The sequence below is a fragment of the Syntrophothermus sp. genome, from assembly GCF_013314835.1.
In the GTDB taxonomy this organism is placed as follows: domain Bacteria; phylum Bacillota; class Syntrophomonadia; order Syntrophomonadales; family Syntrophothermaceae; genus Syntrophothermus; species Syntrophothermus lipocalidus.
The window spans coordinates 1-57,671 of the sequence record NZ_JABUEX010000015.1 but is presented as its reverse complement, the minus strand read 5'-3'; the positions used below and the strand labels follow the sequence as shown (position 1 = coordinate 57,671).

51 protein-coding genes and 1 riboswitch (1 of these 52 running past the window's edge) are annotated in these 57,671 nt (G+C 51.3%); of the genes, 43 read left to right on the top strand and 8 right to left on the bottom strand.

Features of this window, described 5'->3' with window-relative positions:
- The 8 genes from HPY90_RS06675 to HPY90_RS06640 form a co-directional block, all read left to right on the top strand.
- Positions 1-324, top strand: partial view of an MBL fold metallo-hydrolase gene (locus HPY90_RS06675; RefSeq protein WP_287192678.1) — the end only. It extends 648 nt beyond the left edge of the window; the window shows 324 of its 972 coding nt (coding positions 649-972); the start codon falls outside the window, past its left edge; it ends in the stop codon at positions 322-324.
- Between the two features lie 674 nt (positions 325-998).
- Positions 999-2,195, top strand: a complete 1,197-nt coding sequence (locus tag HPY90_RS06670; protein ID WP_013174763.1) for a thiolase family protein — start codon at positions 999-1,001, stop codon at positions 2,193-2,195.
- 233 nt (positions 2,196-2,428) lie between these two features.
- Positions 2,429-3,718: a CaiB/BaiF CoA transferase family protein gene (locus HPY90_RS06665; RefSeq protein WP_013174764.1), complete on the top strand. Its 1,290-nt coding sequence runs from the start codon at positions 2,429-2,431 to the stop codon at positions 3,716-3,718.
- A 195-nt stretch (positions 3,719-3,913) separates the two neighbouring features.
- Complete coding sequence (locus tag HPY90_RS06660) at positions 3,914-4,771, top strand: 3-hydroxyacyl-CoA dehydrogenase family protein (protein ID WP_287192674.1); 858 nt, start codon at positions 3,914-3,916, stop codon at positions 4,769-4,771.
- 215 nt (positions 4,772-4,986) lie between these two features.
- A complete protein-coding gene (locus HPY90_RS06655; protein ID WP_287192671.1) occupies positions 4,987-5,766 on the top strand; it encodes an enoyl-CoA hydratase/isomerase family protein in 780 nt (259 codons plus the stop codon).
- Between the two features lie 39 nt (positions 5,767-5,805).
- A complete protein-coding gene (locus HPY90_RS06650; RefSeq protein ID WP_287192668.1) occupies positions 5,806-7,560 on the top strand; it encodes an acyl-CoA dehydrogenase FadE in 1,755 nt (584 codons plus the stop codon).
- A gap of 163 nt (positions 7,561-7,723) precedes the next feature.
- Positions 7,724-8,326, top strand: coding sequence for an acetate uptake transporter family protein (locus HPY90_RS06645; RefSeq protein ID WP_287192665.1), 603 nt, complete (start codon positions 7,724-7,726; stop codon positions 8,324-8,326).
- 607 nt (positions 8,327-8,933) lie between these two features.
- Positions 8,934-10,445, top strand: a complete 1,512-nt coding sequence (locus tag HPY90_RS06640) for a class I adenylate-forming enzyme family protein (RefSeq protein WP_287192698.1) — start codon at positions 8,934-8,936, stop codon at positions 10,443-10,445.
- Between the two features lie 426 nt (positions 10,446-10,871).
- On the opposite strand, the gene HPY90_RS06635 is transcribed toward HPY90_RS06640, so the two are convergent.
- Together HPY90_RS06635 and HPY90_RS06630 are read right to left on the bottom strand one after the other, a co-directional pair.
- On the bottom strand, positions 10,872-12,107 hold the full coding sequence (locus tag HPY90_RS06635; protein ID WP_287192663.1) for an L-lactate MFS transporter: 1,236 nt from the start codon (positions 12,105-12,107) through the stop codon (positions 10,872-10,874).
- A gap of 131 nt (positions 12,108-12,238) precedes the next feature.
- Positions 12,239-13,747 (bottom strand): sigma-54 interaction domain-containing protein, encoded by a 1,509-nt coding sequence (locus tag HPY90_RS06630; protein WP_287192661.1) that lies wholly within the window; start codon positions 13,745-13,747, stop codon positions 12,239-12,241.
- A 1,069-nt stretch (positions 13,748-14,816) separates the two neighbouring features.
- Between HPY90_RS06630 and HPY90_RS06625 the strand changes: the two genes are divergently transcribed.
- The 5 genes from HPY90_RS06625 (at position 14,817) to guaA (ending at position 21,521) form a co-directional block, all read left to right on the top strand.
- Positions 14,817-15,695, top strand: a complete 879-nt coding sequence (locus HPY90_RS06625; RefSeq protein WP_287192657.1) for a radical SAM protein — start codon at positions 14,817-14,819, stop codon at positions 15,693-15,695.
- A gap of 881 nt (positions 15,696-16,576) precedes the next feature.
- Positions 16,577-18,523: a methyl-accepting chemotaxis protein gene (locus tag HPY90_RS06620; RefSeq protein ID WP_287192654.1), complete on the top strand. Its 1,947-nt coding sequence runs from the start codon at positions 16,577-16,579 to the stop codon at positions 18,521-18,523.
- Positions 18,524-18,671: 148 nt separating this feature from the next.
- Positions 18,672-19,361: a hypothetical protein gene (locus HPY90_RS06615; protein WP_273699129.1), complete on the top strand. Its 690-nt coding sequence runs from the start codon at positions 18,672-18,674 to the stop codon at positions 19,359-19,361.
- A gap of 78 nt (positions 19,362-19,439) precedes the next feature.
- On the top strand, positions 19,440-19,988 hold the full coding sequence (gene hpt, locus HPY90_RS06610; protein ID WP_287192649.1) for a hypoxanthine phosphoribosyltransferase: 549 nt from the start codon (positions 19,440-19,442) through the stop codon (positions 19,986-19,988).
- On the top strand, positions 19,989-21,521 hold the full coding sequence (gene guaA / locus HPY90_RS06605; protein WP_287192645.1) for a glutamine-hydrolyzing GMP synthase: 1,533 nt from the start codon (positions 19,989-19,991) through the stop codon (positions 21,519-21,521).
- A 63-nt stretch (positions 21,522-21,584) separates the two neighbouring features.
- Here the strand turns inward: guaA and HPY90_RS06600 are convergent, their stop codons facing one another.
- The 4 genes from HPY90_RS06600 to HPY90_RS06585 all read right to left on the bottom strand — a co-directional run bounded on the left by HPY90_RS06600 (position 21,585) and on the right by HPY90_RS06585 (position 26,622).
- Complete coding sequence (locus HPY90_RS06600; RefSeq protein ID WP_287192642.1) at positions 21,585-23,690, bottom strand: ATP-dependent DNA helicase; 2,106 nt, start codon at positions 23,688-23,690, stop codon at positions 21,585-21,587.
- Positions 23,691-23,974: 284 nt separating this feature from the next.
- Positions 23,975-24,823 carry a copper amine oxidase N-terminal domain-containing protein gene (locus HPY90_RS06595; RefSeq protein WP_287192639.1) on the bottom strand — a complete coding sequence of 283 codons (849 nt, stop codon included), beginning with the start codon at positions 24,821-24,823 and terminating at the stop codon, positions 23,975-23,977.
- Positions 24,824-24,941: 118 nt separating this feature from the next.
- Positions 24,942-25,907, bottom strand: a complete 966-nt coding sequence (locus HPY90_RS06590; protein ID WP_287192636.1) for an anti-sigma factor domain-containing protein — start codon at positions 25,905-25,907, stop codon at positions 24,942-24,944.
- Positions 25,900-26,622 (bottom strand): sigma-70 family RNA polymerase sigma factor, encoded by a 723-nt coding sequence (locus tag HPY90_RS06585; RefSeq protein WP_287192634.1) that lies wholly within the window; start codon positions 26,620-26,622, stop codon positions 25,900-25,902. Before HPY90_RS06585 ends, HPY90_RS06590 begins: the two co-directional genes overlap by 8 nt.
- Before the next feature lie 128 nt (positions 26,623-26,750).
- Here HPY90_RS06585 and HPY90_RS06580 point away from each other — a divergent pair, with 128 nt between their 5' ends.
- From HPY90_RS06580 to ligA, 25 genes are all read left to right on the top strand, one after another.
- A complete protein-coding gene (locus tag HPY90_RS06580) occupies positions 26,751-26,924 on the top strand; it encodes a hypothetical protein (protein WP_287192631.1) in 174 nt (57 codons plus the stop codon).
- A 67-nt stretch (positions 26,925-26,991) separates the two neighbouring features.
- Positions 26,992-27,090, top strand: a riboswitch (guanidine-I (ykkC/yxkD leader).
- 122 nt (positions 27,091-27,212) lie between these two features.
- Positions 27,213-27,728: a 5-(carboxyamino)imidazole ribonucleotide mutase gene (gene purE, locus HPY90_RS06575; protein WP_287192629.1), complete on the top strand. Its 516-nt coding sequence runs from the start codon at positions 27,213-27,215 to the stop codon at positions 27,726-27,728.
- Between the two features lie 4 nt (positions 27,729-27,732).
- On the top strand, positions 27,733-29,028 hold the full coding sequence (gene purB / locus HPY90_RS06570) for an adenylosuccinate lyase (RefSeq protein ID WP_287192628.1): 1,296 nt from the start codon (positions 27,733-27,735) through the stop codon (positions 29,026-29,028).
- A 16-nt stretch (positions 29,029-29,044) separates the two neighbouring features.
- Positions 29,045-29,764 carry a phosphoribosylaminoimidazolesuccinocarboxamide synthase gene (gene purC / locus HPY90_RS06565; RefSeq protein ID WP_287192625.1) on the top strand — a complete coding sequence of 240 codons (720 nt, stop codon included), beginning with the start codon at positions 29,045-29,047 and terminating at the stop codon, positions 29,762-29,764.
- Positions 29,757-30,008, top strand: a complete 252-nt coding sequence (gene purS / locus HPY90_RS06560) for a phosphoribosylformylglycinamidine synthase subunit PurS (RefSeq protein ID WP_013174785.1) — start codon at positions 29,757-29,759, stop codon at positions 30,006-30,008. Before purC ends, purS begins: the two co-directional genes overlap by 8 nt.
- 1 nt (position 30,009) lies before the next feature.
- Complete coding sequence (gene purQ, locus HPY90_RS06555; protein ID WP_287192621.1) at positions 30,010-30,711, top strand: phosphoribosylformylglycinamidine synthase subunit PurQ; 702 nt, start codon at positions 30,010-30,012, stop codon at positions 30,709-30,711.
- Positions 30,708-32,915 (top strand): phosphoribosylformylglycinamidine synthase subunit PurL, encoded by a 2,208-nt coding sequence (purL, locus tag HPY90_RS06550; protein ID WP_502707193.1) that lies wholly within the window; start codon positions 30,708-30,710, stop codon positions 32,913-32,915. Before purQ ends, purL begins: the two co-directional genes overlap by 4 nt.
- Positions 32,900-34,294, top strand: a complete 1,395-nt coding sequence (gene purF / locus HPY90_RS06545) for an amidophosphoribosyltransferase (RefSeq protein ID WP_287192693.1) — start codon at positions 32,900-32,902, stop codon at positions 34,292-34,294. Before purL ends, purF begins: the two co-directional genes overlap by 16 nt.
- A gap of 16 nt (positions 34,295-34,310) precedes the next feature.
- Positions 34,311-35,345, top strand: coding sequence for a phosphoribosylformylglycinamidine cyclo-ligase (gene purM / locus HPY90_RS06540; RefSeq protein ID WP_287192691.1), 1,035 nt, complete (start codon positions 34,311-34,313; stop codon positions 35,343-35,345).
- Positions 35,342-36,025, top strand: coding sequence for a phosphoribosylglycinamide formyltransferase (gene purN, locus HPY90_RS06535; protein ID WP_287192618.1), 684 nt, complete (start codon positions 35,342-35,344; stop codon positions 36,023-36,025). The genes purM and purN overlap by 4 nt, the downstream gene beginning before the upstream one ends.
- Before the next feature lie 26 nt (positions 36,026-36,051).
- Entirely contained in the window at positions 36,052-37,575 is a 1,524-nt protein-coding gene (purH, locus tag HPY90_RS06530) for a bifunctional phosphoribosylaminoimidazolecarboxamide formyltransferase/IMP cyclohydrolase (protein WP_287192616.1), read from the top strand.
- 49 nt (positions 37,576-37,624) lie between these two features.
- The gene (purD, locus tag HPY90_RS06525) at positions 37,625-38,911 is read left to right on the top strand and encodes a phosphoribosylamine--glycine ligase (protein ID WP_287192614.1); all 1,287 of its coding nucleotides are present in this window, start codon (positions 37,625-37,627) and stop codon (positions 38,909-38,911) included.
- 14 nt (positions 38,912-38,925) lie between these two features.
- On the top strand, positions 38,926-39,462 hold the full coding sequence (locus tag HPY90_RS06520; protein ID WP_287192611.1) for a hypothetical protein: 537 nt from the start codon (positions 38,926-38,928) through the stop codon (positions 39,460-39,462).
- Positions 39,463-40,140 carry an HD domain-containing protein gene (locus tag HPY90_RS06515; protein ID WP_287192608.1) on the top strand — a complete coding sequence of 226 codons (678 nt, stop codon included), beginning with the start codon at positions 39,463-39,465 and terminating at the stop codon, positions 40,138-40,140.
- A 60-nt stretch (positions 40,141-40,200) separates the two neighbouring features.
- On the top strand, positions 40,201-40,500 hold the full coding sequence (locus tag HPY90_RS06510) for a YerC/YecD family TrpR-related protein (RefSeq protein ID WP_287192605.1): 300 nt from the start codon (positions 40,201-40,203) through the stop codon (positions 40,498-40,500).
- A complete protein-coding gene (hisZ, locus tag HPY90_RS06505) occupies positions 40,501-41,661 on the top strand; it encodes an ATP phosphoribosyltransferase regulatory subunit (protein WP_287192602.1) in 1,161 nt (386 codons plus the stop codon). It begins immediately after the preceding gene.
- An 18-nt stretch (positions 41,662-41,679) separates the two neighbouring features.
- Positions 41,680-42,339 carry an ATP phosphoribosyltransferase gene (gene hisG / locus HPY90_RS06500; RefSeq protein WP_287192599.1) on the top strand — a complete coding sequence of 220 codons (660 nt, stop codon included), beginning with the start codon at positions 41,680-41,682 and terminating at the stop codon, positions 42,337-42,339.
- Positions 42,336-43,631: a histidinol dehydrogenase gene (gene hisD / locus HPY90_RS06495; RefSeq protein WP_287192597.1), complete on the top strand. Its 1,296-nt coding sequence runs from the start codon at positions 42,336-42,338 to the stop codon at positions 43,629-43,631. Before hisG ends, hisD begins: the two co-directional genes overlap by 4 nt.
- The gene (gene hisB, locus HPY90_RS06490) at positions 43,628-44,224 is read left to right on the top strand and encodes an imidazoleglycerol-phosphate dehydratase HisB (protein WP_287192594.1); all 597 of its coding nucleotides are present in this window, start codon (positions 43,628-43,630) and stop codon (positions 44,222-44,224) included. The genes hisD and hisB overlap by 4 nt, the downstream gene beginning before the upstream one ends.
- A gap of 36 nt (positions 44,225-44,260) precedes the next feature.
- Positions 44,261-44,866, top strand: a complete 606-nt coding sequence (gene hisH, locus HPY90_RS06485) for an imidazole glycerol phosphate synthase subunit HisH (protein WP_287192592.1) — start codon at positions 44,261-44,263, stop codon at positions 44,864-44,866.
- Positions 44,863-45,591: a 1-(5-phosphoribosyl)-5-[(5-phosphoribosylamino)methylideneamino]imidazole-4-carboxamide isomerase gene (gene hisA, locus HPY90_RS06480; protein ID WP_287192689.1), complete on the top strand. Its 729-nt coding sequence runs from the start codon at positions 44,863-44,865 to the stop codon at positions 45,589-45,591. The genes hisH and hisA overlap by 4 nt, the downstream gene beginning before the upstream one ends.
- A gap of 68 nt (positions 45,592-45,659) precedes the next feature.
- Positions 45,660-46,418 carry an imidazole glycerol phosphate synthase subunit HisF gene (gene hisF / locus HPY90_RS06475; protein ID WP_287192590.1) on the top strand — a complete coding sequence of 253 codons (759 nt, stop codon included), beginning with the start codon at positions 45,660-45,662 and terminating at the stop codon, positions 46,416-46,418.
- Complete coding sequence (hisIE, locus tag HPY90_RS06470) at positions 46,415-47,077, top strand: bifunctional phosphoribosyl-AMP cyclohydrolase/phosphoribosyl-ATP diphosphatase HisIE (RefSeq protein ID WP_287192587.1); 663 nt, start codon at positions 46,415-46,417, stop codon at positions 47,075-47,077. Before hisF ends, hisIE begins: the two co-directional genes overlap by 4 nt.
- Before the next feature lie 139 nt (positions 47,078-47,216).
- Entirely contained in the window at positions 47,217-49,346 is a 2,130-nt protein-coding gene (locus HPY90_RS06465; protein WP_287192584.1) for an ATP-dependent helicase, read from the top strand.
- 74 nt (positions 49,347-49,420) lie between these two features.
- Positions 49,421-51,427: an NAD-dependent DNA ligase LigA gene (gene ligA, locus HPY90_RS06460; RefSeq protein WP_287192581.1), complete on the top strand. Its 2,007-nt coding sequence runs from the start codon at positions 49,421-49,423 to the stop codon at positions 51,425-51,427.
- A 44-nt stretch (positions 51,428-51,471) separates the two neighbouring features.
- Here the strand turns inward: ligA and HPY90_RS06455 are convergent, their stop codons facing one another.
- Together HPY90_RS06455 and HPY90_RS06450 are read right to left on the bottom strand one after the other, a co-directional pair.
- Positions 51,472-52,560: a delta-lactam-biosynthetic de-N-acetylase gene (locus HPY90_RS06455; RefSeq protein ID WP_287192578.1), complete on the bottom strand. Its 1,089-nt coding sequence runs from the start codon at positions 52,558-52,560 to the stop codon at positions 51,472-51,474.
- 137 nt (positions 52,561-52,697) lie between these two features.
- The gene (locus HPY90_RS06450) at positions 52,698-53,246 is read right to left on the bottom strand and encodes a hypothetical protein (RefSeq protein ID WP_287192575.1); all 549 of its coding nucleotides are present in this window, start codon (positions 53,244-53,246) and stop codon (positions 52,698-52,700) included.
- Between the two features lie 306 nt (positions 53,247-53,552).
- On the opposite strand from HPY90_RS06450, the gene HPY90_RS06445 reads away from it, so the two are divergent.
- The 5 genes from HPY90_RS06445 to HPY90_RS06425 form a co-directional block, all read left to right on the top strand.
- Entirely contained in the window at positions 53,553-54,413 is an 861-nt protein-coding gene (locus HPY90_RS06445) for an AAA family ATPase (protein ID WP_287192687.1), read from the top strand.
- A gap of 38 nt (positions 54,414-54,451) precedes the next feature.
- On the top strand, positions 54,452-55,648 hold the full coding sequence (locus tag HPY90_RS06440; protein ID WP_287192572.1) for a vWA domain-containing protein: 1,197 nt from the start codon (positions 54,452-54,454) through the stop codon (positions 55,646-55,648).
- Positions 55,649-55,692: 44 nt separating this feature from the next.
- Positions 55,693-56,343, top strand: coding sequence for a LysE family transporter (locus HPY90_RS06435; RefSeq protein WP_287192569.1), 651 nt, complete (start codon positions 55,693-55,695; stop codon positions 56,341-56,343).
- A 19-nt stretch (positions 56,344-56,362) separates the two neighbouring features.
- Positions 56,363-57,037 carry a phosphoribosylaminoimidazolesuccinocarboxamide synthase gene (locus HPY90_RS06430; protein WP_287192566.1) on the top strand — a complete coding sequence of 225 codons (675 nt, stop codon included), beginning with the start codon at positions 56,363-56,365 and terminating at the stop codon, positions 57,035-57,037.
- A gap of 126 nt (positions 57,038-57,163) precedes the next feature.
- The coding region (locus HPY90_RS06425) for an ArgK/MeaB family GTPase (RefSeq protein ID WP_502707192.1) at positions 57,164-57,671 on the top strand (508 nt) is incomplete at its 3' end.

The window sequence follows — 57,671 nt, the reverse complement described above, 5'->3', positions numbered from 1 at the left end:
AATGCTATGGATATAAATTTGGTTCTGCCCGGCCACAGAGGTATTATAAGAAACCATCACCGAAGAATTGAAGAACTTAAGCTTCATCATAAAAAGAGGCTGGAAGAGGTTCAGACCATTCTTCAAGATGGTCCCATGAGTGCCTACCAGGTTGCGAGCCTCATGCATTGGGACTTGACATACGATTCCTGGGAACAAATTCCCAGTTTTCAAAAATGGTTCGCCACCGGCGAGGCTATTGCTCACTTGGAGCATTTAGTACATATGAATGTATTGCGAAAAATTGAGCAAGACGGAGGAGTAATTTATGCACTACCTGACTAAATGTTTCGTCCTCCGCAGGAGGGGGAAAAGCCCCTCATTGTGAGCAATGTGTAACGGTTTTGTTGCTTGCTCTCCCAGTCTGGATCACACTGTTTTGGGGTTTCATATATCTTGTCTACCTAATATTAATTATAGCTGGCGATGTCGGATTATGTCGAACATAATTCGTAATCCAGAGAAGGAATGATCAACAGCAAGCAAGAGTAAGGAAGGTTGCGCTGCGGATACACCATGACACAGAGTGCAACCTTGCGGATAGACTTTCTGCAACCTTTATTGGCAATCAACTCTCAGACTTCTGAGTAATTGAATGGGAAAGAGAGTCCGAATTCCCCTTATATTAAGGGGGATTCGGGCTTTTTCTTTTGGGGTGAGGTAGGTCTGTGGCATGCATTTTGCTCCAGAGACAAAAATGAAAGCATACCAGACGAAGGTATGCCGAGTAAAAGGGGATCTCAGGAAAGGGGGGGTCAACTAGACAAATCAGTTGATACGTTATCAAGATGAGCTAAACGTCAAAATCGGCCTGTTTGTCAACGCGAAGATGGTTAACGAACAAGTCCCTGCATGCAGTGTCTTCCTCGCTCTTTTGGCGGTTGTGAAGTAATCGTTCAGTCTAGGGGTCTGTGTCCGACAATTATCTTCGCCCAGAGAAAAGAAGGAGGTATTTCGATATGCCGTATACCAAAGCTTTTATCCCCTACGGAGGATATTATTCAACGCCATTTGTCCGCTGGAATGGATCGCTGAAAGGGGAAAACCCTGTTGTACTAGGGGCTGCCACGGCAAGACGCTGGTTTGTGGAAAAGAAGATCGACCCGACCGTGCTTGATTTTCTGTACTATGGGCAGACAGTTACCAGTCCCCTAACGTTTTTTGGCCATGTTTATGCTGCTGCAGTGATTCTCGATCGGGTGAAAGATATACCCGCCATGGGCTTGAATCAAGTTTGTACAACGTCGGTAACAAGCCTGGCGTTGGCAGCTAACGATGTTGAGCTTGGAATGCACGAAGCAGTCTTCTGCCTTTCCAGTGATCGTACTTCAAGTCACGCTATAGTACTGACGCCCAACCCCAAGACTGGCGGAGTGGACATAGAAAACATCGTTCTCGACAACTTCGACCGTGACCCTTCACCGGGGGCAGGTTTGAAGATGTATCAGACGGCTGAGGCAGTGGCTAAAGAAGTTGGTATTACCAGAGAAGAATGTGACGAAGTAGCTTTGTTAAGGTATGAGCAGTATAACGACGCGCTAGCTAATGATCGGGCATTCCAAAAGAGATATATGTTCCCGGTGGAAATAAAGGCTGGCAAGAGCGTGAAGCTGATCGAGGAGGACGAAGGGATAACGTCTACTTCGAAAGAGGCACTTGCTAAGTTAAAACCCATGGAACCCGGCGGAGTGCTGACCTTCGGCAGCCAGACTCATCCTGCCGACGGCAATTGTGGGATTATAGTCACAACCCAAGAAAAGGCCAAAGAATTGAGTTCGGATCCGAATATAACCGTACAAATCCTCTCGTACGCGGTAGTAAGGGTTGCTCCGGGACGTATGGCAGGGGCACCGGCACCTGCATTAGCGGCAGCCCTAAAGAACGCGGGGTTAAGCGTAAGCGATCTCAGTCAAGTGAAAACCCATAATCCGTTCATCGTAAATGACATAAATACCGGCAGGCAATTAGGAATAGACCAGAAGATGATTAACAATTACGGATCCTCCATGGTTTACGGGCATCCCCAGGCACCGACTGCTGGAAGAGCCATTATCGAGCTGATCGAAGCATTGGCGGTGCAGGGCGGAGGTTATGGCGCGTTCACAGGATGCGCAGCAGGCGATATAGCCGCCTCAATGGTAATAAAAGTGAGCTAGGAGCCGGAGTCAAAACACGGGATTTCGCCACCAAGCTTCGCAGGTGAGGAGCGTAAATGAGATTGTCCTTGGCGCCGAGTTGTCCAACGAGGCGCGAGGCGCTAAGGCGAAACGCTCCACACACGTACAAGTGTAACGGAACTGCGGTCAGGATGTTGCCGGAATTAATGTAAACCAATGAACGTACAGCATGTGCTCCTATTACTGTCTTTTTCGAAGGAGGAGATGAAGGTATGCCAGCGAGATGGGAGAAACTGGAGAGAATTCCAGCACCACATTTCATCCCCACATTTGGACCCCTATCGGGGATGAGGTTGCTGCTTTCCGGTAGTATAGTAGCGGCACCGTTTGCTGCCCAGTTGTGCGCCGACTTTGGCGCGGAAGTAATTCACATTGAAATGCCCAGAATAGGAGACACCTATCGTACTCAGAAACCAGTGATAACAAGTGAAGACGGAACAAAGGCCATGGCTGCAGCATATTGTCAGAAACGCAATAAGTTGAGCTTTGCCCTCAACCACAATCTTAGCATCCCGGAATCCAAGGAAATATTCTATTCATTGATCAAGCAATGTGACGTATGGCTTGAGAATATGGTGTGGCTAGACAAACTGGGTGTTGACTGCAAAGAGCTATTGGAAATAAACCCCAAACTTATCATCGTGCATGTCAGTGGTTTTGGACGTCCTCAGTTTGGGGGCGACCCGCGCATATGCAACCGGCCCTCCTATGACCCGGTTGGTCAATGCGAGGGTGGACTGGCTAATATGATTGGTTTTCCAGACGGCCCGCCGATGTACGCACAACCCTTTGTCAATGACTATCTGACTGCTACCTATGCATTTGGAGCAATTTGTGCCGCCTATATCCACGTGCTTAAAGGCGGAAAAGGACAGGAGATTGACATAGCGCAGGTAGAGACCCAGGCACGTAACCTTGACGATCACTGGGCTGCTTATATCAACCTTGGAGTAGAGAAAAGCCGTGTCGGCAACCGGGTTCCCATATTCCAGCCTGCTTCGATGCACAAGTGCAAGGATGGTCGCTATGCGTTCATAGGGGCCTTCGGTGAAGCGGCCTATTACCGTGCCATAGATGGCTTGGGTTTGAAGCGCGAGGAATGGAAGTGGGAGGAGTGCGGTCAGTCAAAGGAGGCGCTCGAGTCTGAAAAAGGCCGAGCTCTGTATGAATATATAGACAAGTGGTTCAGCGAGCGCACCGCGCAAGAGGCTCAGGACCACATGGACAAGTATAAGACGCCAGTGGCTATCGTTAAGACTCCAAAGGATATCTATGCCGATCCCCACTGGCATGCCAGGGGGAACTTCATCAGGTACTACGTCCCTGCCATTGACAGAGAGGTCGAAGCGTTCGGTTTCGTTCCAAAGTTCATGGACACTCCAGGCCAGGTGTGGCGCGGGCAGGTGGACATCGGTTATGACACCGAGAGGATACTCAGCGAACTTCTCGGCTACACCGACGTCGAGATCGAATCACTCAAAGGGAGAGGCATAATCGACTAGAGTCGGCGCAAGGGAAACTGACCTGATGTCGTGCGAACCACCATAGGGGACAGTTGCACCGGGGGAACTTAGCGGAGGTTGAATCGTCTGGGAGTTGGCTTTTCAAGCGTGAGCTCATTTAGGCCTGAACCGCCAAGAGGTTCAGGTAGGGTAGCTAACTGTAAAGTCACAAACAAATGATAGGGGGTATTTATCATGACAATCAAGAAAATAGGCGTGTTGGGAGCCGGCGCAATGGGGACAGGTATAGCCCAGGTTGCGGCACAGGCCGGTTATGAAGTAGTCCTGGGTGATGTTGAGATGGCTTTCGTCGAGAGGTCGGTGGCCAATATAGGCAAGCTTCTGGACAAGAACGTAGAAAAAGGCAAAATGACCGCTGAACAAAAGGATGCTATCATGGGCCGCTTCACTCTTACCACGAACCTAGATGATTTTGCCACCGTTGACTACTTCATAGAAGCTATCGTCGAGGACCTCGAGATCAAGAAATCTACTTTAGCGAAGGTTGACAAGGTATTAAAACCCGATGTCGTCATGGCTAGCAACACTTCCTCAATGTCTATCACGGTTCTGGGATCTGCCACCAATAGGCCGGAAAAATTTGTGGGCATGCATTTCTTCAATCCAGTTCCGGTTATGAGGCTTTGCGAAATCATCCGCGGCTACAAGACCAGCGATGAAACCGTGAAAATAGCTTCTGAGCTTGCTCAGGCCTTTGGCAAGACCACTGTTGAAGTCAAGAAGGACACCCCAGGATTCATCGTAAATCGGGTAATGATGCCTCAGTTCCTGGAGGCTATTCGCCTGGTTGAGGAAGGGGTTGCTACTCCGCAGGACATCGACACCGCAGTGACCCTGGGTCTCAACTATCCGATGGGGCCTTTTACCTTGATGGACTTCACCGGAATCGATATCTCAAAGTTCGTTCTCGATTACTTCTACGAGGAAACCAAGAATCCGTTCTGGGCTCCTCCCTATACTCTGAAGGCTATAATCAGGGCTGGTAAGCTGGGCAGGAAGACCGGAGCGGGATGGTACGACTATAGCAAGTAAGGGTTCATCTTTGGCTATTAAGAAGGGTTCAGGGAAAGGATAGAGAGTTGCAAGGGGTGCACTGACGGGCTGGAGAGCCCAAGGGATAGAGAATAGACTGAATAGATTAGGAGGAGAGGCCCTTTTACATGGAAAGGGCCCTCCTGCTAGGAATTAGTGCAGCACTTGCAATTGGGGCGAAATCTAGGATCTGACGAACGAAAGGGGAGTTGCCCATGTCCTACGAAGCGATTCAGGTAACCAGAGAAGGCAAGGTGGCGGTCATCACCCTGAACCGCCCTCCCATGAATCCCTTGAACAGCGCGGTATTCAGGGATTTAGCTAAAGCAGCGGACGAATTCAGCACCGATGCCAGAGTGAAGGCAGTTATTATTACTGGGGCTGGAGGTAAAGCATTTGCGGCTGGGGCAGACGTCTCGGAAATGGCTACTCTTACCCCTGTGGAGGTATACAGTTTCTGCCAGGGCTCGAAGATAGCCTTTTCGAAGCTGGAGAACCTGAATAAACCTGTTATTGCCGCTGTAAGCGGGGTGGCGTTTGGTGGTGGTTGCGAGCTAGCGTTGGCTTGCGATTTTCGTATTGCGGCGGACAACGCGAAGTTTGCCTTTCCGGAAACTGGCCTAGGTATAATTCCCGGTGGTGGTGGGACACAGAGACTGCCTAGGCTGGTCGGGGCGACCAAAGCCAAAGAACTAATCTTTCTGGGCGAAATAATTGACGCTGTTACAGCAGAGAGAATCGGGCTAGTAAACAAACTGGTGCCGGCGGATGCCCTCATGGAAGAGGCCATGAAGATGGCCAATAAATTGGCGGAGAAGCCCTTAGTTGCCATACAGATGGCTAAGGCCGCTATTAACCTTGGGGGGAATGTTGACCTTACCTCTGGCTTGGAAGCGGAGATTCAGAATTTTGTCATTGCTTTTGCCAGTGCGGATGGCAAGGAGGGCCTATCAGCGTTCGTGGAGAAGCGAAAACCGAACTATACGGACAAGTAGATGATAGACAATACACGATGGAAATGTGAGGTGAAGGGAATGAGCGAGTTACCCAAAGGGGGAACCTTTCTCTTCGGTCAGACCGATCCTCAAAGCGTGTTTACTCCGGAGGACTTTACCGAAGAGCACAAGATGGTCTATCGGACGGCGTTAGGGTTTGTTAATGACAAAATCCTGCCCGTAATGGATGACCTTGAAGCCAAGAAGGAAGGCCTTAACAGGGAACTTCTACTAATGGCTGGAGAACTGGGACTTCTGGGGACCGATGTTCCGGAGGAATACGGCGGATTCGCCATGGACAAGATCAGCACCAGCATTGTGGCGGAGTGCATGGGACGTGCGGGTGGATTTACCATGACCCATGGGGGGCAGACGGGTATTGGTCAGTTGCCTATTGTCTATTTTGGCACCCATGAGCAGAAGATGAAGTACCTGCCAGGGATTGTCAGCGGCGAAAAAGTTACTGCGTACGCCCTGACTGAACCTGGGGCAGGTTCAGACGCTTTGGCTGGAAAGACATGGGCGGTCCTCAGCCCGGATGGAAAGTACTACATCTTGAATGGCACCAAACAATTCATCACCAACGCCGGATTTGCTGACCTGTACATTGTCTTTGCCAAGATAGACAGGGACAAGTTTACGGGCTTCATCGTAGAAGCCGACTCCGAAGGCCTTTCTACCGGTCCCGAGGAACACAAGATGGGGATCAAGGGCTCGTCGACCAGGACGGTGATACTTGAAGACGTAAAGGTTCCGGTTGAAAACGTTCTTTTCGAGATTGGCAAGGGACACGTAATCGCCTTCAATATTCTGAACATGGGACGCTATAAGCTGGCGGGCAATGCCGTAGGTAACTGTAAGTTCGCCATTGAGCTGTCTGCACAATATGCAAATGATCGCAGGCAGTTCAACCAACCAATCGCTGAGTTCGGTCTTATAAAGGAAAAACTAGCCGAAATGAATACCAGGACGTACATCGCCGAGAGCATGGTCTACCGTACGGGAGGATTGCTGGACCAGATGATGCACACGTTGGATTTGTCTGGTCCTGACAGCGGCCAGGTGGCAGCCAAAGGGATTGAGGAATATGCATTGGAGTGCTCAATGAACAAGGTTTTTGCCACTGAGGTTCAAGGTTATGTTATGGACGAAGGCGTACAAATTCATGGAGGGTACGGATTCACGTCGGAGTACACCATTGAAAGGCTGTACAGAGACTGCAGGGTATATCGGATATTCGAGGGCACTAATGAGATTAACCGGACTGTCATAACGAGTACCTTGGTCCGCCGCGGACTGAAGGGAGACATTCCGCTCAAGGAGGCCATTGAAGGATTACGGGCCGGGTTAGCATCCGGAATTGGACCACGGCAAAACGAAGGCGAATTGGTACAGGCTGCGAAAGACATGCTGCTGTTGAGCTTGGGTGTGGGCATTGATAAGTATGGTCAGGGTCTGCTCAAGCATCAAGAGATTGTCGGGAAAATCGCGGACATGGCCATGCTTACCTTTGGAATGGAGAGCGGTTGGCTCCGTGCCCAGAAGGCATTAGCCAATACTGGCGAGGCGGACGCAAGAATTAAGCTAAACATGGCGAGAGTCTTTATCAATTCCGCTATTGGCACCATATTTAACTTGGCCAGAGAGGTCTTGGCAGGACTTGCCAGCGGTGAGGAATTAGCCGGGCTCCTGGCGGACTTGCAGAAGTTGTGCCAGTACACGCCGAGCAACACCATAGCTATGAGACGGGAAATTGCGGCGGCTGTCTCGGCGGCGGCTAGGTATGTTGCGTAGGGTGGCCGTAGCAAAGGATTCTCTCATTCGGCTCAGTCTGAGAGGTAGAAAGAGAGACCCGAAGGGTAACCCGTCGAGAATAGCTTGGGGCAGTAGCCTAGGCATGTGTTGGCGTTTGTTTGGTTCACTGGGAGTCGAATAAATGTGAAGGGGGAGATGGAGAATGTCGGGAAATAATTCGGGCGCAGGATTCGCTAATCCGACCCCTGCGGGTCTGGTGGCACTATCAATGGCTTGCTTCGCGTTCTTTGCACTGTTAACGGGAAGGGTAGACCACTCGACCACACCGGTTATGGCTTTTTGGCTGCTCGGCGGGTTCATTGTACAGATAGTGACAGGCGTCATTGAGCTGAGAGAGGGTAATCTTCCGGGAGGTAACATATTCACTTGGTTCGCCGCATTCTTTATGTTCACTACCGGGTGTGTCTTCCTTTTTGAGTATCTCGGGCATTCTCTTAACTGGCATATGAGTGGTGCCGTAGAAGGGTGGGCCTGGGCAGCATTGACGTTATCGTTATTATTCTGGACACCGGCTTATCTCAAGGCGCCGCTGTATTTGTTCACAGCGATAGTGTTTATGGATGTTGCTTGTCCAATGCTTACTCTGATGAAGCTAGGCATCCTGGCTCCGACGGTTGCTCCTATTATTGGGTGGCTCATGCTAATCGCGGGTTTACTCGGTCTGTGGCTAGGGGCCTGCATAGTCGTCAACGGGGTCTTTGGACGAGAGGTATATCCCTGCCCGGGACCCATTTTAAAGGATTAAGGTGAAAGGTGTACTCAGGAACCGGATCCTAGAGGACTAACGGTAGGCGCTCGTGCATCGGTCTTTAGGAAAGCTTAGTGGCAGGAACGTTGTAGTAAGGAGTAAGTCGCCCCCCCGCGGGGTTGGCTGGCGAGTTAAATGAAAGGGGCGTATGCCTTAGGGAGACCAGGGCAGCGTTATGGGAGTGTGGCTGCGATTGTCCGAGTTTCGTGGCGCGAGAAGGTCCTATAAAGTACCGGGTCCTTGGCCTGGCCGGGGTATGGGCACCAAGCCCCTGAAGCGAAGTCGGCGCGGAATCAGATTGAGCGAATGAGAAATATGCGATTCTGACGCAATTATGTCCCTAACTATGAGGGCACCGGTCTTGGGACCGTTGCCCTTTTTGTTTTATCTCGCTAGGGCAAAAGGTTTGTCACGAATGCCGGAGACAGGGGAGAATTGTGGATATTTTTTCGGTGGTGAGGTAACCACGAGGGCTATCGGGGATTGGGCTTCGGTTGTCTTTCGTAGAGCGCTTGAGAGGGGGGAAGGTAGCGGCGATCATGAATCGGGTGTGTTAAAGGTTGGAGCGGGCAACTGGTCTTATCATTGAGGGTTGGAGGTGAAAATGGTAATGAACGTCTGCGGGCTAGTAAGTAGAAATGCCTCGCTTCGCCCGCACAGTAAGGCTATTATTTGCGGTGATGACGGGAGGATATATAACTGGTCCGAGTTTGAGAAGATGGTCACGAGATTCAGCAATGCCCTGGCAAGTATGGGGGTGGAAAAAGGGGATAGGGTGGCAATTTACCTGCCAAATTCGCCGGAGTTTTTATTCACGTATTTCGCAGTAGCAAGGATAGGAGCCATAGCCGTTCCGTTTAACATTCTGTTCAGAAGTGGAGAAATAACGTATGTCCTCAACAATTCGCGGGCCAAGGTGCTGGTTGGTGCTTCGGCCGAGACGAGAGAGTATCTTGCCGGCGCCGGGGGTGACGTGCCTCATCTAGAAAAGGTCATTACAGTAGGGGAACGGATAAATGGAAGCCTCGATTTCCATGCGTTGGTGTCGCGTGCTCCAGAAGCGTTCGATGTGGTTGACTGCAGCCCTGATGATATAGTATCTATACTTTACACCTCGGGCACCACCGGACAGCCGAAAGGAGCTATGCACAGTCACGGGAATTTGATGGCTATCGGGACGCTGAGCTCAAGAATCTTACGAATTGACGACCAAGACGTTCTGCTGACGCCGACTCCCTTCTGTCATATATGTTTTGTGTTGAGCGCGCTGGGGCCTCTGAGCGTAGGAGCCTGCTCAGTGACGATGCGGAGATTCAGTCCGGACAAGGCACTGGAGTTGATATCGCGCTACCGGGTCACTCACTTCACCGGTGTTCCTACCATGTTTATATACATGCTGCATCATTTCGAAGAGGATAAATACGACCTTACGTCTTGGAAGTATGCGTATGCTGCGGGAGCTTCTATGCCGGTCCAATATATTAAGGAAGTAGAAGAGAAGTTCGGAGTAGAGTTTGCAGAACTGTATGGTCTCACCGAGACTACCTCCACGGTAACGTATAATAGGATCGGACACGGTAAGAAGGGATCAGTTGGGCTCGCGGCTGAGGGGACCGAAGTGAAACTAGTGGATGAGGCCGGAAACCAGGTTCGGGTCGGTGAAGTTGGCGAGATACTGGTAAAGGGGCCTGGAGTTTTCAAGGGTTACTGGGAAATGCCGGAGGCAACCAGGGAGGTATTCGACGGGGAGTGGTATCGCACTGGTGACCTTGGGAAATACGATGAGGAAGGGTACTTGTACATTGTTGGAAGGAAGAAGGAGATGATAGTTTGCGGTGGCTACAATGTCTATCCTCGGGAAATTGAAGACGTTATTTGCCAACACCCAAAGGTTGCGGAAGCTGCCGTTGTGGGCGTTAGAGATTCGGCTAGAAACGAGATTCCCAAGGCCTTTGTCCGACTGAACGAGGGCGAAGAGATGACGGAGCAAGAACTAATAGAATTCTGCGCGCAGAGAATAGCTTCTTACAAGGTACCGCGTCAGGTGGAATTTGTACCCGAGTTGCCGAAGAGCCCCTCAGGGAAAATCCTAAAGAGATTGCTACCCGCAAGCTAAACCAGACAAGTGTATATGGTTTCTTGTGTCCGGCGGTGGTAAGGGTCAAATTTGTTCGGGTACTCGCGAGCTCAAGCTCAGGGGAACACCAGGGGAACTTCCCGCAAATTCAATTAATTTATACGTAAGACGTACCACTACAAACATGGTAGGGGTACGTCATTCTGTGATCTCACTACCAACCCGCGATTGGGCGTCCTTAATCCAGGAGGGGTAGAATTTTTCATGGACAGATGGCCCTTACGCCGTATCCAAAGATGGAGCCTTCTTCTTGACTTGAATGGCCTGTCGGTCGGTCCCGCCGATGAACGCAAAAAAGTACGGCGACAAGATGAAGGATATCGCCGTACTATTATATGGAGGAGGTAATTTTAGGATGGGCTACTTCGTAATGGTACAGGCTACTGTAATGATATCGCTATTGATCTATGCACTGAGTGCGTCGGCTTCGTGGTTAAGCGGGTTGTCGACCGGTTTCTTGAGGAACCGCAACATGACCAAAGCGATAGCCAGGAATGCAGCCGCCACCAGGTATGCTCCATTATACGAATTCGTATAATCGACGATTCGGCCGCCCGTGATTGGACCGATTACTCCGGCGATTCCATATGCGGTAAACACTAGGCCGTAGTTCATACCGCTATGCTTTAGGCCATAATAATCGTACGTCATAGCAGGGAAAATACCGAGCAACGAACCCCAACATATCCCGCAGGCTGTGATGCCACACACCAAGAGGCTGAAGTTAGTGTAGAACCTGAACAGTAGCATGTTTATCATCTGAACCATGAAGACAAGCATCAGGGTTTTCTCGCGCCCGAGATTGTCCGATAACCATCCGCCCAGGAAACGGCCCAAGCAATTGCAAACAGCGAGGAGAGAAACGAGGGCGAATCCCCATTCGATGTTGGCTTGCATCGTCCCAATCATCGCCGCTTGACTCGTTACCATAAGACCTGCTACAACACCGAAAGCGTACATGCACCATATGAGATAGAATTGATAAGTAGAAAGCATTTCAGAAGGGGTATACTGCCGCTGCGGAGTGGGAGGCACGCTTGGCGAGGAATCTGGAGCTTCTTCTGCTTTGTAATCCGCCGTCGGCCGGGAAAGGAATTGCGCGAATATGAGGATTGCGATCATGAAGGCAATTCCCTCGATAATAAACGTCTTTTGGATGCCGACGTTACTTAACAGATACTGGGTCAATGGGGCGACGTAAACTGAGGAGAAGCCTAGCGCAGCAACCACTAACCCTCCGATCATGCCCCTCTTCTGCGGAGGGAACCAGCTCACTGCTGCGGGTATCGTGCCTGCATATCCTACTCCTAACCCTATGCCAAATATCAAGCCAAAGGAAACGACCAGCATGGGCAGAGAGGTCGCGTAGCCGGAGAGCAGGAACCCGATTCCAGTACATATACCGCCTATTACCCCGCATACCCTAGGCCCATATCTGTCAAAAATACGGCCTCCGGGTACCATCATCAGTGCAGACAACAGGATTAGGGCAGTAAAAGGGAGTGATGCTTGGGTTTTCGTGTAACCGAGCTCTTTAACGAGGGCCGCCGCGATTATGCTCCACGAATAGAAACAACCTAGGGCGAGGTTGACTCCCATCGCGCCGACCGTCACTATCCAACCCTTGTTTCTTTTATTCATAGAATAACTCCTCCTCATGTTGTGATATGATAATTCATCAAGTATCAACTTAACGCTTGAGAACTTCCACTTGCTACCGAGAGGGTTATCCGCTAGTGGAAAACCAGATCAACCCAAGTAGCCACAGGACGTCATTTCTTGCCTTTGTTTATTTCTTTTGCCCTCATTTTCCGGTAAAGGACAGTCCGGTGGATGCCCAAACGCTTGGCTGCCATGCCAATGCGTCCGCCACACTCCTCTAAGACCTGTTTGATGTATTCCTGTTCCACTGCTTCGAGCACACTTTTCAATGTCCCGGAGTGTGTTGAGGGAAGCCTGGTTGGAGACTTCAATAAGGAACTAACACGACCTACTTCTTCGCTTTCATCAACATTAGCTTTGGGTGCAAACTGAACGCCTTCGATTCCAAGTAGATCGCTGACAGACGTTACTGCCATTCGCTCAACTACATTACGCAGCTCTCTGACATTGCCAGGCCAGTTGTATTTGAGAAATTCCTGAATAGCTTGCAGGCTCAGCTTTTTGTTGAAGCCGTACTTCCTGTTAAGCTCTTCCAGATACTTGTTGGCTAGAACAATTATGTCTTCCGGCCTCTCTCTGAGCGGTGGGATGTGTAAAGGAATTACGTTTAGACGGTAGTACAAATCGCTTCGGAAGACCTTTTGCTCTACCATTGATTTTAGATCCCTGTTGGTGGCGGCAATCAGGCGCACGTCAACTTTTTGGAGAGACGTTCCTCCGACGCGTTGGACTTCCTGTGTTTCTAGCACTCTTAGTAACTTAGACTGCATCGAGAGAGGTAGTTCTCCGATTTCGTCTAGAAAAAGAGTGCCCTTGTCGGCCATCTCAAACAACCCCGGCTTACCCGTGTTGCTTGCTCCTGTGAAGGCTCCGGGGGCGTAACCGAAGAATTCGGATTCCATCAATTCGTGAGGGATGGCCGCACAATTAACAGGGATGAAAGGTTCCTGGGCCCGAGCGCTGATGCGGTGGATGTATCTCGCGAGGACCTCCTTGCCGCTTCCGGTTTCACCGACGATGAGCACTGTGCTGTCTGTCCTGGCCACACTATCACAGATGTTCAACACCTGGCGCATCTTGGGGCTCTGGGCGACGATGCTCTTAGTATCACCAGCCACGGCACTTGAGAGGTACTCCAGTACCATTTTGTAACGGTCTGATTTTGCCTTCTCTAATTCCAGTGCCTCGATGTAGTTATCTACCAAACTCTTAAAACGTGTATTAGTTACCACCCATTGCACTTCCCCTTGAGCGTCGAGAACAGGAACACTTGTGGCTACAAGAAGGTTTCCGTTACGAGCTTTTAACAACGCCGTTACTACAGAACGGGTCTTGATTGCTTCCATCGTGGGCGACGGGCTGTACAGCCCGCTCTTGACCAAGTCATTAACATTTTGTCCTATAAGCTCTTCGACTTGCACTCCCAGGCAATCAGCAGTTGCTTGATTCACCAGTACGACTGTACCGTGACTGTCGGTTATGAGAATGGCGTCGTAGCTGCGCATCAAGATATTTACCAGGTCTTCTTTAGTAATGTTGTCGGCATCTGATAAATCGGCTTTTCCTTCCATAGCTTCTAACACGTACCCGCTTTGGTTAAGAAGTTGCTCTGCATACAATACGGGTCCCCCCTCTCTAGTCAACAATGGAAAGCAATAGAAAACTTATCTCCCCGTTGTTTGAAGACCGATGTATCTTGGAAGAAAGAAGACATAAGATACGTCGTACCCCTTTTCGGAGAATCTTTGTCGGGACACCAACTTTTGACAACACCGGTTGTTTAGAGTAACGTAGGACCTAACGGTCCTACCCGTCCCGCAGATTCTAGATACCTGGTAGCTTTGTTTTTGGTAAACGTTAAGACCTAGTCTGCACCTCCTTATCAGGCATATAGGCCTGCCCGTGCTCCGAGTCAAGAGCATTTCAGAACTTGGGGCAAGCCCTCTTCCAATACCAGGTCAACCCCATACCCGTCTCTGACTACTCAGGGCTGATTGTCCTCTGTTTGAGTCGTAAAAGCAATAATTGTGCCAAAGAAGGCGCGGATTATTGGATATGCCTCAATGACCGACAGAAGGCATGCGGACCGATATCTTTTTAGCAACTCCTCTTGGAAGAGGACCGGAGATAGCTGCATGGGTGCAAAATAGCAACCAACAGTTGTCGCAGATAGAGTAAGCCGTAGCAAAACAACAACTGACGTGTCCCTCTTGGGTTGGGATGTGAAGGTTAGAACATGCGCGGCCGCCGAAAATTTCGGTACGACTCGTTCGGCATGACGTCATGGCATCTTGCTGCTGTCGTTTCAAAGCGAGTTTTCGGCCAGAGGGCCTTGCGGTAATGGGACTAGCATGGTCATAGCGGGTTAGGGATGGGAGTTGGCGGCCGGCAACCGAACATGGTTGCTCAATGTGAAAGTTGTTGCATGCACAGGACCTTTTGAAGGGCTGTTTCGGTTTTCGGGGGTAACAGTATGTACCCTCTATCGCCCGGTAGCATCTGCCATGTAAAGTCGGCGGTGCAAATTTGAGGTGATTAGAAATCGCTGGCACGTTAATTGCAAGGAACAGTACCTAAACACACAATCTTTGAGGTATCTGCCGCTAAACATGGGAGCAGGCAGCGAATCGGTATCGCCGCTGCAATTAAGAACTACAATCGCTGTGATTGGGGAGGAATTGAGAACGCATGAGATACGAAGGCGACATATACCGCCCACCTAGTGAAGCACGTAGCTATATATTGCAGTGCACAATAGGATGTTCGCACAACGGGTGCACATTCTGCGGTTCATACAAGGGGAAGAAATACCGGGTAAGATCCTTAGAAGAAATCAAAACCGATATACGCATGGCAAAGATATTTTATGGAAATGTTAGAAAAGTATTCTTAGCTGATGGGGATGCGATGGCTATGGACACACCTGACCTCCTAGAGGTTCTTGAGTTTCTGTACAGCACCTTTCCTAGCCTATATCACGTCGGCATCTATGCAGGGCCTCAGACTATTCTTCGAAAGTCGAAAGATGAACTGCGAGCCCTAAGGGATGCGGGGCTTACGATAGCTTATCTAGGAGTTGAAACGGGAGACGAGGAGCTACTGCAGGAAATCAATAAGGGAGTAACTTATGATGAAATGGTCGAGGTCGGGAAAAGGATAGTGGAAGCGAACATCAAGTTGTCCGTTACGGTGTTGCTGGGCCTGGCTGGATCCGGTGAAAGAGCTCATGCGCACGCGGCAGGAACGGCCAGAATTTGCAACGAAATAAAGCCTGATTACTTGGCGGCTCTGACCTTGATAATTGTTCCGGGGACTGTGTTACATAAGAAGGTCCAGGCTGGAGAGTTCAAGGTGGCATCTCCCATGGATATTATAAAGGAGATGAGAATTCTAATCGAAGGCCTAGAGATAGATGGGTGTGAGTTCAGAAGCAATCATGCTTCAAACTATCTGCCAATTAAGGGGAGACTGCAAGAAGACAAGCAAGCGATGCTGGCAATTGTCGACTACGTTTTGGAAAAGAAGAATGGAAGCCTGCTCCGGCCCGATTCGTTTAGGGCATTGTGAATAAATGCAGACTCAGCTGCCGCCGACTGGCCGGCGTGTTGCGAAGAGAGGATCGCTTATGGGTGATTGTGTATGTTTTCTTCTCAGCCTACGTTTGTCTCTAACCGAGATTGCCTTCTCAATTACTAGAGTAATTCAAGATACGCGGTTGTAACACCACTACACTGTGCCAAATCAGCAACGACCTGGAGTAGGAGTTATGCAGCTATATTGTCAGGAAAACACAACAACTGGGTATTTGCGGACCTAATGGCGGGTACTTGTCAAGACATGTAATGCAGGGATGGCCGACGTTTACACACATCCGTCCTAGTTTTTGCGGTCATTCTGGCACGGTTATTGCTACTCACACAACAATAAGTTGATAGGTAACAGTAGTCGTTTCCCTTCCATTGGTATGGATCTTACCAGCTTGGGACTCTAATAAAACTAGGGTTGAACTTTTTTTGTATTCAAAATCGGTTTCCAATTATTCAAAATGGGCTGAGACGCGATAGTTTTGTTTCCACTTTATATGTACGTAAGTATTCGAAGCTGAATAATGTAGGCCCGAAGTATAGACTGGACTAGAGTCACGAATTGAAGTAGCGAACTCCCTCGCCTAGCCCTTGGGGGGCTTAGGCTCCCCCCTGGGGCGATTCTTTTTGATACTCGAAGGGGCCAAGAAGACTCAGTACAGTCGAACGGTCCACAACTGCCGTAACTTAGATTAATGCGATAGCTTTACCAGGATTTGGGTTCCAGTTCTACCACTTACCTCCTTATCCTTCTTAGTTTCAAGGGCGATGGCATGGTGGTTGCCGTCGCCTGCATTCTGTTTGGTACATGATCTCCGGTATGACGAGTTACAAGCTTTTATCTGTCTGGTTAGGAGGGTTTGCATGAAACGAACACTTGAGACACCTGAAGGAACCGCAGAAAGAACTGGGATTATTTCAAAAACCCAGGGACGTACCGAGGCTTCAGAACGTGATCTTGGAGGCAGAATGCGCAAAGAAAAGGCCCGCGCTCGCGCGATAGCGAAGCGACAGGCGACTGCCGAGAGAATTGCTGCTGCCTCCGAGCAGCTTTTAGCTGGGATTGAGGAAATTGCAGCTTCTTCGAGTCAGTTCGCCCGGCAGATGGAGGTGTTGGCGAAAAGCACAGTCGAGTTGGCTGAAACTGCAGAATCTGCTCAAAACACTACCGTTCGCCAGAGCAATGCTTGTGACGAGATTATGAACACCTCGTCAGAGCTGCGTGGTTTCGTTGACGAGGCGGTTACGTCTATGCAACAGTCAATAATTGCCCTTGATGCAACGCTTACCGACCTTGCTGAAGCGGCTCAAATGAGCGCGAGGCTGGGTGAGCGAGTGGGTGAGTTGGAACAGAATTCCTCGGAAATAGGGGAAATTGTGCAAACAGTGGTGATGATTGCCGACCAGACAAACCTTTTAGCCTTAAACGCTGCCATAGAGGCTGCGCGGGCAGGCGAACACGGACTTGGCTTTGCGGTTGTGGCAGACGAGGTGCGTAACTTGGCGGAAGTTTCGGACAGTGCTGCTCGTGAAATCACGACGGTAGTCCAAGAATTTCAGAAGGAAGTCAGCGACGTTGTCGGAATTATCAGGAATATGGTACAGCAGTTTCAAAGCATACACGATCGAACAGGAAGGAATAATCAAAACTTTGCTCGGGTCGCTGAATTGTTCGAGTTATACGCTAAGATAATGGGCGATGCACTTCAGGTGATAGAGGGCTTGAAGGCCAGAGCCGACGAATTATCCAGCAATTGCAGCACAGTAGCAGTGTCATGCGAGCAGATCAAAGTAGGCTGCCAGGAGTCGGCAACGGCGATAAAAGAACAGAGCAAGGCGATGGCGGAAATCAGTAACGGGACGCAGGCTTTGGCTGAAATGATGGAGGAATTAAAGAGCACCATTGATCTAGACAAACTGGCTGAAGAAGTAGCAGCGACAGCGGAGCAGTTGTCGGCTAGTATCGAGGAAGTCGGGGGGACGGCGGATGAGATCGCGGGAGCTTTGACCCAAATATCCGGCGCCATTGACAGCGCTTCGAGTCGAATACAAGCTTCGGTCCGGCTCACACAAGCTAATCAAGAAGGGGTTAAGAACATGAGGTCTTACATAGAGCAGTCCAGCCAAGTCCTGGAGGAACTAGAAGAGCTTTTTAAGGCAACGCGAAAGGACGCGCGACAAGGAGTATGGGGGGACTTACGAGCATGTATAGAACGTTACCCCGAAATCGCAAAATCGATCGCGGCTCTAAGCGAGCGGATTAGACTAATTGGCAAGACTGTTAATTCAATCGAGAATGTCTCTATTCAGACAAACATGCTTGCTGTTAACGGCTTCATCGAGGCGGCAACGGCTGCAGAGCACGGGCGTGGCTTTTCAGTGGTGGCTGGCGATATTCGTAGCTTGGCAAGTGAGACTGCAGACAATGCCGAGAGAATTAAAGACTTGGTAGAAGGGCTCGAAAACCAAATAAATAAGATTAGGGACGAGTTGATGCAATCGGAGGAAGTTGCGCGCAAAGCGGATAAGGCTATAATAGCGGCTGGCAAGAGAAACGATGTTGTCGAGCAATCGCTTGCTCTAATCAATTCACATCGCCCTAAGGTAAAAGCAGCTACAGAAGATATGAGCGCGGCCATTGACGAGGCGAACGAGGGGATAGCATTGCTGGCGAAGAAGATAGCTGATCAGGCCATTCAGATACAACAGGCTTCACGAACCGCGACAGAACAAAACCAGGCTATCAACCAGATTGCCGGTTCTGTTGAGGAAATTGCTTCTACGGCTGATGAAATGCAGAGCCTTCGGTGAGAACAGAAGCGGGATTCGGAGTGCTCCGCTCAACAGTATGAACAAAGCATAATGGTCTACGCCTTAATGGAATTCTATCCATGTCTATAAACCGGTTATATTCCGGCAGTCACGCTAATACAATGTAGCAAAAAGAAGGGCGGGGGCTATGGGCAAGAGATGGCGCTGGTTGTTGATTGGATTTATAAGTCTTGCAGTAATCGGGGTCATTTACTGGTTGTATTTGGCTAAACAGGAAAGGGACATTGAGCCCCAGACGTTACTAGAGGAAACCCTACAAAATATGGCCGCGGCTAAAAGTTTTAGATACAAACTGGAATCCACCTTAACCATCGACGACCGGAGGGAGGTGGTAAGCCGGATACAAGGGGAGAAAGATGACTCCGGAAGTACTCATATAAAGGGGGAGATGGTAAAGACACCAATCGACATTTATCACATCAAAGACACCACTTACAACTGGGATAGTTCTAGTAAGAAATGGCTAGTCATTAAGGATGCAGAAGCCGATACCAGGGACGTTTTAATAGCAGAACTGGATCCACTGTCGAACCTCAATTTTAAGAGTATTTCTCAGGTGGAGAAGTTGGGCTTTGAGAAGGTTGGAGGTACCAGGTGCTTCATCATAAGCTGCAGGCCTAGCATCGAGAATGAGCTGATGGAAGTCGCATTGAAGGATTTCCGTTACAAACTCTGGGTAGACTACAGGCAAAAATATATCAGAAGAGCTACTTTAAGCGCGGTCAGCAAGAATAACCCCAACGCTCGTCTAACCATGAAAGTGGAGTTTTTTGATTTCAATCAAGATATACGAGTACAGAAGCCTGAATTGAATTGAGGCCAAACCGGCCTCAATTTTTTTGACACTTTCAAACAGGGGTTGATATAATCCAGGCAAAAGGAGTGGACTTGGCTTGTGGGTGCTTCCAAAGTCTTGCTGACAAAGAAGCAGATTCAATCGCGAGTAAGAGAACTCGGACAATCCATAACCTACGATTATGCTGGGCACGAACTGGTGGTTGTCGGTATCCTCACAGGTTCGTTTATTTTTTTGGCCGACCTGGTGAGAACTATTGATGTGCCTGTGGTCATCGATTTCATGAGTCTATCGAGTTACGGGGCCTCGACCGAGTCCTCAGGAGAAGTCCGGATATTGAAGGACCTGGAGATGCCGGTAGAGGGCAAGAACGTCTTGGTGGTGGAAGACATCGTGGATACGGGACTGACGCTCACATACGTGGTCGAAGTCCTTAAGAAAAGGCGCCCCCAGAGTCTTAAGGTGTGTGTTCTTTTGGACAAGCCTTCGCGCCGAAAAACCGCGTTTGTTCCGGATTACTGCGGTTTTGTTATTCCCGACGAATTTGTCGTGGGCTACGGGCTCGACTACGCAGGGAAGTACCGGAATTTACCGGATATCAGGATACTAGAGTTGAAGAAGGCCAAGGGCCAGGGAGGGGATGAGTGAGTGGAACGGGAAACAGTCTTGGTGCTTGACTTTGGTGGCCAGTACAATCAATTGATCGCGCGGAGGGTCAGGGATCTATCGGTATACAGCGAAATGATACCTTATTATACCCCACTGGCCGAAATCAAAGCCAGAAAGCCACGGGGCATTATATTTTCAGGAGGTCCGGCCAGCGTACATGTTCCCGGTGCTCCGGTGTGCGACCCCGGGATTTATGAACTGGGAATTCCGATACTGGGCATCTGTTACGGCATGCAACTTATGGCGTCGCAACTGGGGGGGGAAGTGAGACCGGCTGCGGTGAGGGAATACGGAAAGTCGTTCCTGGAGAAGTGCCGGGAAGACGCGCTTTTTTTTGGCCTGCCGACTCAAATGCAGGTATGGATGAGTCACGGGGATTTGGTAGTCAATATCCCCGAGGGTTTTCAAGTTACTGCCAGTACCGGGGACTGCCCGGTGGCGGCGATGAGCGATCCTGAACGAAAACTTTATGGTGTTCAGTTTCATCCCGAGGTAAGGCATACTCCCCTGGGGGACGAGATACTGAAGAATTTTTTGTTTCGAATTTGCGGATGTAGCGGCAGTTGGAATTTGCAGGATTTTGTTCAGGAGATGGTTGAGGAGGTAAAAAGGCGGGTAGGGCAGAAAAAGGTGCTGTGTGCTTTGAGCGGGGGTGTGGATTCCTCGGTAGCGGCGGCTCTGGTGGATCTCGCCGTGGGTAAAAACTTGACCTGTGTTTTCGTAGACCACGGGCTTTTGCGTAAAGGGGAGGCCGAACAGGTGGTTAGGACTTTCCGTGAGGAAAGAGGGATGAACCTCATATACGTGGATGCGGCCCAGCGGTTTTTGGACAAGCTCCAAGGAGTAGCGGACCCCGAGCTCAAACGAAAGATCATCGGACACGAGTTCATTCGGGTCTTTGAAGAAGAGGCTCGAAAGCTCGGCCAGATCGATTTCCTGGTACAGGGCACCCTGTACCCGGACGTTATCGAAAGCGGAACTGCTACTGCCGCTACCATCAAGACCCACCACAACGTGGGGGGGCTGCCGGAAGATATGCAATTCGAATTGATTGAGCCTTTGCGGTTACTGTTCAAGGACGAGGTTCGCCGTATAGGCGAACAATTGGGGCTCCCGCCTGAGATAGTTTGGAGACAGCCTTTCCCAGGCCCGGGCCTGGCGGTGAGGGTGCTGGAAGAAGTAACTCCCGAGAAAGTCGCGATTCTCAGGGAAGCTGACGCCATCGTTACGGAGGAGATAAGAAAAGTGGGACTGGACCGGGAATTGTGGCAGTACTTTGCGGTTTTACCACCAGTGCGTAGCGTGGGCGTGATGGGGGATGAAAGGACTTACGCTTACCCCATAGTGGTACGGGCGGTGGTGAGCGAAGATGCAATGACCGCGGACTGGGCACGCCTTCCCTATGAGGTTCTGGACGTAATAGCCCGCCGCATAGTGAACGAGGTCAAACACGTCAACCGCGTAGTATATGATATTACCTCTAAGCCCCCCGGCACTATAGAGTGGGAATAAGCTCGGCCTAAGTATGATTTCTGGCTCTTGCGCAGAATTTTTTATAATCAATGTAAATATGCGTTAATCGTCGTCAAATAACGCTACTGCCGACGGCGTTACTGGTAGGCAGGCTTCGACCAGCTGCAGGTGCCTCCTGGCTGCCCGGGGGTCGGCGATTATTACCATGCCGGTATCAGATTCGGTCCGGATAAGCCGGCCGATGCCCTGTTTCATTGCCAGGGAAGCCTGGGGGACGAACACCTCTTGCCACCAGCGGTGACGGGCAAAGTAGCACTCGGCCTGGACATCAGGATCATCGGGGACAGGAAAGGGTATGCGGGCTATGATCAGGGTTCTTAATGCATCTCCGGGCACATCCACCCCTTGCCAGAAACTGGCTACTCCTACCAGCACAGCCTGGCCGTGGTCACGAAACTGCTGCAGCAGTTCTGACTTCCCCGCTTCTCCCTGCACGAAGAGGCACCTCGTCTTGGGCAGGTGCTGAGCAAGGTGCGCGGCCACTGCTCTGAGCTCGGTATACGAGGTGCACAGGACGAGAACCCCGCCTTCGGTAGCTTCAACCGCTTTAAGAACTGCCTGCCCCAGGGCTTCGAGACGGCAGGGATTTGTTGGGTCTGGCATTAGAGCACCGTCGGTCAGGATAAAGGCCTTCATCTGCCTTTCGTAGTCGAAAGGACTCGAGACGCGGGCAATCTTTGCCTTCAAGCCGGGGATGCCGTTTCTTTTCAAAAACCATTCGACACCAGCGGGAGATGCAGAAGGAAACAAGGTGGCGCTGGTAAGAACAACCTTGTCGTAAAGCTCGTACAGAGCCTGTAAAGCGGGTACGGGGTCAAAAGGCCAGGACACAAACCGGATACCCTGGCTTCTTTCCACGCAGCAGACATCACCTGAGCTCCCGGAGACCAGGTAGTGGTTCGAGGTCCTGACCCCGCGTTCGAAAGCACTGGCTATGTTCTCGATTTTTTCCGCGAGGCGATCAAGCCGGTTGAGGATCTTTAGCTTTTCTTCGTTTATACCGCTTTCCTCGAAGTCCGCTTGACCGGAGTCTAGAGAGTCCAGCTCCTGGCGGAAGCCCTCCACTCTCTCTTGTACCATCTGCAGGAAGGTTTGCAGCCGGGCTTGGAGTCTATTCACAATACTTGAAGGAACAAGCCCCGGTTTCAACGGTTTTATCGCATTGGAACCCAGGAAGGTTTCAGCCCAATCCTCGAGCGCGTAGACTGCCTGGGAAGCTAAATCCCAGGCTTGGCGCGTTTCGCCCGTGATATGTTTTGTTGGAACAGGCATTCGCTTTTCAACCTGCTCCAAGCCTTGGAGGATAAGCCCGAGATAGCTTTGCGAAAACACCATTTGTCCCATCATCTTTACGACTTCCCTGAAATGGTGGGCTTCATCGACGACCAGAACCGCAGGCTTAACTTCACCGAACAGGCGGAGGTCGGCTTCGGAGAAAAGCGCGAGATCAGCGGCCGCCAGCCAGTGATTGACCACCACTATCTGGGCCGAAGCAGCCCGCCTTCGGGCTTTCAACCACGGGCACTCTGGTTCTTCGCAGCCTGCGCAGAGGGCATCCTCCGAGTCAGCGCATATCTTTAACCAGTACCTCCTCTTTTTATCAGAGATACTCGGCAGGTCTTCCCAGACTCCGCTTCCCCCTTCACCCAACCACTCTGCCAGATCCAAGTAGAACTCGGTTTCGTGGTCTTTCACCAACTGTAAGGTTGCTTCTTGCTTGTCGAGTTCTTCGTTGAGCAGCCTGGGACAGAGGTAGTTGGCCCTCCCATAGAGCAGGGTAAAACGCAGCTGGTGGCCGGTCACGGCAGCAAAAAGCCTGGTGACGAAAGGCAGGTCTTTATCGATAAGCTGCTGCTGCAGGGCCTTGGTTCCGGTCGATACTACCGCTCTTTTACCCTCGGTCAGGCAGTGGTGGCAGACGGGGATGAGGTAGGCGTATGTTTTGCCAGTTCCGGTGCCCGCTTCTATGATTCCGAACTTTTCTTCGCCTTCTATGACCGCGGATACGGTCTTTATCATCTCGCGCTGTCCTGGCCGCCGGCGCAGGCCAAGTTCTTTTTCGGCGTATTCAAGGACGTATTCTGATTTCAGTGTCAGGTCTGCTTGGTATGCGGAACTAGCGGCCCGAGGGTTAACTTCTTTTGGCATAGAAAATGACTCCTCATTTGACTTCGTCAGTGCCAGTATTTTCGTGTTACCTGGTTGAAGGTAATAGCAGTTTCAAATTCGAAAATTCAAAACGGCTCGAGCTAAGAAGGATTGGGTTTTCATACTGATATTATACCTGAAGAAAGGCCACAATGAATCGATGCTGTAAGTCCCGAACAGTAAAAAAAAAGACCCTTGAATCTAAACCAAGGGTCTTCTTTGTTTTCGCGTATACTGGCAAAAGCTTCTTAGACTGATGGGGTATTGTTTAATAAGCAGGAGACCTAAGGATTTATCGCGACTATTTGTCCTTCGGGGTAGTAGTTCACCTGAGCTTTTAAGGTTTCGGCAACGAAACGTAAAGGAACTATAACTCGGGAAGCGCTGATCTCGGGTGGCTGATCGAGTTTATACTCTTTTCCGTCAACGATGGCCACGCGCTTACCTAATTGCAGGTTGATTACGATATCGCCTTTGGTAATGACTATTATCTGCTGGTCTGCTTTCCACTCAACATTTGCTCCTAGAGACTGGGTTACAGCCCGAATAGGGACAAGAATTCGTCCGGTTTTGATCACCGGGGGCACTTCGGTATAAACCTGTTTGCCCACACACCAGAGTTTAGGTTGGGTGTCACCGCAACTGCGGAAGAGTTGCCCCAGTTCCTGGTAAACCGAGGCATCGATTGGATCCATTTCGGCCAGCTCTCTCAGCCACTGCTCGGCTTCTTGGATCCTATTCTGTTCCCGGGCTAAGCGAATGGCGGCCTTAAACATGTTTTTGATCTCTTGCCGAGACTCTTGCTGGATCGTATACTGGTGCCTCAAGCTTTGTAACTCCTGTTTGAGGACTTTCCAGCTTTCCTGAGTCCGGTCACGATTCATTTGCATGGATTGAATTCTCTCGCGGAGAGTAGCTCTCAAACGTTCTGTTGCCTCTTGGTCCGAGTTTGATAGGTCTTGGTCACTAGCTGTCGAATCTTGCGGGGCCAAGGCTTCGGTTTCGGTCCGAGAACTTACGGCAACAGTTCCCGCAACCTTATCCGGACCGTTGTGCCCTGCCGGCCTAGCCCATGCCGCTCCGTTTCCGACCAGCAGCAAGACCAACGCGACGATAAACACACGCTTCAACATACCGATTTGTCATCTCCTTTTCCTAGAATTACCACACCTCTGTTGGGTGGTTCTATTAATTACTTCGTAGACGACAGCTAATTTTGGGGCCCCGGCCAATACAGAATGTTCCCAAGACTCAGTCTTGAGCATTCTTCTTGAGTAACCGGGGACGGCCTGGCTCCATGTTTTGCGAAGGCCGTTTCGTGAAATTTTCTACGGCATTGCGCCTCAAGCCTTCACTCTTTTCGAGCGACTCCTTTTTCAGGATCAACGGCTGTTCGCCACGGGTTAGGGGCTTTTTCTGCGTGGTATGGTTCTGTTTGCCTTTCTTGACCCTTACAGACGAGTCTTGTTCCTGGACGCGTATCTTAGTTGCTGTTTTGCGGGCAATTCTTTCAACCGACGGGTTGTGCAAGCTCACGTCCTTTTGCTGCAGGGACAGACCTTGCTCTCGAGCCTTCTGCCGAAGAAGGTAGCGAACCGGGGACACCTTCTCTTTAATCGCTTGTTCCCTGGTTTTTTTATCGATGGTGAAGTAGTAGATTTTAGCTTGACTGCGGTTTGCGGCTAACTCCTGCTCTAGATCCCGGTCAATTCTAGCCAAAAGTTCCGCGCTTTTTTCAGGCTCGGAGTACATGCTGAGGCCGATCCCGATAACGTTACCGCTTTGCCGGAGGTAGCCGGCGGTCTTAGACTGGCGGACAACAGCGGCCAAGACAGTTTCCAGTTCCTGGCCTTTGGGCTTGACCGCAGCTATGATCCTGTCTCCGTCCTGGTTGAAGGACCTGGCTTCGACTACTTGCAAACCGCGGTCTACGCTCAGCTCGAGGCTGGGGTTTATATCAAGTCCTATACAGGCATAAAGCCTTCCCGTCATCAAGCGTCCGGTTACCGAGTAGATCAAAAGGAAGAATAGGATAAAAGAGGCCGCCCAAGCCAAGGCTATAGTCGTTCGCCGGTTGACGAAAATGCCGGACCTGTTGTATTCGATTTCTTCTCCTACTTGAAGAGGCCGGGTGGTCTTGATTTCTTTGAACTCGCATTCTTCTGTCATGATAACTGCCCGGCCTGGATAAGTTTCAACCACCATAGCTTTAGGCATGAGCATCACTGCCTTTCCCCAGGCCCTTTACATACCGCTTCATCGTTTCCAAGTCACTCAGCAGTACCAGGCAAAGGGCGATTATGTATTTGCGATGGCGCTTCACCGTTTTGGGGCTGATACCGCTTGCTTCAGACAGCTGTTGCACCGGGATGGCACCATATCTGATAAAATAGTCGCGCATATCGGGACTGTCGGCGATGGTTTGAGCTAGTTGCGCACACAAGCGGCGCGAATCGAGGTGTTTAGGAGTCACTTGCACCAGGTCCCGTAGGCTTACACCATACTGAGCAAGCTTTTGCACAAAGTCTTTCATTTCCATGCGGATTTCGAGTTCTTCCCCGTTTACCAGAGCATCTTGGTCGGGCAGAGGGTTACTTATATCGTCTACGTATATGATGCGCTTTCGATGTTTTTCCGTTGAACGCCGGTAATCGATGAGCCTTCTTTTTATCACGTCTGCTGCAAAGGACTGGAAAGACCGTAGGCCTGGTTTGTAGGAACTGATGGCTTCGTTAAAGGCAATAAGAGCTACACTGTACTCATCCCGGTTTATTATATCTTCGTTAGAAGCCACGTTTTTCAGTACCAGCGCTTTTATGAACCCCAAGTGCTGGGAAATGAGAAGCTCCCGGGCTTGGGTGTTCCCGTTTTGTGCCTCCCGTATTTGTTCTAATGTCTTTTCCTGTTCCGAGCGTGATCTCGCCGCTGTCACCACCCCCTCTTTTAACTGTTCTTTTTCCTGTTGCTCTGTTCCTGCTTCCGATGACCATGAGTTGGTCTGGGTAGCGGTTTTTGGGGAATACTATGTATCAGGCAAGAAGCCACTTGAGGAGGGAAACGATGCAATTGGAGTACCGGGTATTAGCTCGACTTTTGGCTCGGCAGATGGCCGAGCTTGAGGAGGAGGTAGAAAAGCTGAGGCGCAAATGGGGGAGAGTTGCAGGCGCAACAGATGACCTCGAGGAAGCGAAGAGGGAGTTGCAGGCCCTGAAGAACCGCCTTGAAAGCTTATAAGGCCTGCTGTCGAATCGTTGACAGAGGTTCCGTGCTTTTGCTAATATCAGGGTGTAAACAAATATGGCGAAAGTGTGCCTAGGGTTCCGCGTGCTTTGGGCACGGACTGGTCCAAGTGGCACAGACGCACGCTGCGTTACACCGGAGGGATAGAAGCCCAGGCGGGTAGGTTTCGCTAAAGAAAAGGCGATGCGAACTCTACCTGCGTGGGCTAAATGTTTTATACCCTCGGTTTCAAGCTGAGGCAAATAAGGTGAACTATCGATACTTGACGCAAGGGGTGAAAACGTGGCTAAGGTCGGTATCGTTATGGGCAGTGATTCCGATCTCGAAGTGATGAAACCAGCGGCTGAGATCCTGGACGAGTTTGGGGTTGCTTACGAGGTCACCGTGTGTTCGGCTCACCGTCTTCCCCGGGAGACCGCTAAGTATGCGGAAACGGCGATTGACCGGGGGCTTGAAGTAATTATCGCCGGGGCAGGGGGTGCAGCTCACCTGCCGGGGGTGATTGCTTCTTTTACCACGCTTCCGGTTATCGGAGTACCGATTAAAACCAGCACGCTTTCGGGGGTAGATTCTCTGTATTCCATCGTTCAGATGCCGAGGGGGATACCTGTGGCTACAGTGGGTATAAATGCCAGCGCTAACGCAGCTTTGCTGACAGTTTCTATTCTGGCGCTGGGGGATCCAGCTCTGAGGAAACGGCTCGAGGAGTTCAGACAGGAACAAGCCGAAGAAGTAAAGGCCAAAGACGCTAGGTTAAAGGAACTGGGCATCGAAGGATACCTGCAAACGAGGGGGTAGGACGGTGATCGAGCGGTACACCCTGCCTGAGATGGGCAGAGTATGGTCAGAGGAGAACAAGCTAGCCAACTGGCTTAAGATTGAAGTCTTAGCTTGCGAGGCGTGGGCTAAGCTAGGGCGGATTCCAGAGGAAGCTGTTGAAACTATCAAAGCAAAAGCCGCTTTCGATATACGTAGGGTAAGGGAGATCGAGAACGAGGTTAGGCACGATGTCATCGCCTTTTTGACCAATGTGGCAGAGTACGTGGGAGAAGAGTCGAAGTACATACACCTGGGGCTTACTTCCTCGGATATTCTGGATACCGGGTTGGCTTTACAGATGCGCCAGGCAACGGACCTGATTCTTGAGAAAGTTGACGGACTGACAAACGCCATTGGAAGGCAGGCCAAGAAGCACAAGTATACCTTGATGATGGGAAGGACGCACGGGGTTCATGCCGAGCCGATTACCTTCGGACTGAAAATGGCCTTGTGGTATACCGAGATGGAGCGCAATCGCCGGCGCCTAGAGCAGGCGCGAGAGGTGGTCAGTTATGGAAAAATCTCAGGGGCGGTTGGCACCTTTGCCAACGTCGACCCGGCGGTAGAGGATTATGTGTGTTCCAGCTTGGGGCTTAAACCTTGCCCGGTTTCGACCCAGGTTATCCAGAGGGACAGGCACGCAGAATTCATGGCCGCCCTGGCGGTAGTCGCCAGTTCACTTGAGAAGATGGCAACCGAGGTCAGAAACCTCCAACGCACCGATATCTTGGAGGTGGAGGAACCTTTTTATTCCGGACAAAAAGGGTCTTCAGCCATGCCTCACAAGCGAAACCCTATGATGAGCGAGCGGGTGGCCGGGTTGGCTCGGGTCATTAGAGCAAATGCCCTCGCAGCTTTGGAGAACGTGGCTCTCTGGCACGAAAGGGACTTAACCCATTCCTCAGTGGAAAGGGTGATTATCCCCGACAGTTGCATTCTTCTGCATTACATCCTGGACAAGTTTACGAATGTGGTCGATGGATTGGTGGTCTATGAAGATAACATGCGGGTCAACCTGGAGAAAACGCTGGGACTGGTCTTTTCCCAGCGGGTAATGCTGGCTTTGATAGAAAAGGGGGTGCTCCGGGAAACGGCTTATCGCTGGGTTCAGCGGAACGCCATGCGAGCTTGGGCTGAAAAGGTCCCGTTGAAGCGACTGCTAGAAGAGGATGAAGAGATAAAGGCGAGACTTGAAGACAGCGAGTTGGAACAGCTGTTTGACTACTCATACCATACCAGGCATGTCGATGATATATTCAGGCGATGCGGGCTAGATTAAAACAGGAGTGATGAGGATGGAAAAACGGGAGTTGATTTACGAAGGCAAGGCTAAGAGAGTGTATTCTACGGACGATGAAAACCTCGTGGTGATAGAGTATAAGGATGATGCAACTGCTTTTGATGGCAAGAAAAAAGGCACTATAGAAAGCAAAGGCATCGTCAACAACCGGGTGACTTCGGTGTTGTTTAAGATTTTGGAAGATAACGGTATTCCTACTCACCTGGTCAAGCTGCTGGACGGGCGTAACATGCTGGCCAGGAAGCTGAGCATAATCCCGGTGGAGGTAGTGGTACGCAACCGGATAGCTGGGAGCTTGGCTACTAGATTAGGGCTAGAAGAAGGAGCTCCTCTTCCCAATCCCATTCTCGAATTCTACTACAAATCGGACGAGCTGCACGACCCTATGGTGAACGAATACCACATTCTGACTATGGGGTGGGCCACGCCGGAGCAGTTGGCAGAGATGAAGGAAATGGCCCTCAAGATAAACTCGGTTTTGGTGCCTTTTCTACGGGAGAGGAACTTGGAACTGGTTGACTTCAAACTCGAGTTCGGGGTTCACCAGGGCAAGGTAATGCTGGGGGATGAGATTTCTCCTGATACCTGCCGCTTGTGGGATGTTCAAACCGGAGAGAAGATGGATAAAGACCGTTTTCGCCGGGACCTGGGTAAAGAGCGCGAGGCGTATATAGAGGTGCTGCAGCGGATGGAAGGGGGTAGCCTTAATGTATAAGGGGAAAGTGCACGTAACTCTGAAAAAAGGGGTTTTGGATCCACAGGGTGATGCAGTTAAAAGGTCTTTTCACGTCCTAGGCTACAAGGGAGTTGATGATGTTCGGGTAGGCAAGTATATAGAGGTAAAATTAGATGAAAAGAGTAAGGAAGCAGCTTACCGCCTACTGGTGGAAATGTGCGACCGGCTTTTGGCCAACCCGGTCATCGAAGAGTACCAGGTAGAAGTGGTGGAGGTCGAGTGATATGAGGTTCGGCGTGGTTGTTTTTCCAGGCTCCAACTGCGACGCAGATTGTTACCATGTGGTAAAAGAGGTACTGGGAGAAGAGGTAGACTACATCTGGCATCGTGAGACCAGCGTGGCTGGCTTCGATGCTTTAATTCTTCCCGGAGGGTTTTCCTATGGTGACTATCTTCGAACCGGTGCTATTGCCAGCCTTTCCCCGATAATGCCGGCTTTAATCGAATTTGCCCAAAAAGGTGGATTGGTGATAGGCATATGCAACGGCTTTCAAATACTTCTGGAGGCAGGTCTTCTTCCCGGGGCTATGCTGAAAAATGACAGTCTCCAGTTCCGGTGCTTGCCGGTTAACCTGAGAGTTAAGGCAATCGATACTCCTTTCACCTGTCTTTTGCAGGAAGATCAAGTGCTGACGGTACCTATCGCCCACGGGGAAGGCAACTATTTCTGTGACGATGAGGTCCTGGAGGAATTACAGAGAAACCGCCAGATTGTGTTCACCTATTGCGATCGTGAAGGTAACGAAACCCGAGAAGCCAACCCCAACGGTTCAAAGGCCAACATAGCTGGAATAGTGAACCGGGAACGTAATGTCCTGGGCATGATGCCGCACCCGGAAAGGTGTGCTGAAACGATTCTCGGCGGGCGCGACGGCTATTACATACTCGCTTCCATGGTAGATTGGTTCAAGGGGGCTTGCAGATGATGAAGGACAAGCCGGTGTGGCGAGAAATGGGACTGACTGATGAAGAATACGCTCAGATTAGGAACATTTTAGGCCGGGAGCCAAACTATCTCGAGCTCGGTATGTTTGCCGTCATGTGGTCGGAACACTGCGGCTACAAGAACTCCCGACCGGTCTTAAAGCTATTCCCTACTTCAGGTCCTCGGGTTATCCAGGGGCCTGGTGAAAACGCAGGGGTGGTGGACATCGGAGATAATCAAGCGCTGGTTTTCAAGATTGAGAGTCACAACCACCCTTCAGCTGTAGAGCCGTACCAGGGGGCAGCCACGGGAGTAGGCGGGATTGTGCGCGACATTTTTACCATGGGGGCTCGCCCTATCGCTATTCTTGACTCACTGCGGTTCGGCCCAATCGAGGACGAGCGAGTTAGATATCTTTTTTCGGGTGTGGTCTCCGGTATCGGAGGTTACGGGAATTGTTTGGGTATACCGACCGTAGCCGGGGAGGTTTATTTCGAAGAGAGCTACCAGGGCAATCCTTTGGTAAACGCCATGTGCGTGGGATTGGCCAATATCGATGACATCGCTTTGGCCGTAGCCGGGGAGGTAGGGAGCCCGTTGATGGTGGTCGGGGCTAAGACGGGTAGAGACGGCATTCACGGAGCAACCTTCGCCTCCGAAGAACTGTCCGAGGAATCGGCGGACAAGAGACCTTCGGTCCAGGTAGGAGACCCGTTTATGGAGAAACTTTTGATCGAGGCCTGCTTGGAAATCATCCGGGAAGACCTGGTTTTTGGAATGCAGGATTTGGGAGCGGCAGGACTGACCAGCGCGCTGGCCGAGATGGCGGGCAAAGGGGACCGGGGAGTAGAGATCGACGTTTTGCTGGTTCCGAGACGGGAAGAGGGCATGACCCCTTATGAGGTGATGCTTTCGGAATCTCAGGAACGGATGCTGATCTGTCCTAAACCAGGAAAGGAAGACCGGATTCGCGAGATATTTGACAAGTGGGGGTTGGATGCGGCGGTTATTGGAAAAGTGACAGGTGACGGGGTCTTTAGGGTAAAGGAGGGAGACCAGGTAGCAGGGGAGGTGCCGGTAGCCGGACTGACCAAGATGTGCCCGGTCTATTACCGCCAGGCGGAAGAGCCCGACTACTACCGAGAAAAGAAGGCTTTTGATCCGATGAGCCTGCCTGAGCCTGAGGACTACAACCTTGCGTTAAAGCAACTACTCGCGTCTCCGAATATTGCCAACAAGGAGTGGGTATATACCCAGTACGACTACCAAGTCATGATCAACTCGGCAATAGTACCCGGAAAAGCGGATGCCGCGGTAATGAGGGTCAAAGGTCATAAGAAAGGAGTGGCTCTCACCGCGGATGGCAACGGGCGCATGGTATTTTTAGACCCTTTCCGGGGCGGGATGCTGGCTGTGTGCGAAGCGGCCCAGAACCTGGCTTGTACAGGGGCCAAACCTTTGGCTTTGACCAATTGTTTGAACTTTGGTAACCCGGAAAAACCGCATATTTTCTGGCAGTTTGAGCAGGCAGTAAAAGGCATGGCAGCTGCGGCCAAGGAGTTAGAGATACCGGTAGTGAGCGGAAACGTGAGTTTTTATAACGAGACTAACGGGGAAGCCATCTACCCTACTCCCGTAGTAGGGATGGTCGGCCTCATCGATGACATTGAAAAGCGCACGGACATGACTTTCAAAAACGATGATGACCTAATCCTGTTGATCGGAGGGATTAGAACTGAACTGGGTGGCAGCGAGTATTTGAAAGTTATGCACCGGGTAGTAGCAGGTGAGGTGCCTGAGGTAAATCTCGTCCGGGAAAAAGCCCTCATCGATTTCCTATTGGCTGTGATTAGGAGCGGGTGGGTTAATTCCTGCCACGATATTTCGGATGGAGGGCTAGCCGTAGCCTTGGCTGAAGGGGCCATCGCCGGGGGGCTGGGGTTTACGGTACAACTCGACCCAGAATGGCGGCCGGACGCTGTCCTTTTCAGCGAGGCCCCGGGGCGGGCAGTGATAACCATCTCTTGGTTGCATTTCGATGATGTGCTGGCCGCAGCCAAGAGTCACGGGGTCGAAGCCAGGGTCATGGGCAAGGTGGGAGGAGATAGACTGCTCTTCCGGAAAGGGCAGCGAGAAGTAATAAACCTGGGTGTAGAGGAGGCAGCAGCGCTTTGGGAGGGAGCTATAAGATGTTTCATGAGTTAGACGACCGGATGAAAGAGGCTTGCGGGGTTTTCGGTATATACCTCAAGGATGGGGACAACACATCTACCGAAGCGGCCCGCATAACTTTCTACGGACTATACGCGCTTCAGCACCGGGGGCAGGAAAGCGCTGGCATTGCGGTTTCTAACGGCCAGGAGATTATTCTGCACAAAGGCATGGGGCTGGTCTCCGAAGTATTCTCCCCCGACGTGATAGCCAAGCTGGCGGGACACATCGCTATCGGCCATGTCCGCTATTCCACTACCGGGGAAAGCCACCTGTCAAACGCGCAACCGCTGGTTTTCCGCTACTTGAAAGGCATGGTGGCCCTGGGGCATAACGGCAATCTTGTGAACACCACCGAGTTGAGGACCCGACTGGCGACTCTGGGTTCGGTATTTCAGACCACAACCGACACGGAGGTAATAGCCAATCTAATAGCCCGTTATTCTCAGGATCCGCTGAAAGATGCTCTGGTTAAAGCCATGATCGACATAAAGGGAGCGTACTCGGTGGTTTTAGCTACCGAGGATCGGTTGGTAGGATTCAGGGATCCGATGGGCATCAGGCCACTCTGCTTGGGAGAACTGGAGGGTAACTATGTTCTTGCTTCCGAGTCTTGTGCTCTTGATACCGTAGGGGCCAAGTTCATCCGTGACATAGAACCTGGCGAGATAGTAATAATCGACAGCAATGGGTTGTCTTCACACAAGGCCCTGTATTCAACGAGAAGAGCTCACTGCATTTTCGAATACATTTATTTTGCCCGGCCTGACAGTACCATCGACGGGACAAACGTGAACCGGGCGCGGCGAGCCATGGGACGCCAGTTGGCTAGGGAAAACCGGGTCGAAGCTGATATCGTGATTTCCGTGCCCGATTCGGGAACATCTGCTGCCTTGGGCTACTCCAAGGAGTCGGGGATACCGTTCGAGGAAGGCTTGATGAAAAACCGGTATATTGGCAGGACTTTTATCCAGCCTACTCAGAAAATGCGGGATACGGGAGTGAGGCTAAAACTGAATCCCGTAGTGGAGACGGTGCGGGGCAAGCGGGTTATCCTGGTAGATGATTCGATTGTCAGGGGTACGACCAGCAAGAAGATAGTGAGTATGTTAAAAGGAGCAGGGGCCAAGGAGGTACACGTGGCGGTTGCTTCCCCGCCCACCATTTGTCCATGCTATTACGGCATCGATACCTCTCGCCGAGAAGAGTTGATAGCCGCGAAAATGAATGTAGAAGCCATTCGAGAGTTTATCGGAGCCGATAGCCTTCATTATATCAGTGTCGAAGGGATGTTTGAGGCTATAGAGAACAGCAGGGAGTCAATGTGTGCAGCCTGTTTCAATGGCGAATACCCGATACCGGTCGACGATTAAGATGAGGGGTGAGCTTATGTCGGACGGTTTTACTTATAAAAAGGCCGGGGTGGATTTAGAAGCAGCTGACCGGTCGGTAGAACTTATCCGGCCCTGGGTTAAAATGACCAACAGGCCGGAAGTATTAGCGGATATCGGGGCGTTTGCCGGGTTTTTTGCTCTTGATCTAGCCCGGTTCCCCGAACCGGTTCTGGTTTCCGGTACGGACGGGGTAGGAACCAAACTGCGTATTGCCCAGATGATGGGGATTCACGATACCGTCGGCATCGACTTGGTGGCGATGTGTGTTAACGACATCCTGGTGCACGGGGCCGAACCCTTGTTTTTTTTGGACTATATAGCAGTTGGCAGGTTGGTTCCGGAAGTGATAGAAGCCTTGGTCAAAGGGGTGGCCCAGGGTTGTGTTGAGGCCGGGTGTGCCCTAGTCGGCGGGGAAACGGCAGAAATGCCGGGAATGTACGGGGAGGATGAGTACGACCTGGCCGGGTTTGCGGTAGGGGCGGTCAACCGTTCCCGGTTGATAGACGGAAGCCGGGTCGGCGGGTCACAGGTTATAGTCGGTTTACCTTCATCGGGGATGCACTCCAACGGTTTCTCTCTGGCGAGAAAGGTGTTGCTGGAGAAGGCTGGATTTGCGTTGGAGCGCGAAATCGACGTTTTGGGTAGGACCCTGGGGGAGGAGCTCTTGATTCCCACCCGCATCTACGTTCGCAGCGTTCTCAAACTCTTATCCGAGATAGAAGTCAAAGGCATGGCCCATATTACCGGGGGCGGCATTCCCGGCAATCTCAAACGTATTCTGCCCAAGGGGTGGGGGGCTTTGATCGAGAAGAGCAAGCTGCCGGTATTGCCGGTTTTCCAATTGATACAGGAGGCAGGCGGGGTAGAAGAAGAGGAGATGTTCCGGGCTTTCAACATGGGGATAGGTTTTGTACTGATAGTAGATGAAGCTGAAATTGATCAAACTGTTAGCTTGTTGCAGTCAGAGGGAGAAAAACCTATAGTAATAGGTAAGATTATTCCCGGAATCGAAGGGGTAGTAATAAAATGACGATTTCTCACAATTTGATGACAACCCGTAATTCTCAGGAACCCAAATTACGTCTGGCGGTTTTGGCTTCAGGTCGGGGAAGCAATTTTGAAGCCATTTGCCAAGCTGTTGACGAAGGCAGGTTGCACGGCCAGGTCGTGTTGCTGATAAGCGATAACGAGAATGCCCAGGCCTTGGAACGGGCTCGCAAACGGGGCATTAAAGCTTTGTACATAAATCCTCAAAGTTTTGCTTCGCGTGTTGAATACGAAAAAGCCTTGGTTCGAGCGTGTCAGGAGGTTGAGGCTGACATAGTGGCTCTTGCCGGGTACATGCGGTTGTTGGGCAAGACTTTTTTAGACGAGTATCACCTGAAGACGGTAAACATCCATCCCGCTCTATTACCTGCTTTTCCCGGACTTCACGCCCAAAAACAGGCCTTAGACTACGGCGTCCGCTTCAGCGGGTGTACTGTGCACTTCGTTGACGAGGGAGTCGATACCGGCCCTATTATTCTCCAAGCCGTGGTTCCGGTGTACTTCGACGACACGGTAGAGACTTTGGAGGCCCGCATTTTGAAGGAAGAACACCGTATATATCCTAAGGCTTTACAACTCATCGCAGAAGGAAGGGTGGTCGTAGAAGGCAGGCGGGTTCGGATCATCGGGGACGAGCACGGGGATCAGGATACGCAGCCGTGAGGTTATGAGTAAAGGAGGCAGAGAGAATGGCTAAAAGAGCATTGATAAGCGTTTCCAACAAAGACGGGGTGGTAGAGTTCGCCCAGGGGTTGGAGGAGCTAGGATACGAAATAGTGTCGACCGGAGGAACTTACGATACCCTGGTGCAGGCGGGTACCAAGGTGGTAAAGGTGGCCGAAGTTACCGGATTTCCAGAGATTCTTGATGGCAGGGTAAAGACATTACACCCGGCAGTGCACGGGGGTATCCTGGCGAAAAGGAGCCCCGATCACCTTGAACAATTACAAATGCACGGAATTCAAACCATCGATATCGTAGCGGTGAACCTATATCCTTTTCGGGAAACGGTCTTGCGCCCAGGAGTAACCCTGGAAGAGGCTATTGAAAACATCGATATCGGCGGGCCGGCCATGATACGGGCTGCGGCCAAGAACTACCGGTATGTGATAGTTGTGGTTAGGCCAGAAGACTACGGCCAGGTTTTAGACGAGCTTAAGGGGAAAGGCGACTTAGACGAACAGCATCGTTTAAGATTGGCGTTCGCGGCATTTAGCCACACTGCCGCTTACGATGCTATGGTGTCTTCGTACCTGGCTGGGCTTCTAGGGATTGGATTCCCGGAAGAGGTTGCCTTCGCAGGAGAAAAGGTCTACGAGTTGCGCTACGGAGAAAACCCGCACCAAAAGGCTGCTTTCTACAGGTACTATCTCCAGGGTGACGGGTTACCCAATGCCCAGCAGCTAAACGGTAAAGAACTTTCTTATAACAACATCATCGATGCTCAGGCAGCCGTGGCATTGGTCAGAGAGTTTGACAAGCCGGCATGCGTGATTATCAAGCACACGAATCCTTGCGGAACCGCGGTAGCCGATGACCTTGTTTCTGCCTATGAAAAGGCTTTTGCGGCCGATCCGCTCTCCGCGTTTGGCGGTATAATCGCTTTCAACCGGGTGGTTGATGCAGATACCGCTAAAAAGGTTGCAGAACCTTTTATGGAAGTGGTTATAGCCCCCGGTTATGAGGAAGAAGCCCTGGAGATTCTGAGGAGAAAGAAGAATTTGCGGGTTCTGGCCTTGCCGGTAGAGGTTGGGGCTGGACTGGAAGTCAAATCGATAGAAGGCGGGTTCGTCGTACAAGAAGCGGATAGACACGAACTTCTGCCTGCAGAGCTCACCGCCGTGACAGACCGGGCCCCTACACCGGAAGAAATGGAGAATTTGTTGTTTGCTTGGAAAGTGGTAAAACACGTCAAATCTAACGCGATTGTAGTGGCCAAAGACGGATTGACTCTGGGGGTCGGAGCCGGCCAGATGAACCGGGTAGGAGCAGCTCGCCTGGCTTTAGAACAAGCCGGGGAAAGGGCGAAGGGGGCGGTTTTGGCCTCGGATGCGTTCTTCCCGTTTAAGGATACGGTGGAGCTGGCAGCCCAGTATGGTATTACCGCTATCATTCAGCCAGGTGGGTCCATACGCGATCAGGAAAGTATAGAGGAGTGCAACCGCCACGGGATAGCCATGGTTTTCACTGGCGTACGGCACTTCAAGCATTAGAATTAGTCAGGATATAATAGGCTCATCAAGCGGGAAAAGAGGGTAAGGTATGGGGAAAAAGGTTTTGGTAGTAGGGTCAGGGGGCAGGGAACATACCCTGGTATGGAAACTGGCATTAAGCCCCGACGTAGAGAAGATATACGCGGCACCCGGCAATGCTGGTATAGCCGAGCAGGCCGAATGTGTCGCCATAAACCCTACTGATATTAGAGGGTTGATGCAGTTTGTCCTGGAAAAAGGGATTGACCTTACTGTTGTGGGGCCGGAAGCCCCGTTGATGGCAGGGATAGTAGATGCTTTTCAGGCTGAAGGGTTGAAAGTGTTTGGTCCTTCAGCCCGGGCGGCCAGGATTGAGGGAAGCAAGGTATTTAGCAAGAATCTCATGCATAAGTACGGAGTTCCTACCGCCGAATACCGCGTGTTTGAGCGGATAGAAGAAGCCGCAGCTTATACCCGTGATCGGATGAAAGAGCCTGGGCTTCGACTGGTAGTGAAAGCAGACGGTTTGGCGGCTGGCAAGGGAGTAGTGGTAGCTGAAAATCAGGAAGAAGCTCTCGAGGCTTTAGAACAGGCTATGGTGCACAAGGTCTTCGGATCGGCGGGAGACAGGGTAGTAGTAGAAGAGTGTCTTTATGGGGAAGAAGTCAGTGTGTTCGCGCTTGTGGATGGGGAAGAAGTGGTTTTCCTGGCTGCTGCTCAAGACCACAAGCGGGTTTTAGACTACGATCAGGGGCCTAATACCGGCGGGATGGGCGCCTATTCTCCGGCTCCGGTTTACACTCCTGAACTGCATCGGGTGGTCATGCGTGACATCCTGGTTCCCACAGCCAGGGCTATGGTGGCGGAGGGCATCCCATATAGGGGGGTGCTGTACGCTGGGCTTATGGTAACCGACCGAGGACCTATGGTGCTGGAATTCAACGCCCGGTTCGGTGACCCAGAGACACAGGTAGTGATTCCTTTAATGGAGACAGATATTTTCCCGGCTCTAGAAGCTGTGGCTACGGGCAACCTCAAACAAGCTGAGGTGACATTTAGCGATGAGGCTTGTGTATGTGTGGTTCTGGCCTCTGCCGGATACCCCGGAAGCTATGCCCGAGGGCACGAGATAACAGGGCTTCAGGAGCTGTCTCCTGACATATTGGTGTTTCACGCCGGTACTGCCAAAACCGCCGACGGCCGGCTAGTTACGGACGGCGGGCGGGTTTTGGGTATCGTGGCCAGGCGGCCCGACATCAAGTCTGCCATAGATCAGGTTTATAAAGAAATTCCTAAAGTGCATTTTGAGGGTGTCCATTACCGGCGCGACATAGGGTACAGAGCCTTGAAGCGTTGAGGTGCATGAAGAACATGGCAAGAGAACCATCACCTGTTCTGTTCTTGCTTTTATTGGCAGTAGTGATAGCGCTGTGTATCTACACCCCTACTCGCTTTTTCATAAAGTTTACGGTTTTGTTTGGCCTGCCTTTTCTCTTGCTTCTGGCATGGTGGCGCCGGTTGAAGAGGTTTAGCCCGGCGTGGATTTTGGCAAGCCTGGGGATGATAGTCTTGCTAACCGTTTACGGCCTCGAGATGGCAGAGTTTCCGCAGAAACTCAGGGTGAAAGAGATAACCATGCAGGGCGATGTCTTGTTAACTCAGGGCAAATATGATGAAGCGGTTGCCAAGTACAAGGAGATGGAGAAAATCGATCCCGAGAAAGCTAGGGAGAAAATGGCGGTCGCTGTGCAGCAGAAGAGGTACAGCGAGGACTACCTGAAGGCGAAGAGGCTGTTTGAACAAGGGAAAAAAGAAGAAGCCAAGCATCTGTTGAGTTCCATACCTTCTACTGCCCGGGTTCATGCCCAGGCACGGGACTTGATGAGGCAAATTGAGGAGGAGCCTTAGTTGGGAAAGAGCGGTTTGGTAACTTTAGAAGCTATTAAGAACAACTCTATTATCAACGAGTACATGACTCGAGGCAATGAGTTTATCGGGAATATAGGAGCCATAGAACATAACCAGAAGCACGCGGAACTGGTTTCGTTTCTGAGTTACGACATACTGAATTCTCTCGGATACTCGCACCGGGAAGCAGAACTAGCTGCTATTGCCGGTTACCTGCACGATATAGGCAACCTGGTTAACCGGTATTCACACGGTTTGTCGGGAGCCATAATGGTTTTCGAAGTGCTAATGGAAATGGGCATGGATCCGGAAGAGATAGCAGTAATCCTAGGAGCCATCGGCAACCACGAGGAACATGCCGACGGCCAGTCGGTGAACCCGGTGGCAGCAGCGGTGATACTGGCTGACAAGTCGGACGTGCACCAAACCCGGGTACGCAAGCGGGAGTCGTCGTGCTTTACCATCCGGGATCGGGTCAATTATGCGGCTAAAGAATCGGCTTTGCTGGTCGATGACGAGAAAAAGGTCATTACTCTAAGGCTTAGGATCGATACCGGAACCTGCTCGGTCATGGAGTACTTCGAGATATTCTTGACCAAAATGCTTATGTGCAAGCGGGCGGCCGAGTTTCTCGGCTGCCAGTTTGAACTTCTTATAAACGACGTTAAACTGCTGTAGGCTAGACCAGGTTTTTGTGTATTGTTTGATTTTATAACTATGTTTTAAGGGGGAGTACTCATGTATGAGCCGAGTTGGAGAGACGAACAGACAGACCAACTGGTAAAGGCTTTGGTTGCTTTGAGAAACGAAGACGAATGCTACCGGTTGCTGGATGACTTGTGTACTGTTTCAGAGATAAAGGCTATGGCCCAGCGGTTACAGGTGGCCCGGATGCTCAAGGAAAACCACACGTACAACGGTATCGCCGAACAGACCGGGGCCAGCACTGCTACCATCAGCCGGGTGAAAAGATACCTGTACTACGGTGCTAACGGTTACCAGCTCATTTTACAAAGGTTGAAGGAGCAGAACGATTAGATGAAAGCCAAAGAACTCCCTCCGGGTTTCAAGGATTACGTTCCCCGAGAGGCCAAACTGAAAAGAATAATCGAGAAAAAGGCAGCAGACCTTTTTGCCTCCTGGGGTTATCAGGAGGTAATTACTCCTACGGTAGAATATTTGGAAGTCATACAAGTTGCCGATATGAACGTGGATCAGCAAGAGCTTTTTTTGTTCCAAAACCGGGACGGCCGACTTTTGGCCTTGCGTCCGGATATGACTATTCCCATAGCCCGCCTGGCTTCGACCAAGCTACGAAGATATCCGTTGCCGCTGCGGTTGTTCTACCGGGCGAATGTTTTTCGTCACAGCCTTTCTCAGCACGGCAAGTACAACGAGTTCTGGCAGATAGGGGTGGAAATGCTGGGAGCAGCCGGGGAGAGGGCAGATGCGGAAGTAATCGCCCTTGCGGTTGAGTTGATGAGTTGCTTAGGGGTGGAGGATTTCCAGTTAAGCCTGAATAACGTCAGGATATTTAACCAGCTGTTGCAGGAGAGCGGCCTTGCCCACGATGACGAGAATGAAATAAAAAAGCTGGTCATGAACAAGGACCTGGTCGGGCTAGAAAGAAAGTTGTCGGGTTTGCGCCTGGACAGCAAGTTGAAGGATACGTTTCTCGAGCTGCCGGTGTTGAACGGGGGACTGGAGGTGCTCGAGCGTTTACCCGATTTTTCGGAGTGGCCGGAAGTGATGGCCGGGGTCGAGGAGCTCAAGGTGTTGTTCCGGGCTTTGCGAGCTTTTGGCGTTGAAGACCGGGTGGTAATCGACCTGGGTGTACTGAGAGGGCTGGATTACTATACTGGGGTGGTTTTTGAAGGTTATTCATCGAACCTGGGGTATCCTTTGTTGGGAGGCGGGAGATACGATAATGTAATGGGACGCTACGGTTGGCCTAATCCTGCTACTGGCTTCGCCGTGGGGGTAGAGAGGGTGCTCTTGGCCCTGGGGTCAATGTCTGCACCAACAGAGCCTTGTTGTTTGGTGGCAGGCAGCGATCTGACAAAGGTGGCCGAGACTGCTCGCCGGTTGAGAAAGGAAGGGCGGGTTGTCTGTCTCGACGTCCACGGCCGGTCTCGAGATGAACTCCAAGCTCAGTGCCGTCAACGCGGCTGGGAACTCGTATGGGTCGATGATAAGTAGGGTGAAGAGGAGAATGAGATGTTAGCCGATACCGTGACTTTTGCCTTGCCTAAAGGGCGATTGATTGAACCGAGTCTTAACTTGCTGGCTGATCTAGGCCTTCCGACTTTTGACATCAAGGAGGACTCGCGCAGTCTTCTGTTCGAGTTTTCGGAGCAGGGCCTGCGCTATATAATATGTCGTCCAACCGATGTTCCCGCATATGTCGAACACGGGGCGGCGGATTTGGGGATTGTAGGAAAGGATATAATCGTGGAACAGGGGAAAGATGTCTTTGAGATGGTGGACCTGGGTTTTGGGTATTGCCGTTTTGTGGTTGCGGTCCCGGCCCAAATGAAGGATATCAGCTTGGAAGAGTTGAGTTACCGCCGGGTGGCTACTAAGTTTCCCAACGTGGCTGCTGAGTTTTTTCGGCAGCAGGGCCTGCAGGTCGACATCGTAAAGCTCCACGGAAACATCGAGCTGGCCCCGCTCATGGGCATTTCGGATATGATCGTCGACATCGTGTCTACCGGCCGGACCCTGGCTGAGAATAACCTGGTGGAACTGGTCCAGATAATGGAGTCCACGGCCCGCTTGATCGTAAACCGGATAAGCTACAGGGTTAAGTACCATAAGCTACAACCCCTCATCGACAGGATAAGATACCTGGTAAAGAACGGAGAGGTGAGACAATGATTATCAGGAGAATGAAAGCAGGAACCGCAGATTTGGAGGAATTCCTGCGGGTTCCGTATTCCGGGTTACAGGAGCTGGAAACACGGGTAGCTTATATCGCGAAAGAAGTGAAAGCCCGTGGAGATGAAGCCGTCTACGAGTTTACGAAGAGATTTGACAAGGCTGATATAGGGTTTCACAATTTTAGGGTTGGTGGCGGGGAGATCAACGAAGCCTACCAGGCTGTAGGCGAGGAGTATACGTCTGCCTTGCGGGCGGCAATTGCTAACATTAGGGCATTTCACCGCAGGCAGTTACATAACTCTTGGATGGAACCGGACGAAACCGGCAACATCTTGGGGATGATTTACCGACCTTTAGATCGCGTAGGTATATACGTTCCCGGAGGAACCGCTGCTTATCCTTCGTCTGTCCTTATGAACGCAATTCCAGCCCAGGTGGCGGGGGTAAGAGAGATAGTCATGGTGACACCGCCGGCAGCGGACGGGCGGGTTAACCCTTACACTCTGGTGGCGGCAGCGGAGCTGGGGGTCAAAGAGATTTACAAGATGGGCGGAGCCCAAGCCGTTTTTGCCTTAGCCTGGGGAACGGAAACTGTACCGAAGGTGGATAAGATTACCGGCCCTGGCAACATATATGTGACCTTGGCTAAGAAAATGGTGTACGGAGATGTCGATATCGATATGCTGGCCGGTCCCAGCGAGATATTGATAATCGCAGACGACAAGGCGGAACCTGCCTACGTGGCTGCTGACCTGATGTCCCAGGCTGAGCACGATGTTCTGGCCCGATCCATACTTGTTACAGACAGCGAAGAGCTGGCGGATGAGGTGGAGAGGGAAATTGGGCGGCAGTTGCCTTCGCTGTCCCGCCGTGACATAATAGAGAGGTCTTTACAGGAACAGGGAGCGATCATAATTGTAAAGGACATGAAAGAAGCGTGTGAAGTGGCGAACCGGGTGGCACCGGAACACCTGGAGTTGATGGTTGAGCATCCCTTCGAATGGTTAGGGTATATTAAGAATGCGGGAGCCGTATTCTTGGGGAAATATACCCCGGAACCGGTCGGCGACTACTATGCTGGACCTAATCACATCCTTCCCACTGGTGGTACCGCCCGTTTCTATTCGCCGGTGACGGTAGATACTTTCTTGAAGAAAACCAGTGTGCTTTACTATTCCGAGACCGGTTTGGCAAAGGCCCGGCAGGATATTATAACTTTGGCCGAGATTGAAGGCCTGACTGCCCATGCCAATTCGGTTAGGATACGAAGGGAGGAAGGCATCGAGTGAGCGACGAAATAAGGAGTGCCGAAATTCACCGCAAAACCACCGAAACCGAGATTCTTTTACGAATGGAGCTGGACGGCACCGGGAGTTACCAGATAGACACGGAAATGCCTTTTTTAGGGCACATGTTGGCCCTGTTTTCTATGCACAGTTTGTGCAATCTCAAGGTATGGGCCCGAGGCGACACCGAGGTTGATGATCATCATACGGTAGAAGACATCGGCCTATGTTTCGGACTGGCTTTGAAGCAGGCCATCGGGGACAAGAAGGGGTTGCGCCGTTACGGTTCGGCTACCATACCGATGGATGAAGCCTTGGCCCGGGTGGTAGTTGACCTTTCCGGTCGCTCCTACCTTTCTTATCACGTGCCTGTGCCGGGGGAACGGGTTGGCACCTTCGCCACTGAACTGGTGGAGGAGTTCTTCCGGGCGGTGGTAAACAGCGCCGGGATAACCCTGCACATAGACCTGATCCGGGGAAGCAACAGCCATCATATCCTGGAAGCAGTCTTTAAGGCGTTTGCCCGCGCCTTGAAGGAAGCGATAGAGTACGAACCCCGGGTCGAAGGGGTTTGGTCGACTAAAGGTAAGCTTTAAGGCTTCTAGACTCATTCAGGGGAAAGGGGAAGTTACTTGATAGCGGTCATAGACTACGGGATGGGCAACTTGCGCAGCGTTCACAAAGCCTTGGAGAAACTGGGGTTTGCGGTGGAGGTCACGTCTGACCCGGACACGGTGGTTCGAGCCGAGAGGGTGGTACTGCCCGGAGTTGGAGCGTTTGCCGATGCTATTAAGAACCTCTGCAGTTCGGGTATGAATGAGGCTATTTACGAAGTGGTTAGGACCGGGAAGCCTTTGTTAGGCATCTGTTTGGGCCTGCAGCTTTTGTTTTCGGAAAGCGAAGAAGACGGTTTACATCGTGGATTGGACATTATCCCTGGTCGTGTTACCCGCCTGCCGGCCATTGAAAAAGTTCCACACATGGGTTGGAACCAGGTGTCGTATTGCCAGAAGGTTTCCCTGTTCGATGGTATTCCTGACAAATCTTATTTTTACTTCGTTCACTCGTATTATGTGGTGCCCGATAACGAGGAAGTTAAGGCGGCTACCAGTGATCACGGTGTCGCTTTCACCTGCGCGGTGTTCAAGGGCAACATTTTTGCGACCCAGTTTCACCCGGAGAAGTCCAGCACTCTGGGACTGAAGCTCCTGAAGAATTTTGGAGAGTGGAGATCATGATTATTTTCCCGGCCATAGATATCAGGGAAGGACGCTGCGTGCGACTGGTCCAGGGGAAAAAGGAGAACGAGGTCGTCTACTCGAACCATCCGGCCCGGGTAGCCAGGTCTTTTGAGGACCTGGGGGCCCGCTGGTTACACGTTGTAGACCTGGACGGCGCTTTTGCGGGTGCTCCGCGTAACTTGAAGGTCATCGAAGAGATAGCGCACTCAGTGGAAATTCCCTTTCAGGTAGGGGGAGGATTGCGCAGCCTCCGGGACGTGGAACAGGTCCTGGCCGTGGGCGCGGCACGGGTTGTAATTGGGACCAAGGCGGTAGAGAGTCCTAGTTTCGCTCAGGAATTGTTGGAGCGTTTTGGACCGGAAAGGATTGTGCTGGGGCTTGATGCTCGCGATGGGATGGTTGCGGTTAAGGGTTGGGTGGAAGTGGCAGAAATGAAGGCTGTGGATCTTGCTCGGTCTATGAAAGAACTGGGAATCGTCCGAGCAGTTTACACCGATGTGACCAAGGATGGTTTGTTACAAGGACCTAATTTTGAGGCCATAGAGGAGATTGCTCGGACTTCCGGCTTGCGCATCATAGCATCGGGGGGAGTTTCAAGCCTGGAAGATGTTGAGAAGCTTTTAACACTGGAGGAGCTGGGCGTTGAAGGAGTCATAATCGGTAAAGCCATTTATGATGGTACTATTGACCTGAGAAAGGCTTTAAGCTTGGTCGAGGAGTAGAGGACTAGATAAGTATACAGAAGTACTACTACTGGCCGCATGAGAAGAAGCATAGGGAGTGGGGATGAATGCTGGCCAAAAGAATAATTCCTTGCTTGGACGTTCACGAAGGCCGGGTTGTAAAGGGCGTGAATTTCTTGAATCTAAAAGATGCCGGAGATCCAGTGGAATTGGCGGCTTTTTACGACCGAGAAGGGGCCGATGAATTGGTGTTTCTGGATATCAGTGCTTCTTATGAAGGCAGGAAGACAATGGTGGAAGTGGTGAGAAGGACTGCGGAAAACGTGTTCATACCGTTTACCGTAGGCGGTGGCATAAGAACCCCTGAGGATATCCGGGTAATGCTAAACGCGGGGGCGGACAAGGTATCTATCAATACTGCTGCGGTGAAATCTCCGTCTTTGGTTATGGAGAGCGCGAAAAAATATGGGAGCCAGTGCATCGTGGTGGCTATTGATGCTCGCGAAGCAGGGCCCGGACAGTGGGAGGTGTGCATAAACGGGGGACGCACTTCTACGGGCATCGATGCTGTGTGGTGGGCACAGAGGGTGGAGTCTTTGGGTGCAGGGGAGATACTCCTTACGAGCATGGACAAGGATGGTACCCGCGACGGGTACGACATTGAATTGACGAGAGCGGTGAGCGAAGCGGTAAAGATACCGGTCATCGCCTCCGGAGGTGCTGGGAACCTGGAACACTTGGCAGAGGCGATTCTTGAAGGGAAAGCCGATGCTGTTTTATGCGCCTCCATTTTCCATTACCGCGAGTACACGGTGAGTCAAGCTAAAGAGTACCTGGAGGCTAAGGGAGTGGTGGTTAGACGATGAGTAGAGGCTTTATAGAACAGCTGAAATTTGATGAAAAGGGATTAATCCCGGCCATAATACAGGACGAAAAGACCCAGCAGGTGCTGATGCTGGCTTACATGAACCGGGAGTCTTTGCTCAAGACGCTGGAAAGCGGGTATACCTGGTTTTATTCCCGCAGCCGCCAGTGTCTGTGGATGAAGGGAGAAAGCTCGGGGAACATCCAGAGGGTAAAGAACATCTACTATGACTGTGATCGGGACTCGCTTTTGATTACGGTGGACCAAGAGGGTGCCGCCTGCCACACCGGGCACTATTCCTGTTTTTACCGGGATTGGGATGGAACCCTTGTTTCACCACGGTTGTTCGACCCGGAAGAGGTTTACCCGCGGCGGCCTGGAACCCCCTCCATCTTGTTTGAACTTTACGAGGTGATACAAGCCAGGCAAAGACTTAGACCCGAAGGTTCCTACACCTCGTATCTTTTCAATGAGGGTCAGGACAAGATTTTAAAAAAGGTGGGAGAAGAGAGCACGGAAGTAGTCATCGCTTCTAAGAACAACTCGGAGGAGCAACTGGTATACGAGCTGGCGGATCTCATGTATCATCTTTTGGTGTTGATGGTCTACCACGGTGTTGAGCTAAAGGATGTTTTTGCCGAACTACGCTCTCGTCGCTGAAAAAGCGTTTACCGGTCAGGCACAGGTTAAATGAACGGGCTTGGTGTATAGATGTAGGAGGCACAACACTGGTCCCTAATTGATCTGGGAGTATAGACCGGTTTTTGTTTTTATGATTTGCCTATGGGGAATGAGGTCGATGAAGCTGGTGGAAGGATTAAACCAAGAGCAGAAGGAAGCCGTTTTACACGTGGATGGTCCGTGTTTGGTTTTGGCAGGAGCAGGCAGCGGGAAGACCCGGGTGCTGACTACTCGCCTAGCTTATTTGTGTCATACAGGTATCCGTCCCGGGAACGTGTTGGCCATAACTTTTACCAACAAGGCAGCGCGCGAAATGAAGGAACGGGTGGAACGATTGATTCCGGGCTTTACCGGCCAGTGGATACAAACATTTCACGCTACCTGCTACCGTATCCTGCGCCAGGAGATAGACCGCCTAGGTTACAGCCGGGATTTCAGCATCGTGGACGAGGCCGAACAGAGAGCTTTGGTCAAGGAGTGTTTACAAGACCTGAATGAATACCGAATCAAGCCGGAAGTAATAGCCTATTTTATAAATCAAGCCAAAAACAGCCTGGCTTCGGAAAAGAAGGATCTCGGGAGCTGGGCTCTGCCAGCTAACATGAGAGAGGTTTATCAAAAGGCCTTTCGCCTCTACCAGGCCCGTCTGAAGGCCATGAACGGACTAGACTTCGAGGACTTAATTTTATTGACCATACGCCTGTTTCGGGAAAACGAGGACGTGCTGGGTAAATACCGGGATCGGTTCAAGTACATAATGATCGACGAATACCAGGATACAAATTATGCGCAGTACGTTTTAAGTCATACCCTGGCGCAAAAACACCGTAACCTCTTCATAGTAGGGGACCCGGACCAATCCATTTACAGTTGGAGAGGGGCCGAACCGGAAAACATCAGGCGATTTTTGAGGGATTATCCGGAGGCCAGAATCATCAAGCTGGAAAAAAACTACCGATCTACCAAGGTTATATTGGACGCGGCCAACGCGGTCATAAAGCACAACTGCGAACGCGAAGAAAAGGTGCTGAAAACCGACAACCCGGTCGGAGAGAAGTTGATGCATTTTAGGGCTGTAGATGGCCAGGAGGAAGCACAGTTCGTTGCCGAAACCATCGCGGAGTTGGTCCGGCAGGGATACCGTTACCGGGATATGGCTATTTTTTACCGCACCCATGCCCAGTCCCGCTACCTGGAAGACGTCTTAAAAAGACGACTGGTGCCTTACTATATCGTAGGCGCCCGCAGCTTCTACCAGCGAAAAGAAGTTAGGGATGTACTGGCCTACCTGAAACTGGCAGTGAACCCTTTTGACACGCTGAGTTTTAGGCGCGTCATCAATCTTCCCCGCCGGGGGGTTGGGGACGTCACCCTGAAGAGGATAGAAGAATTTGCTGCTGCTTCTGCCTTACCGGTTTTGGAAGCCCTTGCTAATCCTGCGGATATTCCGGGGATTTCGCGCCGGGTAGCTGAGGCCTTGGAGGAGTTCTACGGGCTAATCAAGTTTGTGCAGGTCTTGGGAGAAAACGAGCCGGTAATGGCAGTTTTAGAACAGCTCCTGGAATCATCAGGATATGTCGAAGATATTTGTCGAAGGGATCCGCTGGGGGCAGAGGAGAGGATAGAAAACCTGCACGAGCTGAAATCGGTAGCCTTAGAATTCGACCGAACGCGGGGTGGAAACCTGGGAGAGTTTTTAGCCGAGGTTTCTCTTGTTCAGGATACAGATACGACGGATGTTTCCGATGCGGTGGCGATGATGACGTTCCACAGTGCCAAAGGTCTCGAATTTCCGGTGGTTTTCATGACCGGGATGGAAGAAGGTATTTTCCCCTCGGCTAAAGCGGAAACCGAAGCCGAGATCGAAGAGGAACGGAGGCTGTGTTATGTCGGTATCACCAGGGCTAAGGAAAGGTTGTTCTTGAGCAACGCGTTCAGCCGCGTTTTGTGGGGTTATGAGATGCGAAACCTGCCTTCCCGTTTCCTTGGCGAGATACCTAGAGGGCTTTTCATTTCAGACCATGCTGCGGACCCCGGGTTTACGGAGATACTCCCGGAAACCACAGACCCAAAGCTGGAGTTGGCCCCGGGAGACGTGGTAGAGCACCGTAAGTTCGGGCAAGGTATAGTGATTGATGTGTTGGAGGACGGGGAGATAGCCATAGTCGACTTTGTCGTAGCTGGGACCAAGATGTTGAGGACCGATATAGCACCTATGGTGAAGGTAGAGGGATCTGACGGTTGGTGATAGACTGTAGCAAACTGTGACAGCATCCTCAGGATGGGTGTGGCGCGGAGGAACTTTGGCTAGGAGGGACAGGTGTGGAAACCCCCAGGGAAAGAGCCGAAAAGTTGCGGGAAGAGATTCGAAAGCACGACTATCACTATTACGTGTTGGATCAGCCCTTAATCGGTGACGCTGAGTATGACCGTTTGTTCCGGGAGTTGGTCGAGCTCGAACAGGCTTATCCGGACCTCGTTACCCCTGATTCTCCCACCCAGCGGGTAGGCGGAGAGGTGCTCAAAGGGTTCACGCCGGTTCAGCACCGGGTACCTCTATTGAGCTTGGACAATGCTTTCAATGAAAGGGAACTCCGGGATTTTGACCGGCGCTTGAAGGAAAGACTGGGGGATGAGGCTGTTGCCTACGTCTGTGAATTGAAGATCGACGGGGTGTCGATAGCTTTGGTATACCAGGACGGGGTCTTGATGAGCGGTGCTACTCGTGGAGACGGGATGGTAGGGGAAGATGTTACGGCCAACATCCGCACCATAAAGTCCTTGCCGTTACGGCTGACTTATCCTTTGCCGCGGGTGGAGGTGCGGGGGGAAGTATACATGCCGAAAGAGGCTTTTGCTCGCTTGAACCGGGAACGGGAGGACAGGGGGGAAAAGACTTTTGCTAATCCCCGTAACGCGGCGGCAGGATCCATCCGGCAACTTGACCCGAAAGTGACCGCTGGGCGCACCTTGGGTCTTCTGGTTTATGATATCTTACACTTGGAAGGGAAAGAAATAGACAGCCAGCGGGAAACGTTAGAGTTTCTGTCCGAGTTGGGTTTCCCGGTAGACAGAAACTACCGCTGGTGTGCTTCTCTGGACGAGGTATTGGAATACTGTGAGGAATGGCAAGGGAGAAGGCACGAACTTCCGTACGAAATAGATGGAGTAGTGGTCAAACTTAATTCGCTGCCGGCGAGACAGCTTTTGGGAGCAACTGCCAAAAGCCCGCGCTGGGCCATAGCCTATAAGTTTCCGGCCGAAGAAAAAGAGACAAAGATCGTTGCCATCGAGCTCAACGTCGGGCGCACCGGGGTGATAACTCCCACCGCGGTCATGGAGCCTGTCAGCCTGGCGGGTACTACGGTGAGCAGGGCGAGTTTACACAATTACGACCTGATTCGTGAAAAAGATATCCGCGTAGGCGATATGGTGGTGGTTCATAAAGCCGGGGATATCATACCTGAGGTGGTAAGATCACTACCGGAGAAACGGACCGGCAAAGAGATCGAATTCAAGATGCCGGACAAGTGCCCAGCCTGCGGTTCGCGGGTGGTCAGGTTCTCGGGAGAGGTTGCATATCGTTGCGACAACATAAACTGCCCGGCCCGTTTGAAGGAGAGCCTGATCTTTTTTGCTTCGCGGGAAGCTATGGACATCGAGGGCTTGGGGCCTGCCTTAGTGGAACAGCTAGTAGACAGGGGAATAGTGAGCAATGTAGCTGACCTGTACTATCTTAGAGCCGAAGAGCTGGCAGGTTTGGAAAGGATGGGACAGAAATCGGCCGCCAACTTGATTAGGGCTCTGGAGCAGAGCAAAGGGCGCCCGCTGCATCGGTTGCTGAACGCCCTCGGCATCCGTTACGTAGGGCTCAAGACGGCGAGGATACTGGCGGAGCACTACCGGGATATAGAACGCTTTTCGGGCATAGACCGCGAAGAACTTATGTCTATCCCAGAAATCGGGGAGAAGATTGCGGAGAGCGTAACGGCGTTTTTCGCTGAGCCTAGGAATTGGGACACCATCCACAAACTGAAAAAAGCAGGGGTTAACACGGTTGAGCCTGAATTTTCTATGGCACAAGACAGCCAGTTCGCGGGCAAGACCTTTGTGTTGACGGGTGCGTTGGAGTCGATGACCAGGAATGAAGCGACGAAAGCCATCGAGGATCGCGGGGGCAAGGTGACTAATAGCGTAAGCCGCAAGACCGACTTCGTCGTGGCTGGTAGGGATCCGGGATCAAAATACGACAAAGCTGTGGCTTTGGGTGTCACGGTTTTGGATGAAAACCAGTTCTTGCAACTCTTAGGAAGACAGGCGAAGGCATAAACGAGGGGTAGAGCTGATGACGACCGCAACTTCTCGGGTTACGCTCACTGAAGAAAGTCAGATAAAGGGGCGAATTCATACCCTTGTTTTTTCAGCTCCACGATTATGTTAGGCAGGGCCTGGGCATTGCTGGAGGAAACGTTGTGCAGGAGTATGACGGCCCCGGGGTGGATGTTGCCGGTAACGTCTTGGAATATCTTAGCAGGCGTAGGCTGATTCTTGACATCCCAGTCCCGAAAAGCCATACTCCAAAAAACTGGCCGGTAATTGAGGGAATGAAGGGTTGCCAGCACTTTTTCGCTGTAGGTTCCGTTCGGCGGTCTTACCAGCCGGGCAAGCGGCTGTCCGGTTGCAGCTAAGAAAGCGGCTTCAGTTGTTTCCAATTCTTTGTCTATTTTCTCTTCGGATATGGTGGTCAGATCAGGATGAGTCGCCGTGTGACTGCCTACCACATGACCTTCCGCTACCATCCGTTTGACCAGCTCGGGGTGGGACGTGATAAAGGGCTTGGTTACGAAGAACGCCGCTTTTACCTGGTACTGGGCCAAGGTGTCAAGTATGGTGGCGGTGTAGCCCATTTCGTACCCGGCGTCAAAAGTGAGGTAGATTCGCTTGGCATCCGGACTTCCCAGGTAAATTCCGTTGTACTTAGCCATCAACTCCCGCGCCGATTGGGGAATAAATGGCTGCTGGTGATTCTTGCCAGGGACATAGTACCAGACCAAGCGTTTGGCAGAGGGGGGCTCCTCACTGGCACCTGAAACAGGGTTACCGTTTGAATTGCCCGTCGAGTCAAGGTTCGTCGTTGATGCGTCCGAAGATGAAGATGTCTTAGGCATGGTTCCAGAAGGAAGACTGTTTGTTTGGGTCTCGGTTCCACGATTATTACCATTTTGAGCAACACCGGAGGGGGTATCGCTAGTGTCGGAAGGGGTGTGACCGGTTGGATACCAGCAGGCGTAGCCACCAATGGTCAAGCCAAAAACCAGGATCACGGCCAAAAAAATATACGAATAGAGGCGCAAGCGGATACTGGCTACGCTGGCGGGCACTGCTGTCTTGCGCTGGTGGGACCGAGTTTTTTCCCTTGAAACCTTGGACGGGTGCGCTTTTTTCTTGGGCCTTGTCGACACGTGTTTACCTCCATCCCGGATGTGCTTTTATACTGTATTAAGCTGTTTCGACAATCACTGCCTTTATCCTCCAGGGAAATAATGGAGTGCATACCCGTCCAAAGAAAAACCAGAATCCTACGAACGTTACGGTTGATTTATCCCTTAGCCTGGAAAAAACTGTTCATTTTGCTGTCCAAATCTTCCATGTTCACGTCTTTAAGAAAACCAAGGTCATAGCCAGTGACGTCCGAGAGCTCAAACAGCCGCCACCGACCGGATTCTTTAACCAGCAGGGCCAACTGCTGGCCCTGTACCTTACTGTTAGGTACCCGGTAATCACACACCACCAGAGCGGCTTTGCTTCCACTGCGGGTTAATGACGGCCGGGCTGTGACTTTTAGTTCACCTGTACCGGCTTCGGGCAGGTTTTGGGCCAGCGCTTGGCCCATCTCCTTGCGTATAGCTGATTCCCGTTTCAAAAGTTCGCTTGGAGCGGTATTGTTGTACTTTGGAAACAGCACAGAATAAGCCCAGTTCACGCTCAAATACTCGGCAGCTTGGTCGTATTTTCCTGTACCGAGTAGTTGATAGAACTTTTCCACCGTTTTTTCCGGGGTAGAGACGTCGAAATAGGTCGCATAACCAAACATTCCTGCCAAAAGCACCACGATGAGAGCAATGTTCCACTTGGGTATTCCAAACACAATGGCCTGCCTCCCTCAAACTCGAGCTTACCACAGCTATGAGTCTCATTCTACACGTTTGATATACGTCGAGCAACCATTAATAATCCTTACCTGGAATCGGTTTTTCTTCGCAAACCGGCAGAGGAGAGCTTGGGTTTAGACGTAAGGGCATGGAACTTGCACGCGTATCGATTTTGGGCCAACAGGGCTTGTACAGGTAGCCCGGACGCAGGCTTGTGGCTTTCAGTCGATTGACGGGGGGGTAGGTTTTTGTTACCATGGCCTAATAAGAGGAATATTACGGGAGAAGAGGTAAGGCCCAAGATGAAAAACCAGTTCAGTCGATTCAGAGGATCAAATTCCTATATTGCCAGCGAAGAGCTGCAGAACAGCGTGAACGTTGCCATCGCTTTAGGTAAGCCTTTGCTCATCAAGGGAGAGCCTGGTACCGGCAAGACTATGCTGGCGAAGAGCATCGCCGATGCGCTGGGCAAACCGCTAATAATTTGGAACATCAAGTCTACGACCAAGGCTCAGGAAGGGTTATACGTCTATGACACCGTTCAGCGTTTGTATGACAGCCAGTTCGGGGATCGTGACGTTAGCGATATCAGGCAGTATATAAAGCTGGGCAAGCTGGGAGAGGCTTTTGTAAGCGATGAACAGGTGGTGCTGTTGATCGATGAGATCGACAAGGCGGATTTGGAGTTCCCCAACGACTTGCTGTGGGAACTTGACCAGATGAGTTTTTACATTCCTGAGACCAAGGAGACTGTGGTTGCCAAGCACCGGCCGATCGTGGTTATTACCAGCAACGCGGAAAAAGAACTTCCGGACGCTTTTTTGCGGCGCTGTATCTTCCACTATATTGAGTTCCCGGATGCGGAACGCATGAAGGAGATCGTGGCAGTGCATTTTCCTGATCTCGATCGCAAACTTTTGGAACAGTGTCTCGAAGCTTTTTACTGGATCCGAAGCCTGCCCAACCTACAGAAAAAACCCAGCACCAGCGAGCTGTTAGACTGGCTGCAGGCCCTGGTTGTCGGCGGTATCAACCCGCGCAAGATCGGAGAGGAAATCCCGTTTCTCGGGGTCTTGCTTAAAAAGAACCAAGATGTCGAAACCTTGCTGTGGAATTTGCGTAACCCGCGGGGCGGTCGTAAACCTTCGTTTTATTCCCGTTGAATCAGGGTGAATTACGGTTTTGGGATCGGGTGATAGTTATGTTCACCGAGTTTTTTTATGAGTTAAGAGCCCACGGGGTGCCGGTGTCGGTCAATGAGTGGTACACGTTGCTGGAGGCCCTCGAAAAGGGGCTGGCCGGTTCCAGCCTTACCGGGTTTTACTACCTCTGCCGGGCGGTATTGGTCAAGTCTGAAACCTATTATGATAAATTCGACCGGGCTTTTGCCAGCTATTTCGACGGTATAGAGACACCGGAGTCTTTGCCAGATAAGATATGGAAGTGGCTTGATAGGGAGCTTCCCGAAAATCACCGAGTGAGGTTTGACGGCACTTTACGCCAGTATGATATAGAAGAATTGAAGAGGATGCTGGCAGAACGCTTGGCTCAACAGAACGAAGAACACCACGGAGGAAACCGTTGGATAGGAACAGGGGGTACGTCTCCCTTCGGCCATTCCGGCTACCATCCCGGCGGAATCAGGCTGGGAGAAGAATCGCGCAACCGTTCGGCGGTCAAGGTGGCGGCTGAGAGACGCTGGGCAGATTTTACCGATGATGAAACCCTGGACACGCGGCAGTTCCAGATGGCGTTGCGCAAATTGCGCCATTTCACTACCCGGTTTGAAGGACCGAGGACTGAACTGGACATCGATGCCACCATCGAAGCGACGGGTAGAAATGCGGGCCGTTTGAAGCTGGTGTGGAACCGGCCTCGCCGTAACGCCATAAAAGTGCTGCTGCTCATGGATTCCGGCGGTTCGATGCTGGCTTACAGCCGGCTCTGCAACCAGTTATTCACCGCAATGCACCGGTCTTCGCACTTTAAGGATTTTCAGGTATATTACTTCCATAATTGTATTTACGATTGGCTTTATCCTCATCCCAGCTGTTTGCGTCGGGACAGTATAAAGACGAGTGACGTGCTGCGTAACCTCGATTCTGACTATCGGGTTATTTTGGTTGGTGATGCCAGCATGGCTCCGAGCGAGTTGACGATGCCGGGTGGAATTATAGATTGGGATCTTCATAACGAGGATCCGGGAATCGTATGGCTGCAGCGGGTTAGGGGTCGGTTCGAATACAGCGTTTGGCTAAACCCGATACCAGCGAGTTACTGGCGATGGACCGAGGGCGCGTACACGATAAAGCTGATCAGAGAAGTGTTTCCTATGTACGAGCTGACTCTTAACGGCTTGGAGCAGGCTATCAAGTGCCTGAAGGGTCGGGTGGTTTGAGGAAGGAATGTAATCAGCAGGGTAGAAAGTTGTGAGCGGGGAGGATGAATTCGATTGGCTTAACAGGAATAGTAGCAACGGCGTTTGTGGTAGGGTTGTCAGGCGCTATGAGTCCAGGCCCTTTGACTTTGGTTACAATGGTTCGGGCGGCTCGCAACGGGGTCAAAGCAGGCATGAAGGTTTGTCTCGGGCACGGGCTGGTAGAGGCATTGCTGGTACTGGCTTTGGGGCTGGGAGCAGGAGCCGTCTTAGCACGATCGAGCCTGGCGGGCACAGTCGCGCTTATAGGAGCAGTTGTGCTTGGAGTCATGGGCTTTTTCCTGATCAGGGATGCAAGGACAGCGAGTTTAGATGAAATGACGACACTTATGGGTGAAGAAAGGAATGAGTTAGGCCCGGTGGTGGCAGGAATAGTGGCTACGGTCGGTAATCCCTACTGGATTATGTGGTGGGCGACAGTGGGCGTGAGTTACGTAATCTTGGCCAGCAGATTTGGCTCCCTAGGGCTCGCTCTTTTTTTTGGTGGACACTATCTCGCCGACGTGGTAACCTTGGGAATCGTTTCTGTAGTGATGGCCCAAGGACGGCGGTGGTTGAGCGGGGAATGGTACCGACGATTGCTCCTGATTTTTGGGGTTTTCCTATGGGGGATGGCTGCGTATTTCCTATACAGTGCTTGGCAGTTTTGGCACTAGTTACGAGGAGGTTCAAAAGATGAGGTTAGTGTATGAGGGAAAAACGAAGCGCGTTTATGAGTTAGAGGACGGGCGCTACCTTTTGTATTTTAAAGATGATGTTACAGGTGAGGACGGACGCATAGACCCGGGGTCCAACTTTGTACTCGGAACGCTTAAGGGGAAAGGGCAAGCGTCACTAAAATTGTCTCGCCATTTTTTTGATTTGTTGAAGAAAGAAGGCATTCCTAGCCATTACATTGAGGCGGATATAGAAAAGAACACGATGGCTGTTAGAAAGGCCAAGACCTTTGGTCGGGGGCTAGAAGTCATTTGCAGGTTCAAGGCTTATGGGAGTTTTATTAAGCGTTACGGGGACTATGTTGAGGAATTTCAGCCTCTGGATGGCCTTATCGAGATCACTCTCAAAGACGATAAACGCGGGGATCCATTAATCAACGATGAGGCGTTGGTCAAACTCGGGCTACTCACGGACGACGAACTGGTTCAGGTCAAGGAGCTTACTCGGAAGGTAGCGGCGGTAGTAAAGGACGATTTGGCTTCCCGGGGATTAGAACTGGTCGATATCAAATTTGAATTCGGTAAGATAGGCGATGAAATCGCGGTTATAGATGACATATCGGGGGACAACATGCGGGTCTTCAAAAACGGCCATCAGATTAGTGCTCGTGACCTGGCAGATATGATAGTGTGAGTCTATCCAAAACGGAGATTTTCGTATTATAATAAACGAAAGAGGAGCCAGTCGGCATTTGCGATTGTTTTGAATTCATCCGTCTGCGCAAGGCGGGTGCTGTATCATTGCGAGGGGGTGGAGGTAATGGAAGAGGTAAAGAGGATTCTCGAAGGCGATGTTCGCATGGCGTCCCGGCTTATCAGAAACCTTGAGGACAATATACCCGGGGCCAAGGAGACGGTTAAGAAGGTATTTCCTTACACGGGGAAGGCACACGTAGTAGGGATTACGGGTTCTCCGGGGGCAGGTAAGAGCACGCTGACCGATGGTATCATAGCTTCGGTGCGGAGGAAAGGGAAGACGGTAGGGGTTCTGGCAGTGGACCCGACCAGTCCTTTTACCGGAGGGGCGATTCTGGGGGACAGGTGCCGGATGCAGCGGCACGCCGAGGACCCTGGGGTATTCGTGAGGAGTTTAGCATCGCGGGGAGCGATGGGGGGATTGTCGAAGGCGATAGGGGACAGCATACACGTACTGGATGCGATGGGAAAAGACATGATAATAGTCGAGACAGTAGGAGCGGGGCAGCAGGAAGTAGACATCATCAACCACGCTCACACCGTGATAGTGGTGCTGGTACCGGGCATGGGGG

Coding starts and splice junctions, on each gene's coding strand:
- HPY90_RS06430 (WP_287192566.1), top strand. CDS start 56,363: ATGAGGTTAGTGTATGAGGGAAAAACGAAGCGCGTTTATGAGTTAGAG.
- hisG (WP_287192599.1), top strand. CDS start 41,680: ATGTTAGCCGATACCGTGACTTTTGCCTTGCCTAAAGGGCGATTGATT.
- HPY90_RS06620 (WP_287192654.1), top strand. CDS start 16,577: ATGAAACGAACACTTGAGACACCTGAAGGAACCGCAGAAAGAACTGGG.
- purH (WP_287192616.1), top strand. CDS start 36,052: ATGGCTAAAAGAGCATTGATAAGCGTTTCCAACAAAGACGGGGTGGTA.
- hisA (WP_287192689.1), top strand. CDS start 44,863: ATGATTATTTTCCCGGCCATAGATATCAGGGAAGGACGCTGCGTGCGA.
- HPY90_RS06595 (WP_287192639.1), bottom strand. CDS start 24,823: ATGTTGAAGCGTGTGTTTATCGTCGCGTTGGTCTTGCTGCTGGTCGGA.
- HPY90_RS06635 (WP_287192663.1), bottom strand. CDS start 12,107: ATGAATAAAAGAAACAAGGGTTGGATAGTGACGGTCGGCGCGATGGGA.
- HPY90_RS06645 (WP_287192665.1), top strand. CDS start 7,724: ATGTCGGGAAATAATTCGGGCGCAGGATTCGCTAATCCGACCCCTGCG.
- HPY90_RS06520 (WP_287192611.1), top strand. CDS start 38,926: ATGGCAAGAGAACCATCACCTGTTCTGTTCTTGCTTTTATTGGCAGTA.
- purL (WP_502707193.1), top strand. CDS start 30,708: ATGATGAAGGACAAGCCGGTGTGGCGAGAAATGGGACTGACTGATGAA.
- hisF (WP_287192590.1), top strand. CDS start 45,660: ATGCTGGCCAAAAGAATAATTCCTTGCTTGGACGTTCACGAAGGCCGG.
- HPY90_RS06510 (WP_287192605.1), top strand. CDS start 40,201: ATGTATGAGCCGAGTTGGAGAGACGAACAGACAGACCAACTGGTAAAG.
- HPY90_RS06665 (WP_013174764.1), top strand. CDS start 2,429: ATGCCAGCGAGATGGGAGAAACTGGAGAGAATTCCAGCACCACATTTC.
- HPY90_RS06445 (WP_287192687.1), top strand. CDS start 53,553: ATGAAAAACCAGTTCAGTCGATTCAGAGGATCAAATTCCTATATTGCC.
- HPY90_RS06650 (WP_287192668.1), top strand. CDS start 5,806: ATGAGCGAGTTACCCAAAGGGGGAACCTTTCTCTTCGGTCAGACCGAT.
- HPY90_RS06440 (WP_287192572.1), top strand. CDS start 54,452: ATGTTCACCGAGTTTTTTTATGAGTTAAGAGCCCACGGGGTGCCGGTG.
- hisD (WP_287192597.1), top strand. CDS start 42,336: ATGATTATCAGGAGAATGAAAGCAGGAACCGCAGATTTGGAGGAATTC.
- purS (WP_013174785.1), top strand. CDS start 29,757: ATGTATAAGGGGAAAGTGCACGTAACTCTGAAAAAAGGGGTTTTGGAT.
- HPY90_RS06580 (WP_287192631.1), top strand. CDS start 26,751: ATGCAATTGGAGTACCGGGTATTAGCTCGACTTTTGGCTCGGCAGATG.
- purM (WP_287192691.1), top strand. CDS start 34,311: ATGTCGGACGGTTTTACTTATAAAAAGGCCGGGGTGGATTTAGAAGCA.
- HPY90_RS06590 (WP_287192636.1), bottom strand. CDS start 25,907: ATGCCTAAAGCTATGGTGGTTGAAACTTATCCAGGCCGGGCAGTTATC.
- HPY90_RS06655 (WP_287192671.1), top strand. CDS start 4,987: ATGTCCTACGAAGCGATTCAGGTAACCAGAGAAGGCAAGGTGGCGGTC.
- HPY90_RS06660 (WP_287192674.1), top strand. CDS start 3,914: ATGACAATCAAGAAAATAGGCGTGTTGGGAGCCGGCGCAATGGGGACA.
- purC (WP_287192625.1), top strand. CDS start 29,045: ATGGAAAAACGGGAGTTGATTTACGAAGGCAAGGCTAAGAGAGTGTAT.
- HPY90_RS06625 (WP_287192657.1), top strand. CDS start 14,817: ATGAGATACGAAGGCGACATATACCGCCCACCTAGTGAAGCACGTAGC.
- HPY90_RS06615 (WP_273699129.1), top strand. CDS start 18,672: ATGGGCAAGAGATGGCGCTGGTTGTTGATTGGATTTATAAGTCTTGCA.
- purN (WP_287192618.1), top strand. CDS start 35,342: ATGACGATTTCTCACAATTTGATGACAACCCGTAATTCTCAGGAACCC.
- HPY90_RS06600 (WP_287192642.1), bottom strand. CDS start 23,690: ATGCCAAAAGAAGTTAACCCTCGGGCCGCTAGTTCCGCATACCAAGCA.
- purQ (WP_287192621.1), top strand. CDS start 30,010: ATGAGGTTCGGCGTGGTTGTTTTTCCAGGCTCCAACTGCGACGCAGAT.
- hisZ (WP_287192602.1), top strand. CDS start 40,501: ATGAAAGCCAAAGAACTCCCTCCGGGTTTCAAGGATTACGTTCCCCGA.
- HPY90_RS06435 (WP_287192569.1), top strand. CDS start 55,693: ATGAATTCGATTGGCTTAACAGGAATAGTAGCAACGGCGTTTGTGGTA.
- purF (WP_287192693.1), top strand. CDS start 32,900: ATGTTTCATGAGTTAGACGACCGGATGAAAGAGGCTTGCGGGGTTTTC.
- HPY90_RS06640 (WP_287192698.1), top strand. CDS start 8,934: ATGGTAATGAACGTCTGCGGGCTAGTAAGTAGAAATGCCTCGCTTCGC.
- HPY90_RS06465 (WP_287192584.1), top strand. CDS start 47,217: ATGAAGCTGGTGGAAGGATTAAACCAAGAGCAGAAGGAAGCCGTTTTA.
- hisIE (WP_287192587.1), top strand. CDS start 46,415: ATGAGTAGAGGCTTTATAGAACAGCTGAAATTTGATGAAAAGGGATTA.
- HPY90_RS06670 (WP_013174763.1), top strand. CDS start 999: ATGCCGTATACCAAAGCTTTTATCCCCTACGGAGGATATTATTCAACG.
- purD (WP_287192614.1), top strand. CDS start 37,625: ATGGGGAAAAAGGTTTTGGTAGTAGGGTCAGGGGGCAGGGAACATACC.